Consider the following 57671-nt stretch of genomic DNA (forward strand, 5'->3'; position numbering starts at 1 on the left):
TAAGAACGACCAAAGAGCTGCAATATTTTTCTATGACGAAGTGAAGAAGGAATGGGTGGAAGTCGGGGGCACGGTTAGCGGCAATCAAATTTCAGTAGAGGTAAATCACTTTACAAAATATGCGGTGTTGGCTGTAAGCAAATCCTACGAAGTAAAGCTTAACTTTAGCGATACTACGGGACATTGGGCAGAGAGTATGATCCAGCAAGCAGTGAGTGAAGGAATCGTAAATGGGTATCGTGACGGAACGTTTAAGCCAAATCAGACGGTGACGCGCGCGGAATTTGTTGTTATGTTAATGAATACACTGGGGGCGCAAGGAGAAGGAACGACATTGACGTTCACAGACACGTCGAAGATCGGAGTTTGGGCGCAGACAGCGGTGGCGCAAGCGGTGCAAGCAGGCCTAATAACAGGCTATGCGGACGGTTCATTCCACCCCGATTCCGAGATTACACGCGCCGAGGTGGCGGTAATGATCGGTAGGGTACTCCGACTTGCAGTCGAATCTGATGCCGCAACCGGCTTTGCAGACGACAACGACATCTCGTCATGGGCGAAAGGCGCAGTAGCAGCAATGAAGAAGCTTGGCATTATAGAAGGCACAGGAGCAAATAAATTCAATTCCGATGCAAAAGCGACCAGAGCAGAAGCAGTAATCATTCTATTGAGAATGTTGGAGCAACAGAGTAAGTAGGTTAACAAACGGAGGGTTACCCTGAAGCCAGCGGAACTAATGGCTTCAAGGTAACTCTTTCTTTTTTTATAGGGTAGATAAATGTCGGGTCAATGACCCCCACATGTGGCTTTCAGACGGGATGAGTTTGATTTTCGCTGCTATTTTCACGATCATATGTTCCTATTTATTCCACTCCGATTGTAGCATAGTCGAGAGAATAAGAACAGTCGAAGTAGCATTCAGGCTAACGCCTGACGCTCATTCCTCCCCCGCTTGCAGAAGATGTGAGTATCCTGAGCGATTTTGATGAAGTTAATGTCTCAATATGCTTAACAGCATTACATTCTTATACTTCAACTTGGGTTAGGTGTCCCGAAATTAGATAATTATATGTGTGGACACTGCTTACCCCACACAGGTTAGTAATCTCTTAACTATATATACTGAAATGGTTAATGATGTGGAGGAAGCAATAAATAACCCTCGTTTGAGCTTTGAAGGGAGTTACGCCATTCTTCACAACATAACATGGAACTGGACCCAATATTAAGGTATTTTTCTCGGTAACCCGTTATGGTCAAAGATAGCCCTATGTAACTTTGAAGCAAACTACCCTGGCCTTTCATTTAGTCACGACCAAAACTCAAGTGACAATTTCTTTTCAACACAAATAGGGATTACTGAGGATCACGTAGTACCAAGAAAAGTATTGTTGCGTTACTTACTTGGTTATCCGCAAAAAGACTTAAGATGTTTTACTGTAGATGAATTAAAGAATAATATTGAAGTATTTCTACATACTTACCTCTTGAGTTGCATTTTGTCAAAAGATGAATATACATTATGGAATAAAAATGGTATGCGTGATGATATGCCAAAGGAATTTTATGATAGTACGTCAGCGAAATTTTATAGAAATCCATGGGCGAGATACCTTGCCCAAAACTTGAACAACATTATTTTGCCTGAAGTTGAGGTTTATCATGTTGAGTGGGAGAAAAAGAAAGTTGGCAGGCAGATGGTTTGGGCTGCTAATCCTGTACGATCAATCAATTTGTACGAAGAAATACATTGCTACCTTGATAAAATACCTGTGTCGTTATCTTGGCAACGATGATTTATACAACGATGCAATAAGTCCTCCGCAATAACTTTTAAATATAGTTCCCATAATTATGGTTAAAGGAACTATGCGATGTTTTAAACACAACCGATATAGAAAAGTTTGAAAACTAATGCCAGTTCCTCTTTGTTATCAGGCTGAGGGTGATTTGTAAATGGAGCTTCCTGGAAATGTGCAATTTCCTCTAATTAAATTGAAAAAGCTAAAACTTCTTAATGTAAAGCGACCACGTGCATTACCCTTTAAGTTCACAAAAGTTCACATTTGTTCTTAACAAAGGTTTTATTCGTTAATTGGATACGTAATATGGCCCTTTATTTAAGCCATATTAACGTATTTTATTTAAAAACTTCGCTGGCAGTGATGAGGTCAGAAATTGTTGTTGATGTAAAATTGATGTAAAACATCAACGGAAACGCTCTGATTGAAGCTTTCCAGAACGGAATCTCATTGGCAAAAATCCCGTTAAATCAAGGTTTCCGCGGATTGTAACAGTTCACATCCTAGGGCTGTATGTTCCCTTGGACGGTTCATGTGGAGGCCGTAGTGTCACTCATGAGAAAGTAGTTCGTACCTATATTTACCTTGCTTGCAAGAGACCCGAACGCATTAAGCGCTCGGGTTTTATTTATGGTTTATTCCATGTCTCGTATCCCTTACTCTAAGGGTTAACATAGACACGATTCATAACGACATAGAAGTTAAAATTCAGCTGGATTCTCTTATTTGGGAATCCTTTTTTTGTTCTGGAGAGGAACTGTTTTTCAGTTCAACGAAATAGTTAACCAATTCATATATTCCCTATTGTAATTTGTCATGTTTAGATTCAATAAAAAAGTGAAAAATCAACAAAGGGTGTAGTATATTTAGGTAAATGATCTAATGACAATTCGGGGGAAAAGGGAAACGGACTCAATGAGCAAGCAACTGACAGTTCTTATCGGCATGGTTGTTGTCTTTACCGTCGTTACATCGCTATTCATCTATGAATGGCTGAATCCTACGTTTCAGTATCCGGAAGCGCGAGGAGGGGTGCTGGACGCCAGACAATGGGATTTTGCGAAGCAAGGAATTGTACCGCTGCGGGGAGAGTGGGAGTTTTACGAGAACAAACTGCTGACTCCGCAAGATTTTCACACAAGTGGCAAGACGCTGGAAGCAGAGCGCCGTATCGTTCGCGTTCCCGGAGGGTGGAAGGGTGTCGTTTCCTCAGGCAGCGGGTATGGCGCGGGTACGTACCGTCTGCGAATTGAGGTTAGCGATCCTGATTTTTATAGCCTTAGAGGCAAAAAAATTCGCATGTCCAGTCACATCTATATGGATGGATCGGACCTAGGTGGTACCGGAAAACCTGATATGTCAGCGGATCAATTCGTACCTAGCAATCTTCCGTTTTTTGGCACGATCAAAGCGGATACCGAAACGATTGACGTTATCCTTCAGATAGCTAGCTACCGCTACTTGGAAGGTGGATTGGTACAAGCGCCGGAATTCGGATTAACTGACGATGTAATGGCCAGGCGCGATAATGCCCGTTTGGCAGATATGATTGTCATCACCGCGCTGCTGGTATTCGGTATTTATTTTGCAGGTACGTTCAAGCAATGGACGAAGGAGCCGTATCTCGTCTTTTTCAGCTTGTTCTGCTTGTCATTAGGGTTGTTCTTCAGCATCGACAACGAAATTGTCATGGCGACCCTATTTCCAGGGATATCCTTTCTATTGTTGCAGAAATTGCTCTTTATCCTGCCTTACGTATCCGTCTTCTCGTTTACTCTCTACGTCTATCTGTACCTGGACCTTAAGGGGAGCACGGAATATAAGTGGCTGAGACGAGTCTCTTACGTCTATCTGATCGTATTGGTTGCTCTGCCGAACGACTACCTGGTGGATATTCTTTGGATCGGGATCGTCCTGCAATTAATAACCTTCACGTTCTTGATTCGTTGGATTTTTCGTTATCGGAATGGTGGGGTTCAGGTTTACTATATTTTGCTCGGTCTATTCTTCCTCATCATTAGCTGGGTGTATGCCCAAACGCGCTATCAGCTGGCGCTCGAAAATCCGTATTATATGATCGTCACGCCGCTGTTTCTCGTTCTATCGCAATCGTTTCTTATGTCGGATAGGATGCGCGATGCGTTCGCGCGGAACGAGCGATTGGCTGAACAGCTCATTGTGTACGATCGCCAAAAAGACGAGTTTCTCATCCACACGTCCCACGAGTTCAAAACACCGCTGCACGGCATTATTAATCTGGCGCAGGTGGTCATCGACCAGAGCGGCGAAGAGATGGCGCATCGGCATCGCGATAATCTGAACTTCATCATTGCTCAAGCGAACCGTCTGTCTACGCTGGTAAACGATATTATTGATTTTCAGAGCTTGCAGCGAGGGAGCTTGGCGTTCCACAACCGGTATTTCGACGTCAGCGGCACGTTGCAGGCTACGCTCGAAGCGCTAACAATTATGCGCAGGAACGATCAAGTGCGGCTGGTCAATCAGGTGCCTCCGGGGACCTACTATTTGTTTACAGACGAGAACCGTCTGAAGCAAATTCTCGTGAATCTGGTCGGCAATGCGTTGAAATTTACGGAACGGGGAAGCGTGGCGGTGGCCGCGGAGTCGCGAGAAGGCTGGCTGAGTCTGACGTTCACGGACACTGGCACCGGGCTGAGCGAGGATCGGCAGCGGGAGCTATTCAAAGCCCATCTGTTCGAAGGCGGCGAGGAACCGGCGGTTTCGATGTTTCAATCTTCCGGTCTAGGTCTGAAAATATCGAAGGCTCTTGCAATGCAAATGGGCGGCGATCTGGAATTGGAATGGTCGGAGCCGGGAAGAGGTTCTGCGTTCTCGCTGCGCCTGCCGGAGGCGTCGGCATCGCAGAGGGAACCAGAGGCAGCCTGGGCAGAAGCCGCTGCTGGTGTAGAACCGCCGCTGCTGTCCGGGGCAAGCTCGCAGACGGCTGAAGATTCGACTCCGAACGGGATGGAGCGATCTCCCAAGGTGAAGATTTTGCTGGTGGATGACGATGCCTCCAATATCAAGGTACTGCAGGAGTTATTCGCGCCTAGTCGTTATCACGTTCTCGTGGCGTATAACGGAGCCGACGCGCTCAAGCTTATCCAGCAGCATCGCGGCGATCTGTCGCTTGTCCTGCTTGATGTGATGATGCCCGAGCTTTCGGGGTATGAAGTGTGCAGGCGAATTCGGGAGGAGCACCCGCTCTACAAGCTGCCCGTTCTGCTGCTAACGGTACGCAGCTCGCCTGCTGATATCGCGATGGGCCTCGAGGCGGGGGCCAACGATTTTCTGGTAAAGCCGTTCAGCGGCAAGGAGTTGCTAGCCAGGGTGCAGACGATGCTTCAATTGAAGGAAGCCGTCAAGCAGGCCATTCATATGGAGACGCTGTTTCTGCAATCACAGATCAAGCCGCATTTTATATACAACGCCTTGAGCGGCATTATCTCGTTATGCTACAGCGACGGCGCGCGGGCAGGCAAGCTGCTGGGCGAATTCAGCAACTATTTGCGGCTCAGCTTCGATCTGGATCCCCGACATGCTAAGGTCAGTCTGAAGCGGGAGCTGTCTCTCACCAAATCCTATGTCGAGCTGGAGCAGGCCCGTTTCGGTGCACGTCTGAATGTGGAATGGGATGTGAATGTCCGAACAGAGACATTGATTCCGGCGTTGATCCTGCAGCCATTGGTCGAAAATGCGATTCGTCACGGCATCATGAAGCGACTGTCGGGAGGCACCGTGGTCATTCGGGCGAAGCTGGAGCCGAAGGGCTTGCGTATAGCTGTATTGGACGATGGGGTCGGCATGACTAAAGAACAGCTGGATCGAATCGTGAAGCCGGAGCGGCTGGAAGGAAGCATAGGTCTGATTAACGTACATAAGCGGCTAATGAACGAGTTCGGGCAAGGCTTGCTGGTGGAGAGCGATCAGGACAAGGGCACGACCGTCACCTTCCTGATTCCTTCCATCATGGGAACGGCCGAATCTGACGGAGAAGGGGACGATGCAGGATGATAACAGCGATTGTCGTAGATGACGAACTGCTCGTTGCAGAGCAAGTGGACAGAATGTTGGTTCAAGCTGGCGTGAAGGTGTTGGGCCGCTGCGTGAATCCGCACGAGGCACTTGGCATGGCCAAAGCGCTGCAGCCCGATGTGCTGTTTCTGGATATCGAAATGCCGGAGCTGAGCGGATTGGAACTCGCGGAGCGGGTATATGCGGACAAGCTCGACATGGAAGTTGTGTTCATTACCGCCTACAATCAATACGCGATTGACGCTTTCCGAGTGAATGCGCTCGATTATTTGCTAAAGCCGGTGATGGAGGAGGACTTGGAGCGTTCGCTGGAACGCATCGGCAGGAGACGGCAGCATCGCGGAGGAGCCGTCGGCAGCGGCGGACAACGGACGGCCGTTGCCGCGCTGTTCGGCAAGTTCGCGCTGCATATGGATGATACCCTTGAGCCACTTCGCTGGGTGACGGCCAAGTGTGCGGAGTTGTTCGCGTATATGCTGCTTCAGCCTTGGAACAAGGAGGTCAGCAAGTGGGAGTTGTTTGAGGCGCTCTGGCCGACCCAGAATGAGGAGAAGGCGGGCATCAACCTTCGAAGCACGGTTAGTAGAATCAACAAGACGTTGCGGGATTGCCGCTCGGGAATGGCACTGGCTTCCGTCAGAAACGGCTACAGGCTGGATTTGTCCGATGAAGCGCCGTCAGTGGACGCGGCGGAATTGGAGCGGTTCGTGCTGGACACCGTCGAGCCGAGCTTGGAAAATCTGGCCTATGTCGATCAGCTCGTTCTCCGCTGCAGCCGACCGTTCCTGCAGGAGTTCGACGGCGCCTGGTGCGAGCCTTACCGCAAGCAGTATCGTCAGTATTTCCTGCATCTGGGGAAGAGGCTGCTCTTGTATTACGAGCGATCCGAGGTGGAGCCGCTCAAGGCCATGCGGTTGGCCGATCAGTTGATCGAACAAGACCCTTACGACGAATTGCTGCGGGAATCGGCTCTGAAGCTGCAGCATCGCATTGGCGGCTCCAAGCGTGTGGCCGCCTACTATGAAGCATACGCCGAGTTGATTCATACCGAACTGGGAGCCGTTCCGGGCGACACGCTTACCGCGTTGCTTCGCGCCTTCACGAATTGAATCCTATCGAACGAAGGAACCTGCATTTCGAAGCGGGTTCTTTTTGTTTTGCAACAATTTTGCAACATCGCTTCCGTTATAATGTCACCGTGAAGTTAATCAGCTTGAAGGCGGTGGCAGAAAATAATGATCAAACGTTGGATATCGCTAATTATTGTATTTTTATTAATCGTGGCCAATATTCCTCAGTATGCATATGCAGAGTCTCTTGACGAGTGGAATATTCGGAGTCCGTTGCCTACGGGGAATACGCTAACCGAAGTTACTTTCGGAAACGGTACCTATGTGGCGGTAGGGAGCAAAGGAACGATTCTAACCTCGAGCGACGGAGCTAGCTGGACGGGCAGAGCGAGCGGTACTACGAATCTTCTATATGATGTTATCTACGCAAACGGTATGTTTGTGACAGTAGGTGCAGGCGGAACGATTCTAACCTCTAGCGATGGAGCTAGCTGGACGAGCCGAACGAGCACCCTTACGAGTATTATAACTAGCATAGCCTACGGAAACAGCTTTGTGGCAGTGGGTGCAGGCGGAAGGGTTCTGACCTCGAGCAACGGAGTGAACTGGACGAGCCAAACGAGCGGCACTTCGAATAATTTAATGGGCGTCGACTACGGAAACAGTATGTATGTAGCGGTCGGAAACAATGGAACCATTGTTACCTCGAGCAACGGAACCAGCTGGACGAACTCAACCAGCGGGTATGCGCTTGTACTTTCTGACATCGCATTCGGAAATGGTCTGTTTGTGGCGTTGGGTCAAAACGGAAGGACTCTAACCTCCACCAATGGAGTAAACTGGTTAAACGGATCAACCAATTCTCTTGCTGCAAATGGCATCAGCTTCGATAACGGCAATTTTGCGGCTGTAGGGAGCAATGGAGCGATACTAACCTCCAGCAGCGGGGCGAGCTGGACAAGCCGAAGCAGTGGTACAACCATCACTCTAACTGGCGTTACCAATGGAAACGGCACGTATGTAGTAGTAGGGGAAACGATTATTTTAACTTCTCCAGACGGAATAAGCTGGACGGATCGAATGATCGGCACGCTAACTACTGTACTTGGAGTCTCTTACTTTAACGGCATGTATTTGGCGCTTGGTGCAGGCGGAACGATTATAACCTCAAGCGACGGCGTGAGTTGGACGAACCGAGCAAGCGGAACGACGAATCATCTATATGGCGTCGCTTACGGGAATGAATTGTACGTGGCGGTGGGGATAAATGGCACGATTGTATCTTCAAGCAATGGAGTGAACTGGACGGTCCGAACGAGCGGCACCACGAATCAACTAACTGGCGTTACTTACGGAAACGACACATTCGTTGCGGTAGGTGCGGGAGGAATTGTTATAACCTCCGGCGACGGAGTGAACTGGACGAGCCAGCCGAGCAGCACTGCCAATAATTTAAAAGGTGTTACCTACGGAAACGGCATGTATGTAGCGGTGGGAAATAGCGGAACGATTGTGACTTCCAGCAATGGAGTGAGTTGGACCAGCAGAGCGAGCGGAACCGGGAATATCCTCAATGGCGTCACCTACGGAAACGACATGTATGTGGCAGTAGGGAACAGCGGAACGATTGTGACCTCTAATGACGGGATTAGCTGGACGAGTCGAACGAGCGGCATTGCGAATCACCTCAATGGCGCCACCTACGGAAACGGCATGTATGTGGCGGTAGGTGCAACTGGAACGATTGTGACCTCCGGCAACGGAGCGAGCTGGAGGAGTCGGGCAAGCGGTAATACAAATGATTTCTATAGTGTTGCCTATGGATACAGCACGTACCTCGCAGGGGGCGGATTCGGAGCAATCGTGCAATCGGGTATCGTACCGCCGGCCATTAACAGCGTAAGCGTCAGTCCGACTAGCGCAAACGTGGCGCAAGGAGGCAGCAAGCAACTTACGGCTGCGGTAGATGCGATTAACGGCGTGATGACGACGGTTAAGTGGACGAGCAGCGACGCCAAGGTGGCGGTGGACGGCACGGGAAATGTGACGGTCGCGGCCGATGCTGCGCTAAGCGATTATACGATCACGGCAACGTCAACGGTGGATGGTAGCAAAAAAGGGACGGCAACGATTACGGTTACCGCAGCGGCATTGCCTGAGACGACACCGGAGGCTGTGATCGACTACACAGCGGAACAGCTGACGGGACTTGCGCCGAACGGCACCTACACCATTAACGGTACGGCGGTCACGGCGGACGGAAGCGGCAAAGTGGCGATCGACGGCAGCTGGCTGGGCGTAGCGGTGAACGTGGTGAAGAAGGGCAACGGCACGACGACGACCGACAGCACGGCGCAGACAATCAGCTTGCCGTCCCGCCCGGCTATGCCGACCGCAGGAAAGACGGACGAGACATCCATTAATGGCAGCAACGGAACGCTGACGAACGTGACGTCGGCGATGGCGTACAAGAAAGGGACGGCTGGCAGCTGGACAAGCGTAACCGGTACGAGCGTTACGGAGCTCGCGCCGGATACGTATTACGTGCGCGTCAAAGCGACGTCTTCGGCCTTCGCATCTGTTGCGCAGACGGTAACGATTGCGGCGTTCATCGGGTCGCCTGAGACGACACCGGGGGCGGGGATCGACTACACGGCGGAACAGCTGACGGGACTTGCGCCGAACGGCACCTACACGATTAACGGTACGGCGGTGACGGCGGACAGCAACGGCAAAGTGGCAATCGACGGCAGCTGGCTGGGCGCAGCGGTGAACGTGGTGAAGAAGGGCAACGGCACGACGACGACCGACAGCACGGCGCAGACAATCAGCTTGCCGTCCCGTCCGGCTATACCGACCGCAGGAAAGACGGACGAGACATCCATCAATGGCAATAACGGAACGTTGACGAACGTGACATCGGCGGTAGAGTACAGGAAGGGGACGGCTGGCAGTTGGACAAGCGTAACCGGTACGAACGTTACGGAGCTGGCGCCGGATACGTATTACGTGCGCGTGAAAGCAACGTCTTCGGCCTTCGCATCTGTGTCGCAGACGGTGACAATTGCGGCATTCATCGGGTCGCCTGAGACGACACCGGTGGCGGTGATCGCCTACACGGCGGAGCAGCTGACGGGACTTGCGCCGAACAGTGTCTACATGATTAACGGTACGTCGGTGACGACGGATGGCAACGGCAAAGTGGCAATCGACGGCAGCTGGCTGGGCGTAGCGGTGAACGTGGTGAAAAAGGGCAACGGCACGACGACGACCGACAGCACGGCGCAGACAATCAGCTTGCCGTCCCGCCCAGCTATGCCGACCGCAGGAAAGACGGACGAGACATCCATCAATGGCAGCAACGGAACGTTGACGAATGTGACGTCGGCGGTAGAGTTCAGGAAAGGGGCGGCTGGCAGTTGGACAAGCGTAACCGATACGAACGTTACGGAGCTGGCGCCGGATACGTATTACGTGCGCTTTAAAGCAACGTCTTCGGCCTTCGCATCTGAAGCGCAGACAGTCACAATCACGGCGTATGGAGCATCTTTGGAACCGACACCAGAAGTGGTGATTGACTATGCTGCGGAACAGCTGACGGGGTTGGAGCCAAACGGCACTTACACGATCAACGGAACAGCGGTGACAGCGAATGGCAGCGGCAAAGTGGTGATTGACGGCAGCTGGCTGGGCACAAACGTGAACGTGGTGAAGAAGGGTAACGGCACGACGACGGCCGACAGCACGGCGCAGATGCTGAGCCTGCCGTCCCGCCCGGCAGCTCCGGTTGATATAACGGTTACGGATATCACCTATAACGGAGCTAATGACGGTTCTATTCTGAACGTAAATCACACGATGGAGTTTAAAATAGGGAATATGGAAACATGGACGAATATAACGGGGACGTCGGTTGTTGGGCTAGCCCCTAGCGTCTATTATGTACGAGTAGCCGCAACAGAATCGGCATTTGCCTCTATCCCCGCTCAGGCAACTATCCATGACTCGGATGCAACCATTCCAGCGGCGCCGAATGTGAGTGCCGAAGATGCGAGCAATGTGATGATCGGTCTGGACACTACAATGGAATTCTCAGTTGACGGTGGGGCTTACGTCCGATATGACGGAACCAACATGCCGCAACTGAGCGGCGAGCATACGGTTCAGGTGCGGGTGGCTGCCAGCGGCTCTGTTCCGGCGGGGCCGTCAACTACGCTGATTTTCACGACGAATGCTTCCGTTTCGGCTGGAGGCTTGACGGTGACTGCTATAGATCCTAGCAGCGCGGCAAACGATGGCAAAACCCGAATTAATGTAACGCCTGCCGCCGACGGTGAGCACCGGCTGGTCTACTTTAACTTCGGCAGCGGCATCGTAGATGTACCGAATGTCGGCGACACGCTTAGCGGTTACCTGGCCTTACCAAGCGATCGCTTAATCCCGGCAGCGAACGGTGACAAGATCGGCGTAGCCGAGGTAGACGCGCAAGGCAAAGTCGTGAAGTTCGGTCAAACAGCAGCGCATGTTATCGCCGAGCAGCCGGTTACGCAGCCTTCTAACGGAGTATCGACCGGTCCGAACGAAGAGTCGGTCGACGTGCTGGTTAATGGCAAGGTTGAAAATGCGGGCAAAGCAACAACAACGGAATCGGGCGGCGTTAAGACGACGACGATTGTCGTTGATCCGGCCAAACTTCAGTCGAAGCTGGATGCGGAGGGCATGAATGCCGTCGTCACCATTCCGGTTAAGTCGGCGTCGAACGTCATTGTCGGCGAACTAAACGGCCAAATGGTTAAAAATATGGAGAATCTCTCGACCACGCTCGTTTTGCAGACGAACAGAGGAACCTATACGTTGCCGGCTCTAGAAATCAACATTGACGAAATAGCGGGTAAGCTCGGCAGCAACGTGAAGCTGGAGGATATTCAGTTGAAAATCACAGTTGCGCAAACACCGGACGCAATGGCCAAGGTAGTCGAGAGCGCGGCGTCTAAGGGCGAGTTCTCTATTGTCGTGCCCGCGGTTGACTTCACGGTCACAGGTACCTATGGCGGGAAGACGATCGAAATCAAGACATATAACGTCTATGTCGAACGAATGGTCGCTTTACCTGATGGCATCGACCCGAACCGAATTACAACGGGCGTTGTCGTTGAACCGGACGGATCGGTACGGCATGTACCGACCAAAATCATTCTGGTTGAAGGAAAATATTATGCGATAATCAATAGTTTGACTAACAGCACGTACACGGTCGTTTGGCATCCAATCGCCTTTGCCGATGTAGAGAAGCATTGGGCCAAGGAAGCAGTGAACGACATGGGGTCGCGTCTCGTCATCCATGGCGTGAACGAGACAACGTTCAATCCGAACGCGGACATCACCCGCGCCGAGTTCGTGGCGATGATCGTGCGAGCATTGGGACTGAGGCTGAGCGAGGGATCGCAGAGCTTCAGCGACGTCGCGACGGATGCTTGGTATGCAAGCGCCATTCAGACAGCCTTAGATTACGGCCTGATCTCGGGCTTTGAGGATGGCACCTTTCAGCCGAACACCAAGATCACGCGAGAGCAGGCAATGGTTGTCGTCGCCAAGACGATGAAGCTGACGGGTCTTGCCAAGGCAACGGGCGCTCCCGATAAGGATGTGGTGCTTGGCAAGTTTGCCGACAGCGGCGATATGGGCACGTGGGCAACAGACAGCATCGTGTTAGCCGCCAAGGCAGGGCTGATTAATGGCCGTAGCGGCGGCAAGCTCGAAGCCAAAGCCAATGTCACCCGCGCCGAAGTGGCGACGCTGATCCAAAGACTGCTCAAGCAGTCGGATCTCATCTAAAGCCTAAAGAGCAAAGAAGAGGGGCATATTTTAGTTTTCTCACGACACTAATATTGATAAATTCATCAGCAACAAGATACTAAAGCCTCTCTGGTAACACCAGAGAGGCTTTTTTCTCGCTATTAATTGGTATGGAGCGTATATGTAAGGGAAGGGTATATCTACTGGTTAGAACGATGCAGACCGACGACTTCAAGGTCAACACGGCCACATCTTAGTTTATTCTGCCGTCAGCACTCATCCCATGTGGAATCGGCAGTTTTGTTTGTGAAAAAACAATGTGGTAGAGCCACATATACCTATATGTAAAAAGCCATACTTCCTGAATTCATGAGAATTCGGGCTATATTTGTTCGCGTAACCCAAGTAATTAAATAAGTGTAAGATTAAGACTAGTATATAAAAGATGCTTGAGGAGGCTAAGGGGTAGAGATTGTGCCCGAAGTCATCGAAGATGCACACAGCAATGCAATGCTGAACGAGATGCGTAATGTCAAATTCGAAGTGGGCATATCTGAGGACGTTATCCCGAGCTGAAAAGAACAAGGTATCGAAGCTGATGTGATTGTAGTCGATCCGCCGCGTAAGGGCTGTGATCGAGCATTGCTTGAGACGATCATGGCAATGAAGCCGGAAGATTTAAACATGGAATGTAGCGGGATATCGGCACGAAAGACCACCTTCTAAAGTAAAACGGAGGTGGTCTTTCATATTACACCATATGATGCGAACCATTTTTCGACCGTTCAAAAATGCTTAAAACCCTTGCAACGCAAGGGTTTTACCGCTTTTCCTACTTCGCTATTGTCGCTTGTCATGGATACAATTAATAGTAGTGTATCAGCTGCAGTCGTGTACACTGCCAACCTTATCGCTATGCTCGCGCTTGCTGGCAACCAGCATATATCCGGCCCCCCGAATCGTAATGATTCTCTCTGGATTGACAGGATCAGCTTCGATTTTTTTTCGTAAATTGCTGATGTGTACAGCGACCGTTCTCGTATCCTCCAGACTCTCCATTCCCCAGATGAGATGGAACAACGTATCAACAGTGACGACATGATTAGCGTTTTGTGCCATATAGGATAGTAGACTAAATTCTTTTTTCGATAAAAAGATGGTATGACTTTCTATGTTGACGGACTGTGCGTAGAAATCCAGCGTCAAACCCGGTAACTCCAGCAGTTGTTCTCTTCTGCTTGTCGACACTCTGCGAAGGTGAGCCTTGATCTTGGCCATGAGCACTCCCGGACTGAACGGCTTGGTCACATAATCGTCGCCGCCATAGGATAATGCGCTGATTTTCACCTCGTCTTCCTCACGACTGCTCAGAAACACGATCGGCGCATTCGTGTAATTACGTGCGTTCCTGCACCAGTCAATGCCGTTTTCATTAGCGAGCATTACATCCAGTACAATCAAATCCGGATCGAGCGACGCAAGCAGCTTCATGGCTTCTATCCCGCTGTGGCTATACGAGGATATAAAGCCTTCCCGTTCACAATACGCCTGAACAATCTCACATATATGGGGATCATCATCGACGATCATAATTTTGTACGTTTCCTTCATGCTGTCACCTTCCTGCTTCTCGAATACAAAGGCAGCGATACATAGAATATCGACCCCGTCTTGCCATCGCTCTCTGCTCGAACTGACCCTCCATGTGCTTGTACGATTTCCCTGCAAATCGCCAGCCCGAGTCCGCTGCCCTCTACTTCCTGTTCCATGCCCGATCGATCATACCTGTAATTGCGATCGAAGATTTGCTCGAGCTGCTCTGGGGGGATACCGCTGCCAGAGTCTTGTACGCTAATGATCGCACAGCGGGTATCTTGCTCCACGCCCAAGGCTAGTTCAAGACGCACCATCCCACCAGTAGAGGTGAACTTCATCGCGTTCGAGACTAGATTGAACAACGCCTGGTCCAATCTTTGAGCATCCATCTCGACAACAGGCAAGTCAGGTCGTTGATCTTCCGTATTTCCGATATCCAGTACGAAATCCAAGCCTGCGTCACGTACAACTAGCTCATATTGTTCAAAAAAACCACGTAAGAAGTGAATAGCATGAACCGGCTCCATTCGATACGCTACTTGTCCCGTCTCTAGATGGGACAAGAAGGACAACTCCTCGATCATACGGTTAATTCGTATTGTGTTATCTCGGATATACTTCAAGTACTGTTCATTGCGCTCCGGCTTAACCATGTCCTTCACAGCTTCGACATAACCAAGCATACTGGACAGCGGCATGCGCAGATCATGCGTAATGTAGGCGAGCAGCTTCTTCCTTCCTTGCTCGGAGTGAAGTAACCGATTATACGATGTGCGGAGATCTTCGTGAGCTGAGGATAACGCATGTGTACGCTCCATCACGATTTGCTCCAGATTGGTATTCATTTCAGTCAGCTTGTTATTAGCTTCCTGCAGCTCTCGTGCAATCCTCTCTTCATTCGTTGCCGCCCTCGTAAATCTTGAAGAAAGCAGAATCATCTGTGCGATCGTAAATATCAACAGACCAACCGGAGATGTATTTTCGATTAGCGACCATTCGTTGTAATATAAAAAATCGTTGATAACCGTAACCAGGGTAACCACTGACACCACTAGGAAGATCAGCGCTCCCTCCATACGCCGCACAGCCGCTTGGGCAAGCCCAACCATCAGATACGCCATGTGTAGAACAACGATTACACCAATCACTAGTAACATTTTGGAATAGACAAGTGCAGGGGTCGTCACAACAATTAGACAGAGCAGGCCAGTTACGATACGGCTGCCAAGACGAAACCATCGCGACACATAATTCGGGAAAATGCATTCAAAATACATGGTGATGATATAACCACCGATGCAAAGAATCAAATACTCGATCTTGAACTGCAACTCCCACGGGAATTGAGGAAGCAATTGTGTAATCATGAGCTCGCCGTTCAGCAAGGAGCGGATGGCGAACAATATGGTGAACAGACCAAAGTACAACGGCGCCCTGTCCTTGCGTCGCAGCACGAACAACAGCAGATTATACAAGCCAATCACCAGCAGACATGCCGTTATGAACATATCTGCGGCAACCTTCAGATTTGTCCTGACTGTTAAGACATTACTGCCACCCAGCTCTATTTGCTTGGTGATGCCGCCCCGCTTATGATGAAAGTTTGCTATTTGCACAACGAGTTCTACCGTGTCGTTTTGGGGCTGGAAGAACACCAGTTTCGATGCCAGATGCGGTTTCACTTCACTCTTGCCTTGACCAACCACACCGACTTCTGCCAGCAGTTCTCCATTCGCCCACAATTTATACGCATTAAATATAGAAGGAATCCGCAGAGCAAGCCGCTCATTCCTATCCTGCTCGCTAAGCTCAATGACCAGCCGAAAGGTGGCAAAGCCTTCTCCTGTAAGCTCTCGACCACCCAGCGGGTAGCCAAGCCAGGATCCGGGGATGTTGATATATCGATCAGCCTGTCCCTCTTTTTCGATGCGGCTTCGTATATCCTCAGGCGAAAGCAGCTCATGCCAGTAGAACGCCCATTCCCCCTGTAACTTTAGCGGATTCATACTAACATGATCCTGTGTTAAATCTAGAATGCCTTCTTCGCTTTGAATCTGAGGAGAGTCCGGTGCAGATAAGATGGCATAGCTTGCGACCAAACCAACAACAATGACAACAGCTATTTGAAGCCAGATAGTACGAGAACCGAATCGAAGAATATCCCTCATGATGAAGTCGACCCCAATCTACAAGTTGCGCTATAAATGATGTTAATTATCTTAATGATAGCATCATAAAAAGAAAATGTGTTAATAGCGGTAATAAAATCCTCATTTACAAGCTGTGGGCAATCTCATAATCAAATATATGCACCGTATGAGGGATGCGGACGCTTTGCCACGGCAGTTGCTACAGTCGCTTCATAACGCATCGAATCATAGTAATTACATCCAATTAACTTTGTTGTCTGTTCCTTTGGCATGTTTTATTTTAAACGTGATGTTAAAGTTTTCTTTATGTTTCATTAATGGCCTTAACTACTATGATAAAATGCATCTAGGGAAAATTCAAATAGCTTCAATGAGCTTAGAGGAGATTTACAGATTGAAGATGATGAGACCAAGTACCTTACCTCACTTAATGAGAAAGGTACTTCGATAATTGTGAAACCCCTTGTTTGTTTAGCGTGTTCATTTGCTTGCATGAATTGGGCTAAACGATCTTGATATAGGAATGTTGCTCATTGCTAGTCGAATTGAAAAGGAGTTCATTCATTGTTAAAAAGAAAACGTTCAAAAAAGCAATTTAAAGAGGATTTCAAACGGGGGCTGGGTCATTCTTATCTGGAGTTAAAAGAAAGTGAAAATCGTGAAAAGTATAAAGATATTGTCTTATGGTCTTGTCTTCGTAACACTTGTTACGATATGCAATGTGAAGGTGGACGTGGTATTTTTTTATATCATGCAATATGTCTATTCGAAGATAAGAGCTTCTTTGAAGAGGCAATCATTCAAAAGTTTATGCAAAAGAATCTAGACACATGGTTATTCGATCAATTGTGTGAGCTTTTATGTTTATTTTCAGAGGATGGCAGTACTAGAGCAAGGGAATCGTTATATCAAAAATATAATACTATGCTTGGATTACGTTCATATCGTCTCAATCAAATTAATAAGAATAACCTAGAATGTCTTTGTGTAAGGCTGACATCACTAGATGGATTTCCTGCATTCAAGAACATTGTTAAGCATCTCGGTGAGTATACGTTAAGGAAAAGCGATTCTGCTGGTATGGAATGGTTCTACTCTGATGCAAAAAACAAGTTTGGTCATAAGCGTGTCGATTCATACTTGCAGAACAATGCGATTAATTCTGAGTATGTAAAAGCCTTTCTAAAATCCGTATCTGAAATCGTGATTCCCAATAAACATAGTATGGATCCACCAACTTTAGAAGAATTGATTAAAGCAGCTAAAGAAAAACGAAGTCGAGGGCTTTCACTTCGTTTTGCGAAAGAGGCTTCAGAAGATGATTTGTTAAAACTAGCGAAATACGCTATCGAAGAATCAAATCTAGAAGTAAAGTTAGAATTACTGTGGACGTTTAGAAAGGTTCGTTTTCCGCTAGGTGAGTCGTACATTTTTGAACTTGCTGAAAGTAATAATCAATCCATACGTGATGTTGCGTTTGAGATGATGAAGCATTTACCGCCAGATCGGTTTCACGATTTTGCAATAAATCTTCTCCTACAAAAGAAGGAGCTCGCAAATGCTCTAAGTCTTCTATGTTATTGCTATAAGCCTGAAGATGAAGCGGTTTTACTCGAAGGTATTCAACGTTTGACAGTATCCTATGAGGTTGGCGGCTGGCATGGTGTCTTTATGGACGTTGAGCATTTGTTAGATGACCGATCAATTCATATGGATCCATCCGTTTTTATGTTCATATATAGCCAAACATTGTGTTCGTACTGTCGTCATACTCTGATTTACAGAATGTCCAAGAGGAAAGTTCTCCCTCAAGCGATTTTAGAAGAATGCGTACATGACAGCTACGAGGATACAAGAAATTTTGCGATACGACAACTAAGAAAAAAATCAAATTCATTGAGCATTAGTGATTTTAAAAGAGCGGGAGTTTAGAGACATTCTGATAAAAAGAAAATATGGAGCGGTGACGGAACGGAAATAGAAACTAGATGACTTAAGATGAATCTTATAATAAGATTTGTAATCAAACCGATTGATATTATCATTTCCTATGATACAATTGTAAAGGAATTATTATCCAAATTACAGTTGTGAGGAAGGTTTTTTTATGCGAATAGCAACGGGGTTATTACTTGCATTATATCTTGTTTTTATGTGGATTATGGCACTATCGGCAAATGTAGCTTCATATGACGGTGAGATTGTTAATATTATTGCAAGAACAATATTATTTTTCCAAACGCTAGCTTTCCCTTTTTCATTTACTATGCCTAGAACCGCAATGGTATTTCTTATCTTTTCGTCTTTGGCTGCTATGCTTTCAGAACTTGCGCTTGACGCTGGTCATTTATTTTTTGCAATAATAAGTATTATATTTGCCCTTATGTGTTATGGCGGTCATAGGGAATTGGTTAAGAAAAAGAAATTAGCAGCTAAAGCCATTCGTACGAACTAATTGAACAGATCATAACGATAATAGTAAAGGGCATTCACCTTCAGTAAAGGTTGAATGCCTTTTGTGATTGATTTAAAGCAGTCCATCGCGCATTTCTTCTCTTAGGGAGTGACCAACCAACTGATGATAAAGAAACGAAATAGATGTCCCATAGCCTTATGCTATGAAATGTGCGATTTCCAAGATGGATTGGTGGGTGTAGCAAACCAAAGAATGATAGAATAATAAGAAGCACTGCGTACGGATTGGAGAGGAAACTGGGATGGTACTTACAGAAGCTATTCATTTAAAGGAAATGATGAATGGAGGCCCAATGAACGTCGCTTCCTTCTTACATATAGCTATAGGACTAACTGAGTCGGTACATCGGGCTCATAAGCAGAATGAATTATGTGAAAACTTGAATCCAGCGAGTATTCAAATGCAATTGGATATGAAAGCAGCTATTCTCACAGATCCGCTACTCAGGGATTACACTTATATGTCCCCCGAGCAAACAGGCAGAATCAATCATATGCCAGATGGGCGCAGCGATCTGTATGCTCTGGGTATGATCTTTTATGAGATGCTGTCAGGGCGTTTGCCGTTTCATGCACAAAGTGTAGAAGAATGGATACATGTACACCTTGCTTTTGTACCAAAGCCTCTAAGCGAATGGCGTTCGGATATGGCTGGCTCGCTTGAGGCTGTTATTATGAAGCTGTTGTCGAAGAATCCGGAAGAGCGCTATCAGAGTGCTTATGGTTTATTAAGTGATTTGAAGCGGTGCGCCTTATCGATGGAAGAAAAGGGAGAAGTCCTATCCTTCGAAATCGCTCAGGCAGATGAGGCAAGCCGGTTTCGGCTTCCTCAGACCCTCTTTGGTCGTGAAATGGAAGAAAGAGCTCTCCGAGATGCTTTCGAACAGGCAAAAGCTGGTGCATCTTCGTTCGTTTTCGTCAGCGGAAGCGCAGGAAGCGGTAAAACGGTGCTCGTTCGAGCACTGCAGATGTTAGTTAGAAGGGATGGCGGTCGGTTCGTTAGTGGCAAATGCGATATGATCAATCGCGACATTCCGTTCTCTTCATTGCTGGAAGCTTTGCGAAGCCTCATTCGACAAATATGGAGCGACTCACCGGATCGAGTGACGAAGCTGAAGAAACAATTAACAAAGGCTTTAGGCCTGGGAGCAGCTGTCATTGTACAGCTTTTACCGGAAGCTGCAGAGTTGTTCGATGTCATTCCAGCAATAGAACCGCTGCATCCTGCTGAGGCTGCTATTCGCTTTAACCGCTTAGTGCCTATATTCATAAAAGTTTTTGTAGATAAGCAGCATCCCTTAGTCATTTTCCTGGATGATCTTCAATGGGCAGATCCTGCTACAATAGATGTTCTTCGTACCATTGTACATGATCAGGCACGGCCTGGCTTACTCGTGATCAGTGCGTTTCGGGAGGAATTCGCTCTAGGATGGAAAAAACATGAAGAGAATAAAGTGGATGCAGCTGCATGGATGGCGGAGTCGCTTTCCTTGCATGATGAATTACAATTATCTGTAATTCATATCCATCTCGAGGCTCTGTCCTACATCGAAGTGAGACAATTCGTATCGGATGTTCTTGATGAGAACTCCGCCCGTATTCGCTCGCTCGCGGAGGTGTTATACCACCGAACAGGCGGCAATCCACTATACCTGAATCGTCTACTGGACAATCTGTATCGAGAGAATAAGCTTTATTATGATGAAGTAGAGGCGTCATGGTTCTGGGAACCATCTGTCATCACGGAAATCCCTGAGGATCCTGACATTCTACATTTAATAGAGGCTCGTATTCGTATGCTATCCCCCGAAAAGGTCGAACTGTTAGCCATAGGTGCTGCTATCGGACATCGTTTCTGTTCATTAACGATCTCTTTAGTTAGTGGGAATTCTCTGCTGCATGTACGGAGACTTCTGCATGCGATTGAGGAAGATGGTCTATTATGCCGAGAAAATGATAGTGATGAGTCAGACGGTGTTGAACGTTATTATAGATTCTTGCATGACCGTATTCAACAGGCAGCTTACATGACCATGTCTGAATCGGACCAAGCGAGCTTACATCTGACCATTGGCCGTGTCATACGCGATCATTTATTAAGTGAGAGTGTATTTACTATATTTGATAGGGTGCATCACTTGAATCTGGGCAGCGAGAAGATAGAGGATGATGCGGAGAAGAGAGAGCTTGCCACATTTAACTATCAGGCGGGTTTAAAGTCTAAGGCATCAACAGCATTTACGTCTGCGCTCCATTTTTATGAGATCGCTTTACGTCTGTCTGGCGGTGACTGGCAGAATACAGCGTCCCTTGATTACCGGCTCATGCTGGAGGTAGCGGAATGTGAATATATGTGTGGTCATACAGATCGTGCGGAGGAATTACTCGCAAACTTAATGTCTTGCACAACAAACGTGGTAGAACGTTCTCATATCTATTTGATACGTATTGCCATGTATTCGTATTTGAAGAAGGATGAAACGGCTGTCCATATTGGGCAGCAGGCGCTAGCAGAACTCAGCTGGCATTTACCAAGCAAGCCTTCCAAAGCATTAGTTTTAAAGGAAATATTAATGACACAGAGCGCATTGTTCAATAAGGGTAGTGAGGTTCCTCATTTACCGATTAATCGTGACCCGCGCTATAAAGCATTGTCAGACCTGGTCATGGCGATTTCGCTCCCTGTCTATGTGTTAAGTCTAGGGCAATCAGCTGTGTTATTCTCAAGATTTGTTCGTTATGGTCTAAAGTATGGAAGCAATGAGGCTTTCTCCTTTATGCTTGCCAGTTACGGGATGGTTATTTATAAAATGTCAGGTTTCCGTACGGGGCCTCAATATGTAGATCAGGCATTCCATCTAGCAGCTTCCTTTGACAGCGCAGACCTGCGAAGCCGATTATATTATCTGAAAGGTCTTGTCGGCATTATTAATCCGGATGAAGGGATTAAGCAGTTTGAGAAATCGATCCAATATGGGATGGAATCGGCTAATCTAACCTATGTTAGCATTGCGATGATGACGACTATAACAAACTTCACCGGCGATTTGTATGCATTATCTGCACGGATCAAAGATTATGAAGAGACTTCACAGCAGCTTGTGGACGGAGTCACACGTAATATTTTTCGTAGGGCGAAATGGTACATCGCACAAATGCAAGATGGGGCTGGAGAAAGCGATGAAGTCGTTACGTCCTTACTAAACGAGCCATACAAGGATTTTTTGAATAACGAGGTCTATTATACATGCACCTGTAACATAGAGATTGCTTATCTCCTCGGGCGGTACCGAGAAGCCCTTGAATGGGCCAAGAGAGGTGAGAGGAATACATTCCTCCAAACTCGGCCACATGTTCGTAAACAAAGGATGTACCATTCACTAACACTTGCTGCTATGTATTCGGAAGTGTCGCCTAATGAGCAGAAGGAGATACGGTTTAAGTTGCGTAAGCACTTGCGTTCCATAAGGCGATGGTCTGGCTATAGCGGCAAGGATTCGTCTGCTTATTTGCTCTTATCAGCTGAAATCTATTGGATGGAGGGCAATCGAGTTGCTGCTGCTGAGCGGTACGAAGAGGCAACCCGGGCAGCCCGCCAGGCAGGAGAGGGACTAATGGAGGCTATTTCTTGTGAACGGGCTTCTATTTTCTATAGGCAGATGGGGAGTATGAACGGGGCGGAGGCTCTTATTGCTGATGCTTGTGACGCTTATACAAGATGGGGCGTTACTGCCAAAGTAATGAGGCTGAGAGAAAGCAATCAAGGATTAAGAACAGCCGCAATTGAGAGGATAGAGGACGACAAAGCAGTCACAGAGGAGCCTAGAGTAATCGAAATCAAGGCTGAACCCACGTCTTGGCATACAGCGGACAATAGGCGATACAAACAGCAGCAAGAATGGATGAGTTCACTAGACCATTGTCATACCATAGACCAATTTCTGGAGCTTGCAATCCGCTATTCTGGTGCGGAAAAGGGATTTATTGTGGGTAGCGAGGGAGAGAACTACGCTGTTGAAAAGGAAGGCTCGTTGAGCGATAACAGCGGAGCTTCGTATGGTGAGTCTATTATCCGTTATGTACTGAAAACAGGCGAATCGGTGGTACTTGCTAATGCTTCGCACAGCTCTTATTCCGCTGATCCCTCTATTCGTAGAAACCAGTCCCAATCCGTACTGTGTATGCCTGTTCTTTTCACAGGAGGGCTAACGCCATTCGCACTTTACTTGGAGAACAGTCTTATAGCCGGCGTCTTCACTCAAGAAATACGGGTCATGCTGGAGCAAATGATTGCCCGAATGATGTATGTGAAATCATTAGATGAAGCTCGAAGCCAAAGTTATTCACCAATCGTTCCAACAGATGATCTGTCATCAACTTTGGCGAAAGCTTCACAGCTATTCGAATCACTTACAAATCGTGAAACAGAGATCCTGTACGCGCTGACAGATGGATTGACGAATAAGGAAATTGCCTATCGATTCGGATTAACAGAAGGGACAGTCAAAGGCTATATTCATAACGTATACGGAAAACTGGGCGTTAAAAGAAGGAGTCAGGCCATCGCCCGTGCAAAGGAGTTAGCACTCTTAAATTAGACTTTATTCTACAATATTTGCGAAACACTAACTTTGGTTAGTGTTTTTTTGTATGGCTTGAGACCTATACTTATGTCCGAATTCAATAGTGGTATGGAGGAGAAAGCGACATGAGTGCAAGATTTCGAGCAAGTAGGAAAGTAACATCTATCATCTTAGTAATGTTGACGGTACTAAGCGGATGGAATGGGCTGTTTGATAGAGGGAATCAAGTATCTGCTGCGTCAGGTATAGACTTCGCAGGAGGAACGGGTACGAGCAGTGAGCCTTATCTCATTGAAACGGCTGCCCAGCTCGACGAGGTCAGATGGCATTTGGGCAACAACATACATTTTAAGCTGACAGCGGATATCGATTTGAGCGGTTATGCGGAAGGCGAAGGCTGGGCGCCGATTGGCGATAATAGCAATCAATTTAAAGGGCACTTGAACGGCAATGGGTTCAAAATTTTAAATCTTACGATTAATCGACCAGCAAGTTCTTATGTTGGGCTTTTCGGAGCAAATGCTATTGGAAGTTCAATTACTAATATCGGGCTGGAAAATATCAATGTAGTGGGTAATTTCTATGTAGGAGGCTTGGTAGGGGTCAATTATGGCTCAATTATTGGAAGCTTTACGACGGGAAGTATAAGAGGAAGTATTATTGTAGGAGGCTTGGTAGGGCAGAATGAGGCGCTAATCAGCAACAGCTACAGCAATACGAGTGTGAATGCGCAGCAGTACGCAGGTGGCTTGATAGGGATGAATACCTCGGAGATCAGCGACAGTTACGCGACAGGAAAGGTGGAGGTTTCAATCTCTACGCGAGGAGGCTTAGTCGGTTATAGTTACGTATCAGTCTTCCGTAGCTTGTACGACAGCGAAACGACAGGGCAAAGTGATACGGGGAAAGGCGAAGGTAAAACGACTTTAGAGATGAAGACGCTAAGTACGTATGAAAGTTGGCTGAGTTTTAACGATTATTGGGGAATCAATCCGGACGTGAATGAAGGATATCCCTATTTGAAAGCTTTCTACCGTGAAGTGAACTACGACGGCAACGGTAACACCGGTGGAACCGTGCCGAATGACAACAACGTATATTCCAAAAATGAAACGGTTACCGTGAGTGGAGATATAGATCCTTCAGATCCTTTAGTCAAAACCGACTATGTCTTCGTGGGATGGAATACGTTAGCGGACGGCAGCGGTACGAGCTATGTGTCAGAAGACACGTTCTCGATAACCGAGAATACAACCCTGTATGCACATTGGCTGAATACCAAAGCTACTTTGACATCCGGGTTTGGAACGGTGAGTGCGGGCGGGACAGCGACTGAGACCATTACGAGGATTCCGGGCGATGTGACGTTAGACGAGTTCAAGGCAGCCATCACGCCGGCAACGAATGCTACGTTCGAGATTTATGAGGCAGATGGAGCCACAGTAGCGACGACATTGGCATCGGGCAATAAGGTCATCGTGACGGCTCAGGATGGAGCAACGAAGAATACGTATACGGTGACGATGAATGCTATAAATGTCATTGCGACTGCAGCGATTAGCGGGGTACCTGCGCCAGTCGCGTACGAAGTGCCAGTTCGGGGGACAACTACAGATGAATATACCACATCAATTGTTTGGTCTCCGGAGGCTGCTCCCCGATTTGCAGAGGGAGAGACCTACACGGCAACGCTGACGATCACGCCCAAGAGGGGATATGTGTTGACGGGAGTGCCTTCGGATTTCTTCACGATAGCGGGGGCAACAGAAGTAACGAATTCAGCGGATTCCGGAGTGGTAACTGCGACATTCCCGGCAACCGGTACGATATTTTCCGGTGGCTCGGGAACAATAGAGGATCCCTACCTCATTGCAACCGTGGCCGAGCTTAATCAGGTCAGGAATTTCTTAGACTCGAGTTTTAAGCTGACAGCGGATATTGATTTGAGCAGATATGCGGAAGGCGAAGGCTGGATGCCAATCGGTTATAATGATCATCAATTTGAAGGAAACTTCGATGGCAACGGTTATACGATTACGAATTTAAAGATTAGTAGGCAGGGTACTGATCATCCTGTGGGACTATTCGGATTAATATCCGATGGGACGGTCCGAAATGTCATTCTGGAAAACATCGATGTAGGCGGTGGAATGTATGTTGGTGGACTAGCGGGATCAAACTCAGGAACGATCACGAACAGCGGGGTCATCACAGGAAGCGTCAGCGGGAACTATGCAGGCGGATTAGTCGGCGTGAACGGAAGCAGCATTACCAATAGCTTCTTTGCGGGAAGTCTGAGCGGAGCGACGAGATATGCAGGTGGATTGGTCGGCTATAACTATGGCACAATTAGCGATAGCTTGTCTACCGGAAGCATTAGCGGTCAACATCGGACAGCAGGAGGATTGGCAGGAAGGAATGATGGATCTATCAGCGACAGCTACGCCAATGGAAGCGTGAATGGGGAGCGTTTCGCTGGCGCATTGGTTGGCGAAAACTCGGATAGTACCGTCAACAACAGCTATGCTACGGGTGCCGTAACTGGCGAAGGAAGCTTGGGCGGCTTAGTTGGAACCAATGATTGGGCCACCAATAGCTTTTACGATAGCGAGACAACGGGACAAACGAGTTCGGGGACAAGTGGCGGTACGGGGCTAACGACAGCGAAGATGAAGCTGCAAACCAGCTATGCAGGTTGGGATTTCGTTCAAACATGGGCAATCGATTCCTCGATAAATAATGGGTATCCTTACTTGAGGAGCTCTCAGCTCCATTATGTCACCTATAACGGCAACGGTGAAACCGATGGAGAATTGACGAGTGCCGAAACCGAGTATGTGCGGGGAACAACGGTAAGCGTTATCGGAAACACCGGCAATTTGGTCAAGACAGGTTATGCATTCGCGGGATGGAATACGCTAGCGGATGGAACCGGCAAGAGCTACTCGGCTTCAGACAGCTTTACAATTACGGCGAGTAAGACGTTATTTGCTAGATGGATTAATATTACCGCAACGTTAACCTCTACAATCGGAACGCTTAGCACGGGCGGAACATTGCAAGAGACCATTACGAATATTCCGAGCACAACGACGTTAGAGGCGCTTAAGGCAGCGATTACGCCAGCAGTAGGTGCGACGGTTAAGGTCTACGAAGCAGATGGGACAACAGCAGCATCAACGTTGGCAACAGGCTATAAGGTTATCGTTACAGCACAGGATGGCGTAACACAGGTTACGTATACGGTAACATTAGGGAAAACGGTGGCGACACTAACTTCGACACTCGGCACCGTAAGTGCAACGGGCACAGGCAATGAAACGATAACAGCCATTCCATCCGGTACAACTTTGGCATCGCTGAAAGCAGCAATCACGCCAGCAGCGGATGCGACATTTGAAGTGTACCAAGCAGACGGAATAACGGTAGCTACAGAATTAGCGACAGGCAATAAAGTCATCGTAACCGCTGAGGATGGCGTAACGCAGGTTACGTATACGGTGACGGTACTGAAAAAGACAGATGCGACGCTAACTTCGACAATAGGCACCGTAAGTGCAACGGGCACAGGCAATGAAACGATAACAGCCATTCCATCCGGTACAACTTTGGCAGCGCTGAAAGCAGCGATCACGCCAGCAGCGGATGCGACGTTTGAAGTGTACCAAGCAGACGGAATAACGGTAACTACAGAATTAGCGACAGGTAATAAAGTTATTGTCACTGCCGAGGATGGCGTAACGCAGGTTAAGTATATGGTGACGGTGAATGAAGCAACAGCCCCACCCAATAACGGAAGCAATGGCGGAAGTGTTGTACCAACTCCAGCTAAAGTGACCTCGAAAGATGGCAACCTTACTCTTCCTGTTGGATCAATAGGCGAGGTTAGCTTGGAAGATCGGTTAACAATTACCGTTTCTACAGGCGCAGTCAATCAGGAACTGAAATTAACGATTACGAAATTACTGGATACGAAAAATGTGTTAGTCAATAAAGAGGTTCTTGCAAGCTCGGTATATGAAGTATTGAAAAACATCCCGGGTCATTTCATCAAGCCTGTAACGCTCACCTTTGCTTTCGATGCAAACAATATGAAGAGCGGCCAAGGGGTTGCGATCTTCTATTTCGATGAAGGGAAGAAGGAATGGGTAGAAGTGAAAGGCAGCAAGACAAGCGGAAATGTGATTTCAGTAGAGGTTGATCACTTTACGAAATTTGCGGTCCTTGTTGTAGACCAATCGACAGGACTTCCCGTGGTAGAGGGAACAACGCCTGCTGAACTTAGTGATATCGCAGGTCACTGGGCTGAAGCAAGCATCAAGCAAGCCGTAAAAGATGGTATTGTGAATGGCTATGTGGACGGAACGTTCAAGCCAGGTAAAACGATAACCCGTGCAGAATTCACCGTCATGCTGATGAAAGCGTTGAACGCTCAGGAAGCAGGATCTGAGCTGACCTTCACAGATAAAGCGGACATTGGGACTTGGGCGCAGGCTGCGGTAGTACAAGCGGTGCAAGCTGGCATTATTAGCGGTTATCAGGATGGGACCTTCCAGCCGAACGCGAATATTACGCGGGCTGAGATGGCAACGATGATTGGGAAGGCATTTGAGCTGACACTTGACCCGAATGCAGTCACCTCTTTCGCAGATGATTCATTGATTCCAGTCTGGGCAAAAAGTGCAGTAGCCGCTCTGAAAGAACGCGGCGTAGTGAAAGGTACGGGGGCGAATACATTCAATCCCCGCGTACAAACAACAAGAGCGGAAGCTGTTGTTATGCTTCTGAATACGTTGAATCTAGTAAACGAGAATAACGGTCAATAAAGTTATTATAGTGACTAACACAGAGGCTCAAGCTGAAATGATGCTTGAGCTTTTGTATTTCCTATATAAGTTTAACTAAAGAAATGGGTAGAAGAGGACAGAGTGTGAATGGTTCTGGAAACAACAGCGATCGGAAGAACTATTCACATGGCGGACTCCTGGCGACAATCATTAGTTGAAGTTATATAGATTTTAAGTTTATTTAGCAAATGCTGTGTTTTCAAGAAAATGGACAAGTTTTTGAGCAAACGCTTCAGGTTGATCCTCTTGTACATACGTCAGTGCGTTTTCTACGATCTCGAATCGCGCATCTGGAAAGATGCCATAAACTCTTCTTCCTAACGCAATAGGAAATAGCTTCGTATCATCAGCCCCCCAAATAACCAAGACGGGCTTATTAAAAGAAGTAAGCTTCTCGGCTGCTTGAATGGTGTCATGTATGGACCAGCCCTTAACGACCTTTGTAAAGTCAGCACGAACCCCTTTGTAATGAATGAAATGACGTATATATAGCTCGTATAAATCTTCTTTCGAAAGAGTATGAGATAGTAAGCCTAGCACCAATGACGTTTTTAATAATGGTTTAAATCGAAACAATTGAGCCATTAGAAAGGTGAAGCCAGGAATATGGACGCCTGCTACTAATAGTGAGAACGATTTTGGCGGAAATACTTCGAAAGCATCTGTGTTACAAAGGACTAGCCTCGATACTTTCTCAGAATAAGACATGGTGAATATTTGTGCGTAAGCTCCACCTGTATCATTACCTACCAGAATAATATCGTTCAGATCTAACACATTCAAAAACTCATTGATTAAGGCTACTATGCCTGTCGGTGTTAGATCAGTTTCAGGGTTCAGAGCAATGGAGTGCCCGCCTAAAGGTAAATCTGGAACAATGCATCGAAAATGTTTGGAAATGGCCGGAACCACTTTCCTCCAAGTGTTTCCGTTACTCAGCGCACCGTGTAAAAACACGATGGCCTGACCTGTCCCGTAATCTGTATACCTGATTATACCAGCGCTAACATAGGCTTCTTTCATGTGATGCCTCCTCTTTTGCTTTTACCAATCCTTACATGGAGTTTAACATACTTACAGTATGTTTAACAAACCCTAAGTATGTTAAGGGCGGCTGCGGCTTTCTAATTCAAAAGTTAAACGATATAATAAGGGCATGAACCCAAAATCACGCAGGCAAGATGATGCCGAACATACAAAAAAAGCCTTACTTAAACGTGCACAGTACTTATTCGCAGAGGATGGATACGCCAAAACCTCCATTGATGAAATTGCTAGACAAGAACAATTAACGAAAGGAGCACTATATTATCATTTTAAGGATAAAATAACGCTGTTTGAACAAGTAGTAGATGGACTACTAGAAGAGATGGTAAAACAGGTGTCCACTGCGATTGATACGGAGATTGATCCGTGGGAAAGAACCTTAATCGCCATTGAAACCTATTTGGAAGGTTGTCTTAATCCTGAGTATCGGCATATTGTCATTCAGGAAGCACCTGGCATACTTGGCTGGACCAAATGGAGGGAAAAAGAAAAACATAGTGTACTCGGTTTATCGACTGCGCTCTTAAAGGAGCTTATGGAGTCCAAGTACATGAAGAAGCAACCTATAGATTTGTTGGCACACATCATTTTTGGAGCAATAACGGAAGCAGCGATCGGCATTGCGCATTCAGAAGATCCCCATGCGGCGCGTAAACAAGCGAATGACATTTTGGGAAATTTGATTAAAGCACTAACATAGGAGGATACATGTCCTGGAGTAAAATGAAGCAACAACTGGAGAGCTTTCTTTGTCCTGCGTTAGAAGGACGGGTCGAATATCGTTCAACCAGCTATCGTTATTCACCCGATAAAGCAGGGCTTAGTTATATGGCGGTAGATAAGAAGAACGTATTCAATATGAGTGATCGTACGACTTTAGTTAGATGGTTTCAGACGGAGCTGGAGATCAAGAATGATCCAGCGATCCAAATCCCGATTAGCAATGAAGAGATAGAGGCGATGAGAGAAGAAACCAAAGGGAAGGTACCGGAGGATCGCCTGAAAATAATGGCAAGAAGCAGGAAAATATCTGTATATGCAAAAGAGCTTCTGGCAGCTCAGTCATCATTAAGTAAATCAAATTTCGTCACTATTGCTAATCAGTTTTTATCGACTTCTATAGAAGATTGCTTAGAGAGTCAAGATATATTATTAAATATTCTAGCTCTGGTTGACAGACGAGTTGGGAAAAAACGAATTCAAAATATGGACGAGAAGATGAAGGTAAAGCATCCAATCGTGCAGTTTTTTTATGAACTACGGCGCAGTACGTTATGAGAATTTATGGTTCTAATTCATGCGATTCGTAAGAAGAAATTAACATATCCATCAAATAGTGAGATTTAACAAAAATGAGGGCTTCTGTTATGCCGAAAAATGATAATATGCTGGCCATTCTATGGATGTTGAATTCGGGCGTGAAAATAACGGCTAAACAACTATCCGAAAAGTTAGAAATCAATATTAGAACAGTTTATCGGTATATGGATGCACTAAGTGCCAGTGGTGTGCCTATTATATCTGACACTGGTCATAATGGCGGGTATAGCCTGCTTCATCATTTCACCCGTGCACCTCTGTTATTTGATATGGAGGAAAAAAAAGCACTTCTTCATGCTGCTGTTTTTGCAAAAGAAGCGGGATACCCATTGAGCGAGGCACTTGGAAGCGCGACATCCAAACTTAAAAGGTATTCGACGCAGGAGCAGGAAAGTGTACTTAGTCATCAGTTATCCGGATTTGAAGTTATAAACCGAAAAGGATACGTATCTATTCAGCCAGTACTAGCGGAATTGGAGCATGCTCTAGCTAATGAATGCTCTGTAGATATTGATTATCGCACAAATCGCGAAGAACAGTATAAGAATAGGGTGATAGACCCTTATGGATTGGTTAATTGGAACAATAAATGGTATACGGTTGCATTCTGCCACCTCAGGAATGAGATTCGTATTTTTCGAGCAGAACGGATTTTACAAATCAAACGAACTCCAATCAGGTTTAAGCGTTCCGAAGGATTCTCGGCCCGTGATTATTTTATGAAAAATCTGTTGCCAGATTTAGTGGACAAAAACGGATTAGTTTCCTTAATTATCGGAGGCAGAACAGAGGCGCTGGATGACTTATGCCTGCATTGGTTTATGGGACATCATTTGAAAGAGCGGACTTCCAATCAGGCGACCTTCTTATTTGAAGCACAAGCCATTCATACACATGTTCCGTATTTTCTTCTTTCTTATGGGAAATCCATTCAAGTAATAGAACCACAACGATTAAAGGATAAGCTTGTTGCAATTGCTTCAGATTTAATAGAATATTATCAGCTCTAGCAGCTTCACTGACCGTAGATGTCAGTGAAGCTGTTTTATAATAATGATAGTCACGGAATACCAATGGATGGTTGGTGTCACGTGATAAGTTGAGCAATAAGGAGAAATTACAAATGAATAATACAGCATATCTTTATGTGTTTGACACCATGTCGGATTGGGAAATAGGTTACTTAACTGCCGAATTGAATACGGGAAGATATTATAAAAAGGGGCTTTCCCCATCCAAAATAGTTACGGTGGGAATTGAAAAGACTCCTGTAACCACAATGGGCGGATTGAGAATATTACCTGATCTTAAACTGGATGAGTGCAGCATTAAAGGCACAGATCTATTGATTTTGCCAGGTGGTGATACGTGGACAGAAAGCATTCATCATCCCATTCTAAAAATCGCCGAGGGCTGTTTGCAGGATGATATATGGGTCGCAGCCATTTGCGGGGCCACAATGGGACTTGCCCAGACCGGATTGTTGAATTCACGCTATCATACAAGCAATGATCTGGAATACCTTAAAATGATTTGTCCCGGGTACACGGGCGAAAAGCATTATAAAATGGAGCCTGCTGTAACGGATGGAACACTGATTACAGCATCAGGAATAGCACCGTTGGAATTTTCTGTACATGTCTTGAAAGCCCTCGGTGTGTTTTCTTCAACAACAGTAGATGCCTGGTATAGTCTTAATAAGACTCATGAACCCAAGTATTTCTATGAGCTAATGCAAGCCATTCAATGATCGTATAAGTATGAAATAGATTGTTGCTGCTGTAAGAAGGTTTCGAGCGTCTAAGCTTGAAGCCTTTTTGCTTTGGATTGGATGATATCTATTAAATATACCAGTAACTTCAAAATAACCAAATAGATTCCGATATAAAGGGTAGGCTTGGCAGAGGGCGATTACTACGCGTTTGAGTATGTTAATTTTATAGTGAGGAGATTGGAAATGAACCAACAATATTTACTGAAAAAATGGATACCTATTATGATAGTGATGAGTATTATGGTCGTTGCTCTTTTTATTTCGCTCGGAAATGGGAACTATTCAGTCCTTGTTAGTGTTGCTGTAGCTGTGGTTATTATCATAATGATTAGAAGAAGGGCTTCTGATAAAGTTGGGATAGCGCTAAAACAAAGAACGTCGGAGCAGCTTATTGTATGTTTGACGAAGCCACTCCAGTCATTAAAGGATAAGGAAATAATAGAAACCTTTGTTGCCTGCAACACAGCGCTATCCCATATTTTGTACGGTGAATACGAGCGGGCTGAAACGGTGATAGGACAGGTAAACTGGGATCGGAAAATTCCAATGTACCAAGCGATCTATTGGAATATAAAGACGTTAATAAAGTATTTCCATACCCATGAGTATACGGAAGGACTGTCATTGGCTAGGAAGGCTAAAGCTTTGGCAACTGTTTCACATGCATATCCGGGCAGCAAAAAAAGTAATATGGCTTATGAAGCGTATGTTGAAATTGGGCAAGTATTAGTGGGGATGGGTAGCGAACATAGCGTCACAAGCCTTGAATTGAAATTTGATAAGCTGCCCCTACTCGTTCAGTTGTTTGTCGCAAATGGATTATGTGTAGCTTATAAGCAGAGTGGACAAGCAGATAAGTTCGCAAAGATGGATGCCTTTATTAAGCAGAATGCGCCTTTTTGCAAAGCACTTCAGGATTACAGCGCATAATAAATAATCGGGTCTTGGAATACGGACGTAGTAGCTAATTAACGTAAAGGCGACCGCAATGAGAGGCGGCCTTATGTAATGATCTTACCGCCTCGATTGATAATATTCTTTTCCAGTTCCTTATAATTACTTGACTTGAAGTCGACTTGGCTGCCGGACAGCCGGAGCTTCTTTAATAATGGGAGATCTAGCAGCGAGCTAGCATCTGAAAATGATGTTTTGCATAAATCCAGCGTCTCCAAACCTGTCAAGGTGGAAATGAATGCCCAAGATTTTGGTTTCAGCATGGTGAGGTCTAAGTTTTTCAACGATTGCATATCGGTTAGCGCTTGTAAATCCTTTACTTTAGTTCCCCAAATCCATAGTAATTCTAACTGAGGGAATTGCTCTTTGATGTTCTCAATCGATTTCAATTTTGTTTTCTCTATATACAGCGTTTTGAGGTTTGGGCAAACCCCCATTTCTTGAAGACTCTCCACAGCTGAGCCTCTAAGCCGCAGTTCTTCAATACTTTGATGTTGATAGAAGGGGCTTATATCAGAGGCAGAACAGAAATTGGCATCCAGGATCTTTAGCTTCTTTAGCTGTGTTACATATGAGATGTCCACGAGTTTTTTGGCAGCAACCAGTTTTATTTCTTCTACATTCGGAAAAATCTCAAAGCTATTCAAGCTTTGCAATTGACAGCTGTTGAAGCCTAAAGACACCTTTTTTACACCTAAGGCTGGTGCAAAGCTTGGTAGAGTATCAATACCGTCAAAGCTCATGCTGATCGTTTCCAAGCTGTCTGGAAGAACAGTTTGGCTATCATAATTATCTTTTGAGAAGCTTACCGTTTTTAAGGAGTGAAGAGGGGCCAGCAATTGATCAGGCAACGTATGAGGGACGTTGTATAATCCTAGTGATTGCAGTTTGGTTAAGCGTGCAATGGTCTGTACATTATTTTTAATAGTCGACTTACTGACGAAAGCTAGCTGTTCCAAATTCGCAGCGTAATCGAGGCCAATCAGATCAGGTATGGTCATTTTGGAATCGGTGGTGCCAAATTCCAGCTTTTTCAGATTAGCGAATTCTTTTAAGGGCTCAAAGGTTTTAATTTGTTTGATATTAAGAAGCTTTAAGGTGTCCAGTTCATAAATGGAATCGGGCTCATGAAACCATGCATATTTTTTATAGTTGTCCACATAGGATGTCGCCTCGTTGAAAAGTGCCTTTTTTGATTTGTCGTAATCCATCTCTGTACCTCCAGACTTTTCTACTTCATTGTAATGTAGCACACGGACGTCAAAAAGAGGAAGAGATGAATGAATAAAGGGGATATCCCCGATTCATCATGCCTTCCTCTGCTTTGTGTCCAAACATTAGGGGTTACTCATTGTTAATCAAATACAGTAAACATGCCCGTCATCTCGGGCGAATGATCCTTGAATCCATAGGTTTCATAAAATGTATCGTTCCCATGTGAGGCAAATAGACCTACAAAAGCAATGCCAGTCTTACATTTCTTCTTTTTGATATAGGCAAGCAGTTGGTCGACGATCATCTTTCCTATTCCTTTATTCTGGTGCTCGGGTAAAACTGCAACATCCTGTATATAAAAATACATCGCTCCGTCGCCAACAATTCGCCCCATACCGACAACTTCCTCGTCGAGAACGACAACCACGGCATAAATGGAATTTGAAATAGAATGTGTTGCCATCTCGCTATCTACAGTACCCCAGCCTACAGCCTCCCATAAAGTATGGTGCTCAACTACAGTAGGGGGACGCTCAATTAATAAATATGTTTTATTTGTCATGGTTACCACCTTCGTATCATAATGGGTGGTCATGATGACTCAACCACCTTGGTTAGTGTTTGATAGTCATTTTCTGCTCCATGTTGTTCATCTCCCTTCGTTTCATATAGAAGATTATATTATGAATACTAGATTTTTACAATTGGATGGAGAGAGAGAGCTTATGAAATTTGACCTTTTAATTTGGGTCAAGTAGGTAATATTATGCCGGATTCTAATGTATGGGCTGACTTTTAAGGAGAGGTATGGGGAAAACGATAAAGTTGCAAAACGAAATAAAGAAGACTTAGTGCAGGCTTGGTGCGAATGTAAAGCTTACATGAAATCCATGTAGCATTCGCTCTTAGGAAATTGTCGAATGACAGGATTTTAAAATAAAAAAAATGCTCTATCTATGCTTTTTTTGTTATGATTAGTATGAAAATAGACGGTATAGATGCTTTGGCTGCATCAATGGAGTTTATTTTTGCTGTCGCACTCCTCATGGAGTGCGTGGATTGAAACGCAGTAACCTACGCGTCATTTCTGAGTTCGTTTGGCTGCTGAAGTAGGGACTACGCAAAGGGCTCTAGCTTTTGCAAAGCATTAATTGAAAAAGCATTAAGCTGCCTAAACAGCCCGCATATTTGATACAATAGGAGAAGAGACACGAGGAATGGGGAGAAATCCTTGATCCAAGGACTCTGTCTCCTTTTTGTTTGGAGATAGAGAAATTACTTTAATAGGAACGAAGGTTACCATGAAAATAGAATTCGATAATCAGACGATTACATTTAATGTGCTGTACGCAAATAGAAAAAAACTATACATTCATATCGACTCTACGGGTCATATCACCGTTAAAGCACCTAATGGAACAAGCGATGATGAGGTAGTGGCGGCGGTCGAACGTCACGGAACTAGCATTGTGCAGAAATTGCAGGCGATAGCGGCCGCACGCACAGCTCCTGAAAAGCTGAAGGAATATGAAGACGAAGGGAAGTTTCTTCACCTTGGGAAATATTATTTTCTCCATGAGCTGATCGAGACGAAAGAGCTGACTGAAGAGGAGCTCAAGCTGCGTCTGAAGAAGTTTTATTTCAACAGCTGCAAGAAAATCATTGGCGAGCGAATTAAGCCCTATCAAACGCAGCTCAAGGTAAAGGCTAAAACGATAGAGATCGTAGAATCAAGGACGAAGTGGGGCAGCTGCAGCTCGGAGAAGCATTTGACCTTTAATTACCGTCTGGCGATGGCTCCGCTTGAGGTGATTGATTATGTCATTATTCATGAGCTATGCCATCTCACCCATATGAATCATGACCGCTCCTTCTGGAGGCGGGTGGGAAGCATCATGCCGGATTATAAAGAAAAGGAAGAGTTCTTAGCAAGGTATGGACAGGCAATGACTTTATAGGGTCTTGGAGAAGACGATTCGGTACGAAACGGGCATACTAGTAGGAATTAATCCTGTAAGCGACATAGACAATATGGAGGAGGAGTCATGATGGACGAGACGACAAGCAAGATCGAGACGATTGATCAATATATTTCTAACTTTCCAGCTGAGATTCAAGCTATATTGGAGAAGATTAGAAGCGTAGTCCAAGAAGCAGCGCCTGAGGCAACAGAGAAGATCGGTTATCAAATGCCGACATTTGTGCTATATGGGAATTTGGTGCATTTTGCAGCCTTCAAAAAACATATCGGCTTGTATCCGGCTCCAAGCGGAATCGAAGCTTTCAGAGAAAAGTTAGCACCGTATAAAGGAGCGAAGGGATCGATTCAATTTCCGTTGGATAAACCGATACCTTACGCATTAATTAGCGATATTGTGAAATTTAGAGTTGCAGAGAACATCGAGAAAGCAAACAGCAAGTTGAAAAAGAAGAAATAAAACGTTTTTAAATGAGGGAATGATTGGTTGAGCGGGATTAGAGAGGGTGTTCGTATGGAAAGTCAGTACGATGAGCTGGCCGCATTTTTCCTGCAGGTGCCGATTGATGTATTCGGCGTGCATCAGACGTTGCTTCAGGCAGGTATTTATCAAGGTCATAAGTACCAGCCTACAGCCAAATGCGGCTTGGTAATCGCGCTCAAGGGAGAGGCTATTTTCTCCTATGACGGTGAAAGCTATCCCATGTATCCAGGCAAAACCTTGCTTGGCGGCTTTAACCGAAGTCTAGAGCTTGAAGTTCAGACGCCTGAGTTCGAATATTTTCTCGTGCATTATTTGCCGGCACACTTGGATCAGGTTAATCTTGCATTTATAAAAAAGGTGAACGAGCTTCATATCGAGCTGGACGCGGCATTGCTTCAACTAATGGGGCAGCTTAGAGGTCTGTCTCTAATTGTTGGCAATATCGAACTGCTGGAGAAGAAGACGTTGTTTTATCGTTTGCTTAATAAGGCGCTGCTGTTCGAGAGATACCAGCAAAATAGTGAGAGCCAGCCGATGATGGAGCAGACGATCGCGTATATAAGAAAGCATTATATGGACACGATAACGCTGGAGAGTCTAGCGGAGCAGCATCAGATGAAAGCAAAGTATTTCTCGCACTTATTCCGCAAATATACGGGTATTGGCCCGATTAATTACTTGATCCAATACAGGATGAATCTTGCCCACGTATTGCTCACGACGGCCGATTTCTCCATTCGGGAAATCGCAAGCAGTGTCGGTTATTCGGATGCTTATTATTTCAGCAGGCTGTTCAAAAAGCATTATGGCATGTCGCCATCGGCAGTGAGGCTGCAAGAGGTGTAGAAATAATCCATCCTCAAATCGGGAAATGATCTATTTGCTCAGAAGTTACACGATGTTATTATTAACTCGATAATGATAATCGTTATCAATAAAATGAGCGATATTGAGGAGAAGAATGAAATGAAATCTGTACAGTTACGTATGGCAGCAGCCTGCCTGCTATTGTTTGTCATTATGCTCGTTAGTGCCTGCTCTAATGCAGGAACTGCGAATCACTCAGCGGCGGAAGCACCCGCTGTGACTGATGCAGCACAGAATACGAGCGGAAACAGAGCGAATGAGAACGCGGGAGTTAGCAGTGTTTTTCCAAGAACGGTGAAGAGTGCTGACGGGAAAGATGTTACGATTGCCGAGCAACCGAAAAAAGTCGCCCTTGTGCACTGGGGACTAACGCAGGAGCTACTTGGCTTCGAGCTGCCGTCCATTGCGGTAACTCTTCCATTCACAGCGAAAAACTCTTTCCTTGATTCGGATGTGTACAAGCCTTACGTTGAGAAGTTTGATGAGGTGACGGTCGTAGGCGAGAATACGGCTGTTAACTTGGAAGCACTGCTGCAATATGAGCCGGATGTTATTCTGGCAGGTAGCGTCACGAATAAGGATATCGTTGATCAACTGTCGCAGATTGCTCCTACAGTATTGATTGATGAGGAGAAAACGAATGTGTGGTTGGAATGGCAAAGTGTCATTACGCAGTTCGGGGATATTCTTGGGCAAGAGGCACTTGCTAAGCAGACAAACGATGATTTCACCGCTAAGGTAGAGGAAGCAAAAGCACAGATCGGCCAAGTAGAAGGAACGGTTGCATATTTGCAGGTTAGAGACAAGAACATTTGGCTGCAGGGCACTACTTATGCAAGCGATTATTATGAGCCACTCGGCTTGAATGCTCCAGAAGAGGCGAAGGGCGATGGCATTGAGCTAACGCTTGAAGGGCTAAGTGTTATTAATCCGGATCACCTGTTTCTAGGTTATTTCAATTATAATGATAAATCGGTACCTGCTCTCTCTGACGAGTGGGAACAAAGCGAAGTATGGAAGAAGCTGAAGGCGGTACAGCAGAATCAAGTGTATGCGATTAATGGCGAGCTTGCCTATGGCTATGGCCCAATCAGTAAGCTTAATGGTCTGGAAGCGATTGTAAACGCATTGAAATAAGAAATGGTATCCGATACAGGCATCGTTATCAAAAGAGGGGACACGTTCCCTTCTTTTTCGCGTTTACGCTCAGGTAAGAATCGGTATTCACAAGTTAAAGCTTCGTTCTCGGAACGCTGATGTTTCTCTTATCTCGTCTGAGAATCGGATATAATAGCAGCAGAGCTATTATTTCAGGAGGTTAATGATCATGACTACATTCACGCGCACTGATTCAGTTGGTCGCCTACAACCAGATATCGAAATATTTCAAGCAAGGTTTGAAGACACGGAAGCCGTGCAGGGGCTGCTTATCCAAAAAGCAGAATGGCTAAGGAGCAGAGGGTCCCAGCAGTGGAGCGGGTTGCTGCAGGGAGAGGACTCTCACCAGACGTCGGAAGCCATTGGGCGCGGCGAGGTATACCTCTTCATGCAGGGCAGCATGCTGGCAGGAATCGTTATGCTTATGCAGAAGGCAAGTGCTTGGGACCTTGAGCTATGGGGAGATGAAGGGCATGCGTCGTCCGTTTATCTGCATCGATTGGCTATTAACCGTCAAGCAGCGGGCAAGAACTTAGGTGAAGCGATCGTGAGATGGGCGGCGTCAGGGATTTATTTTGAGGGGAAAGATCGTATTCGTCTCGACTGTATCGCGAGTAACGCGAAGCTGAACGCATTCTATCGCAGCTGCGGCTACGGCTATAAAGGCTCAGCTGTCCATGCAATGGGCGAATTCAGCAAATTCGAGAAGCTTTGTTCCACACAAGTGGAAGAGTCGTAATCCGTGCTGCTTAAAAACCCGAAGATAAGGGTACATATATAGTAAGAACGCTAGGGAGGTAGTATCGATGAGAAAGAAAAATATGTTGATTACTGCAATCGGAATGGGCGTAACTTATCTGATGAAAAACAAAGCCGCGCGCGATAAGCTGAAAAATGCCGTTCAATCGTTCACTCAAAAAAAACGCTAAACGAGAATAACTAGTTGAAGGCGCACTTTTGTGGTAAGATGACTAAGGACAATAGACCATACACAATCAGTAGGAGAAGTGGGGGACATGAACACCCTGCTTCTTTTATTTTGATGAATATAGATGTGATAAATGGAAGCAAAGGGAGCTTATAATGGCTACAATTAAAGCAAAACCTTTCGATTCAGACATGCAGGAGCTGCTTGGTGAGATTACGACGGCTTATCACGCACCTGAGCTTAGCAAACGGGACAGCTCCGAAATTCCGGAGCAGATCTATATGATTGAGGCAGAAGATGCGATGGCGGGCTATGGTGTCGTATGGGAATACGAAAATGGGAAACAACTGATAAAGAAGGCGGAAGCCGATTATTTCAGTGATGACGAGAAATATTTGCAGAAGGACTTCTATATCGATATTAAGAACAAGAGGGACTTCATCTTTATAGAGGCACTTGATGTATTGAAGGAGTTCGAGAGCAAAGGCTACGCCGCTGCTTTCATCAATTGGCTCAAAGCGAAATACCCGAATAAACGAATGTACGTCTATTCACTCGAGAAATCCAGAAACTTCTGGTTGAAGCAGGACTTTGAGATGCTGGGGAGCACCGTGTGGATGACTTATAATTAACCGTATAAATAAGCAGCTTGATTAATCATTTATGCTTTTTAAACATGAAGGAGACAACATGACTTTTAACGATTTAATGCTTTCACCTGCGCTTCTTAAAGCGTTAGCCAAAGAGAACTATACCGAGCCTACACCGATTCAGGAGCAGGCCATTCCAGTCGTGCTGGCTGGTAGGGATCTATTCGGCTGTGCACAGACGGGGACAGGAAAGACCGCTGCATTCGCCTTGCCGATTGTTCAGCTTCTAAGCGAGCAGCAGGGCAAAGGTGGACGTGGACGCCGTACGCGTTCTTTGATTCTCACCCCTACGAGAGAGCTGGCTCTGCAGATTGATGATAACATCAAGGCATACGCCGCATTCACCGATATTCGGTGCATCGCGATCGTTGGCGGCGTTTCACAGAAAGCACAGGAGCGTTCGCTTATGCAAGGCGCGGATATCATCATTGCTACGCCAGGCAGACTGATCGATCTCGTCAATCAGAAGCTTGTGGATCTATCGGCTATTCAAATTCTAGTGCTTGATGAAGCAGATCGCATGCTGGACATGGGCTTTATTAATGACGTGAAGAAGATTATTGCCAAGATGCCTAGCAAAAAACAAACCTTATTCTTCTCCGCAACGATGCCTCCTGAGATTTCGAAGCTTGTCAAAACGCTGCTGGTTAACCCAGCGAAGGTAGAAATTACGCCTGCGTCTTCGACGGTAGAACGTATTGAGCAATCCGTATATTTTGTTGAAAAATCAAGCAAGCAGGGCTTGTTGAACGAGCTGCTGAAGGACAAAACAATCGTATCAGCGCTTGTATTCACTCGCACGAAGCATGGTGCAGACCGAGTAGTTCGCGGGCTGAACAAGGTCAACATTACCGCTCAAGCCATTCACGGTAATAAATCTCAGAACGCACGCCAGAACGCGCTTGCCAGCTTCCGCAGCGGTGTTACGAGAGTGCTTGTCGCAACGGATATTGCAGCGCGCGGAATCGATATCGATGAGCTGTCGCATGTCATCAACTTCAACCTGCCTAACATTCCGGAAACGTATGTGCACCGGATCGGCCGTACCGGCAGAGCGGGATTAAGTGGTATCGCGATCTCCTTCTGTGAGACCGAGGAACTGCCATATTTGAAGGATATTGAGAAGAAAACGAAAAAAATGATACCTGTAGCGATTGTACCATCAGAAAAGGTGCTGACTGTTTAAGGGAACAGCTATAGGCCATTTAGAATATATTATGATAATGAGGAGTTGATCATTTGAGAAAGCAAAAGCCAATGTCATTTGAAGATCTACTGAAGGAATTGCAAGGTCAAAAGGATGTGCAGGAGGATCCGAGCCACGTTTCACTGGAAGCTTTGTTTCATGATTCGTTCATGAGCAAGTATACTCGCTCGAATAGCTTCGCTGAGTTTTTGGAGAAGGGTAACTTTAAGGTACAGACGCGTGAGGACATTCTGGATATCCCAGATGAGTTTTTCGATCGTCACGTAGCTAGAGATACGGATTTCGCGAACTGGCAGAAGATGCTGGATACAGCGACTAAAGAGTATGGCGGTAAGTAATTTCGATATGGAAGTCGGATGGACGATTTGCGCTTATTGAATCGTTTCATAAGGTCAGAGCAGCCTTGGCAAAAGGCGGCTTTGGCCTTTTTGCTGTTTCGTGGGTCGCTGCGCGTGTGTAAAGTAGTAGGACTACTTGCGTCTAGATCGACAGACGAAACACATAGGGGGCTATTATGATGAATAGACGAGATAAAGCTTATATATGGCGGAGAATGGGGATATTACTCGTGCTGCTAGGCTGTGCGACGCTGATCGTATCCGCATCCAATCCCAACACGCCGGAAGGCTTTCTTATCATTGCGCATCGAGGAGCATCCGGGCATGAGCCGGAAAATACGATGGCCGCCTTCGAGGAGGCTGAGCGTCTTGGCTCGGATTTCATTGAGTTCGACGTGCAGTTCAGCAAGGATAAGGAGCTTGTCGTTATACACGACGATACGGTTGATCGGACGACCGATCATCAAGGTGACGTAGATGATTATACGCTGGACGAGCTGGAACGAATGGATGCGCCGGCTGGGAATGGCGAAAGCCAAGCGGAGAAGGAGAAGATTGTGTCCTTGGAGGAGGTTTTGGATCGTTTTGCCGGGAAAATGGCTATGTTGATTGAGATCAAGGATTCGAAGCGGTACCCAGGTATCGAGGAACAGGTGGCAGAGGTGGTGAATGAGTACGAGAGACGCTTGGATACGAGTGGGTTTGCAGGGCAGCGTGCGATGACTGGGGGAATGGAGCGGAAGAACAGCGCGGGTATCATCATTCAATCGTATGACTTCGAATCGACGCGGCTCATGCATAACCTGCTTCCGAATGTTCCCATTGCGGCACTCATTCATGAGGACAAGCATCCGCTCACGGATGCAACGCTGGATGCACTCGTTTCCTTCTCTGCGTACATCCACTATCCGAAGGAGCTGCTCGACGAGCAGATTGTAGAGCGAATTCATGAACGAGGACGCAAGGTGATCGCATGGACGATCCAGAACGACGAGGATATGGTGAAAATGAAGAAGCTTGGAGTGGATGGGGTCATAACGGATTATCCGGGGTGAGTGGATAAATTGAGGGTATTTGTAACCTTGTGGATGTCGTATGAAACTTCGGGAACGTTTGGACTTCCGGCCGCTGTTGTCTACAGATTTCTTTTAGATACCACTGCTTGTGGTTGAAATCTGGAGACAAAGGCGAACGCTGACGCTCCTTCAGTTCCAAACATTCCCTTCGTATCTACTCACGCTTGTTACATGATTCAATCATTTTATTTGGAGAGTTTCAAAAATATGGTACGATAATGTGGAAATCGTAATGAGAGGTGTTCGTTTATGAGAATATTATTTGGCTCAGATGTGTTCAACGACTGTCTGGCCGATTCAGGCTATGAGACTGAATATGAGCAGGGGATTGGGTTATTATTGAGATAGAGGATGGGCAGGTATCGGGGCTGCCGGAAGGCATGGATCTGAATCCATTTTATAAGGATTTGAAAGTAAGGATGGAATTGTGAAATTTCATGTACGGAGGAGATCTTCATATGATTATACAATGCACAAAGAAGCTGGCCGCAGAGCTTCAATCACCATTAACCGAGCTGCAGCCAAGCTTCGACAAGTCCATTTACGGCTGGCATGCTCATTTGTTTTTATACAAGCGTAAGAAATGCATGCTCATTATGAATAATGAAACGCGGTATAACTTTATTATTTATGGGCTAGTGAAGGCCGATTTCAAACGATTGAATGCTATTATTCTCGAGCATTTGCAAGATAATTTGCTTAGAGACGGAGCGAATCAAGCACTTATCGATACATACCTTAGCGCGGCAGAAGGAATCAGTTATACGCCTACAAGCAATAGAAGCATTATAAGCCAAGTTAACGAAATGATTATGGTCGCGGGTGATGAGTTGGATCGCAATATGAACCTATTTAATGAACCTAAACCTGAGGAGGCCAATCGTTTTTTTAACCGATATGTCTTTCATCAATTGTCTAAGGCTTACTCAGGTGAGAAGATGCTCGATGCACTTGAAGAGCTGAAAGTTAGTAAGTAAAATAGTGTTTTTTAGGTTACTCGCCTATCAATGCTCTGACTTGTTCAACGTACGAAAGCGAGCAGGAGCGATCCCATTCCATACGCGGAACATTTTGCCGAAATGAAACTCATCCGCAAATCCGCATGCATCCGCAATCACTTTCATCGGCTCATCCGTGAGCAGTAGCAGCGTCTTCGCTTGTTCATTCCGTACTTGATTCAAATAGGCCTTGGGCGAGATGCCGATATGCTTCATAAACATTTTGCGCAATTGCGATATGGAGATGCCAAGGTCTTGCGCAAGCTCTTCCAGCCGTATGGGCTGATGATAGCCTGTTTCTATCCAGAGCCTTGCCTGTTGGAAGGCTTTCATGGATGGATTGTGCGACGTATCTGTGTCCTTCATGAATGATATCAACCGAGAGAGCACATATTGGAACTCTGCTTGTCGCTCATGCGGATCAGGTCCCTGAATAGACCAGATACGGGCAAACTGCGATTCCAGCCAATCCGCTTGCTCAGGCGAGTATGTTCTGTAGAAAGGCACATCCAGCGAGTCAACAGGAACGGGCTTCATCCATTGCTCCTGGTCATAGGGAACATCGAGCACATCGAACAGCAGCATCCGAATACATAATGGCTTGTCCATAGAGGATGACATGGAGAGCGTAAAGCCATGCCTCAGATACAATAAATCCCCAGCCTTCACAGGTAGAGACACTTTTTCCTCCCCATAATGAAATACACCCTCGCCGCTTTGAATCCAGTAGAGAGAATGGACATCCGTCGTATTCCGTATATCGTTCCAGCCTGGCACAGGCAGCTTCTCATAAGATAGCCGATGATGGTAAATACGGTGGTTAGTCAAGACAGTTAATCACCAGCCTTGTAGCGATTTTGACAAAGAGTGTGCAGGTTTATCCATGTTATACGCTTCTTCCTTTATGATACGCTTTACGAAGCACATAGGAAAGGGGCTCGTTTCATATGATACGGACATTTCAGCAGCATATCCTGCGCCCTACAAGGCTATTGGATGGATTATGGGATTTCATAACGGATTCAGGCGATATAGGCAAAAGTGAAGGATGGGCGTCCCAGTTTCCGGCGGGTTCCCGCAAGCAGGTCGTACCCTCGTGTTGGAACAATGAATTAGGGACTTATGATTATATTGGTGCAGCTTGGTACCGTACTTATTTTGACAATGTGCAGGAAACGAATATTCGGTTGGTGTTTGAGGGTATTCTCCACCATGCCGATGTGTACGTGGACGGTCAGCATGTGGGCTATCATTTTGGCGGATTTACGCCATTCTCTGTCATCCTGCCCAAGCTCGCTCACGGCAAGCATGAGCTCGTTATTCGCGTGGATAATACGGTGGATTGGCAAACCTTGCCGACGGACATAGCAGATTGGCACTCCTATGGGGGAATTATGCGATCTGTAGAGCTGCAGGAGCTGCCCGATGTGTATATTGAATCGATAAAAATCGACTATCAGTTAAAGGGTAATTCCGCTGATATTCAGCTGCACGTTGAGTTAAAGTCGCTTAGCAAGGAAGCTTGCAAAGTTGATGTGAGTGCAAGAACGGAGGGACTTTCGCTTTCTGCCTCTCAAGTGGAAGTGGCTGCTAATCAAGCTGTGAGCTTGACGCTTCAGGGCAGCCTTGAGCAGGTACGTAGATGGGACGTGAAGGAGCCTGCACTATATACGTTCACGGTTCAAGCGGGGGAAGATGATCTCGTTGATCGGACAGGATTCCGCAGCGTTGAAGTGCAGGGCAGTGACATTTTGCTAAATGGTCGAAAGCTATATCTTCAAGGCGTGAATCGGCACGAGGAGCATCCGGAATGGGGCTTTGCTTTCCCACCTAAGCTGATGCTGAAGGATCTTGATATTTTGGCCGATATGGGCTGTAATATGGTACGTGGATCTCACTATCCGCAGAGCCAGTTCTGGATCGACTTGCTTGATGAGCATGGCATGCTGCTGTGGAGCGAGATTCCGATGTGGGGCTGCTTCATGAGCGTGGATACGCTGGCAAGTCCGATATTCAGGGAGCGTGGCGTCAACATGCTGGATGAAATGATTACCCGTGATTATCATCATCCGTCGATCATTTTCTGGGGGGCGCACAACGAGATTGATACGCGGACGGAGGAAGCACTCGAACTAACCGAAACTTTTGTTGGCAAAATCCGCAGCATGGACAGCAGCAGACTCGTCACCTACGCGACGATGCATCCGGAGGAGGATATTGTATTATCCCAGTTCGACGTCATTGGGATTAACAAATATTACGGCTGGTATGAAGGCAGTGTCGACGGATTCAGCAGCATGCTGAACAACTACTACAGCAATGCCGAGAAGCAAGGCGCAGGCGGCAAGCCTGTCATCATGAGCGAGTTCGGCGCAGCGGGCATATTCGGTGATGCGGGCTGGGAGCCGCGTTTGTTCAGTGAAGACTACCAGGCCGATACGGTGACGCGTGCACTCAAAATATTCCGTGACGATCCGCGCATTGCAGGCACGCTCATCTGGCACTTCGCCGATATTCGCGTCGATGTGCGCAGCGACAGGCCATATTTCCGTGATCGCGCGCGAAGCTTTAATAACAAGGGATTGCTGAACGAGTATCGCAAGCCGAAGCTGGCTTATCGGTTAGTGAAGGAGATTTATCGATCGGAGCGGTAAGCGTAAGAGACGGGACTCATTCTATCGGAATGGGTCCCTTTTTAATGCCACTTGCATGGGCATAATTCGTAATGGCCAATGCCAGACGAGGATCACTCTTTCACATTCTCAAAATATGAACCTAACCAATGCCGCCGTGACAATACCGACGAGTACGGTAAGCAATAGGCTTTTCGATATCAAAGCGGTAAGCAGCGTTGGAATCGTAATGATGATGTATGCCCAGTCAATTGCAGGCAGGGCGGGAAACGACTCTATGGGCTGAATCGCTTTCTGGACTATCAAAGCCGTCAGTAGACAAACAGGAATATAAGTCAGCCATTTGACGACAGGAGCTGGAAGCTTCAGCTTGCGTATGGCGACAAACGGAAGGATGCGCGGAATAAACGTGACGATCGCACAGCAAAGTATGATGAGCAATATGTTCAGATCAACCTTCATTTCTCAGCCACCGCCCCGATAGCAGCGCAAACCATCGTAGCAAGCAGAACTGCGATATAGCTCGAGAAAAATGCCGAGAAAATATAGACAGCCATGGCTGTATATACAACGAGCATAAGATAGTATCTCAGCTTGGAAGAGGGCAAGGCAACCAGTTGCAATACGAGCAGCGCGACAAACATGGCCGTTAATGCATAATCAAACCCTAGCGCTTCCGGGTTCCCGATCCAGCTTCCCAGCCATCCGCCTGCGACGCAGGCCGCAATCCAAGTAAGGTAGGCTGTGATATTCAAGCCGTTCATCCAGCGGTCGCTAAGCGGCAGTCCTTTGGAGGTGCGCAGAGAGGCTACTCCGAACGATTCGTCAGTCAAAAGTGCTCCTATGCCTATATTGTTTAGCAGGGAGTAGCGGGTAAAGTGAGTAGACAATGCCGCACTCATCAGGAAATGACGCAGGTTAACAATAAATACGGTAGCAATAATAGCCGAAGGCGGGCTCATGGCAGCTAGCATAGCACAAAAAATAAACTGTGACGCGCCTGCGTAGACCAATGCCGACAGCAGCCCAATTTCCATAATGCTTAGATGAGCGGAATTTCCGACAACCCCAGCGGCAAATCCGATTCCGATATAGCCCAGAAGGGTAGGGATGCAATCCCGCACACCTTGCATGAATGAGAGTTGATGTTCCTTGTCCAGCTTTAATTCCATTTCCAATTGAGCAGCCTCCTCGTTCCAACCATTATACATGAAGAAGGCTGAGTGATTTCAGATGACTTCGGAAATGGGAAGGCAAACGGCAAGTTACAGCTCCTTTGACGGGCAGTTAATAGAGATATTTTAATGAAAAAATCAAATGTCTATTGTCATTGAGAATTATTATCAATTATAATGGATGGTAGTTTGTGATCGATAGGCGGTTATGTTTAGAAGGGAATGAAATGACACCATGAAAATGAGTGATCACCTATTGCTATGGAACCAGGCCTCAATCAAAGTGATGGATGTGCGTTACACGATCATGGAGCCAGGCGAGGAACTCTGTTCCTACCGCTTGCCATCGAGCGCATTTGTGTATGCCATTCGAGGCAGCGCAAAGGCAAAGCTGGATGGAACGGCAATCATTGTGGAGCGATTTCATGTTTTGCATGGCGGCAAGGGGATGTGCCTGGATATTGCCGTGGAGGATTTTTTTGAGTACTATATGATTTTTTATAAAGCATCTCTCAATCTGCCTGCTCGCCAACCATTGTTGAAGCTGATGGAGACAGATAATCCGTTTCAGCTTCAATACAGCTTTACCCCAGAATATCCGATACCCTTATATCATAGAGTGGAGCGGATGGAACGAGAATGGCTGCAGCCGAGCATGTTGGAGAAATTACATATCAAAATCTTATTCTATCAGTTCGTACACGAACTTCTGAGCCAGATGAGCAGGCAAGGGATTCAGGGTAAAAAGGTTGATCTCGTATCTCAGGCCATTAGATATCTTCAGGAGCATTATGCGGATCGAGTTACGCTGGATGAGCTTGCCGAACTGCTCGATTGCAGCGTGAGCTATTTGTCTAGAAAGTTCAAGCAGTCGGTGGGGAAGAGTCCTATCGATTATATGATTGCCGTTCGCATCGACAAGGCGAAGGAGCTGCTGCTGAATACGGATGCTACTTTGCAAGAAATTGCAGAGAGTGTGGGGTTCGCGGATGACAGCTACTTTAATCGGATGTTCAAAAAACAGGCAGGCATGTCGCTAGGGCAATATAAAGCAAGTGTTCAAAATAATCCTGCCGATGGTTCAAGATATGCAATTGTCCCGCGCAAATTCAGACGTTATATTGGTAATGGTTATGAAAATCATTATCAATACAAGAAAGTGGGAATATCTCCAATGTACAGAGGATCAAGAACACCAATGGCTGCATCACTATTGCTTTGTTTTGTTTTATTGCTGAGCGCTTGCTCGGCAGGCACGTCCAATACGAATTCAACAAATGGAGGCACAGCCCCTTCAAGCACGAATGTCTCAACTACAGCTCCAGTGTCAACGGATGCAGCTTCTGCTGAAACCCCAAGAGTCGTTAAGCACGCAATGGGAGAAGCGACAATTACGGGTACGCCTGAACGCGTCGTTATTCTTACTAATGAAGGTACAGAGGCGCTTCTTGCCGTAGGTGTTAAACCTGTGGGAGCTGTTCAATCCTGGATTGGCGATCCTTGGTACGACCATATCAAGGACGAGATGCAGGAGGTTACAGCGGTTGGCGACGAATTGCAGCCGAATATTGAATTGATTGCCAGCCTGAAGCCTGACCTGATTATCGGAAACAAGGTGAGACAGGATAAAATATATGACCAGCTAAGTCAGATCGCTCCAACGGTGTTTGCGGAGGATTTGGGCGGAGACTGGAAGATCAACTTCAAGCTGTACATGGAAGCTGTGAATAAGACTGAAGAGGGCGACAAGGCGATGGCTGAATTTGACAAGCGCGTTGCCGAGGTGAAAGCTAAGATTGGCAGTAAAGCGGATACGAAAGTATCGGTGGCGCGCTTCTCGGCTTCTCAGGTTCGCATTTATCAGAAGCAAACGTTCTCTGGCGTACTATTAAATGAACTTGGCTTCGCACGTCCTGAATCACAGGACAAGGATTCCTTCATTGAGGTCATGTCCAAAGAAACGATTCCTAGCATGGACGGGGATGTCTTGTTCTATTTTGTAACAGAAGCTGCTGGCAAGACGGACGCTGCCAAAGTGGTGGAAGAGTGGATGAATGATCCTTTATTCAAAAAATTAAATGTCGTGCAAAACAACAAGGTCGTGAAAGTAGATGAAGCGATTTGGAATACGGCCGGAGGCTACAAGGCGGCGAACTTGCTGCTTGATGAGATTGTTGCCTACTTTGACATCAAGTAATTTGGCATTATAGATGAGCAAGCTGACGTCGTGACTATCAGACGTCAGCTTATTTATGTAAGGAGAGGAGTGAACACGCATGGCTTTAGTGCTGCACAGTCGCAGGAGCAAGCTTACGGGTCTGGTCATTGGCGTTCTGCTGCTGCTTACCGGCATGCTTGCCAGTATCTTGTACGGCATTCATACCTTTGAGATCGGACAGGTATGGCTGGCTTATACCCAATTCGATGATTCCGACGCTCACATTATTATTACGAATACTCGGATGCCTCGTGTGCTCATTGCGGCAGCGGTAGGGGGAAGCCTGGCTATTGCGGGAGCCATCATGCAGGTGCTGACGAGGAATCCGTTAGCCTCGCCTTCCATATTCGGCATTAACGCAGGTGCTGTATTGTTTATCGTTATCGGGCTGGCCGTTCTCGGTTCTTCGTTGACGATGAACGGCATGGTGTGGATTGCTCTGTTGGGTGCAGCAGTGACTTCACTGCTGGTGTTTACGCTTGGCTTCCAGGGGAGAAGCGGCTTTGAACCCATCAGGCTTACTCTGGCGGGTGCATCCGTTGCGGCATTTGCTTCATCCGTAACTTCAGGCATCATGCTGGTGAATAAACAATCGCTTGAGGCTGCCTTGTTCTGGATGATTGGTTCGGTGTCAGGCAGGCAACTCGATCATTTGCTCATTGTGCTGCCTTATCTCGTTATTGGCTGGATTTTATCGCTGCTGCTGACGGGCTCACTTAATGTAATGGCATTAGGAGATGACAGCGCGAAGAGTCTGGGCCAGCGGATGCTGCTCATCCGCGGACTATCGGTCATTGCCGTTGTTTTTCTGGCGGGGAGCTCAGTCGCCATAGCTGGTCCAATCGCCTTCATCGGCTTAATCGTGCCGCATCTTTGCCGGTTTCTGGTAGGCAACGATTATCGCTGGCTGCTGCCCTATTGCGCACTAACGGGTGGCCTTCTGCTCGTATGTGCGGATCTTGTTTCGCGTTTCATCCTTATGCCTAAGGAAGTTCCTGTTGGCGTCGCAACCGCGCTTATTGGCGTACCATTCCTGATTCATGTGGCGAGAAGGAGGAAGCATGCATAGAGGGAAAAACCAAAAAGCATTCTTTATTGTAGTCGTGCTTAGTCTCGCGATGTTGGCATTGTCTATCATTTGCTTGTCCATTGGCGGGACGAGCATCCCTTTGAAGGAAACGTTTCTGTCTCTTATCGGCAAGAACGAGGAAGGCAGTAATTTGATCATTATGCAGTTCCGCTTGCCTCGCATACTTGCTGCCCTATTGATTGGAGCTGCCTTGGCGGTTGCCGGTGCCGTACTTCAAGGTGTCATTCGCAACCCGCTGGCCTCCCCGGATCTGCTGGGCGTGACGGGAGGAGCATCGGTAGCCGTTGTTGCATTCATGACTCTATTCACTGGCTACAGCATCCACTGGGTACCGTTTATCGCTGTTGCGGGTGCGTTCCTTGTCGCTGTCATGAATTATGCATTAGCTTGGAAAAACGGTATTTCCCCCTTTAGGCTTGTCCTGATCGGCATAGGCATATCTACTGCCATGGGCGCGCTGACGATGTTTCTGCTTATCAGCGGTCCTGCCTACCTAGCCGCGCAGGTGCTGAACTGGATGACGGGAAGCATCTACGGGACGAGTTGGAAATATATTGAGGTGCTGTGGCCGTGGATCGCCGCGTTCATCCCCTTGTCCATTCTTTACGCCAAAGAGCTGAATGTGCAAGCTCTAGGGGAAGCGACTGCTGTCGGCCTTGGGAGCAGGCTCCAGCTTAGCCGAATGGTTTTGTTGTTTTATAGCGTTGCGCTAGCAGGAGCTGCCGTCGGTGTGGCTGGCACGATCTCGTTTATCGGGTTATTGGCGCCGCATATGGCGAGAAAGCTAGTAGGTCATTCGTATAAGCTGGTCATCCCTGTATCGGCTTTACTTGGTGCCATGATTTTATTGCTCGCAGATTTGGCTGGACGTATGCTCTTCCAGCCGCTGGACATTCCTGCAGGCGTCTTTACCGCCGGAATTGGTGCACCTTTCTTTATGTATCTGCTGTTTAAACGGAAAGCGGCAGATTAGCAGTAGCTGGGATATCCATGCAAGGCTCAACTTAGGCATCTATATTGTACAGCGTTTAGTATTCATGCATGGTCGTATTGGAGTTCGACGGCTATCCTGCATCTGGTGCAGGGTAGCCTACATCCCTACCTACATCCTTATATACAAGGCTCCCTATCACTCGCTTAAACGTCCTCTATTTGTACTCCTTGTTTCATTGGCACTCGAGAGCTCCCATCCACCTACTCCAAGTGACTGTTCTCGCATGACCCTTCCAGCACAAAGCTGCGATTTTCAAAATGATCAGTTGATTTATGCTTAAATTCAGGAGCCGAAATGTTATGATAGTAAGGATAGTTTATCAAGCAGGCAGGTTTATTTTTTGTTTCAACGGGGCAAGTTTGACTGGAAATGGTTAATGATGTTTAATGTTAAACAACTTAAGTTGAATGGAGTGGGAAATATGGAATTAATTATTGGAATTGGTATTGTGGTCATAGTGGTTATCTATGTCATCGCAACGTATAACGGCTTAGTGAAAATGAGGAATTGGGTGAAGGAGTCCTGGAGTCAGATCGATGTACAGCTCAAGCGGCGGCATGATCTAATTCCCAACCTGCTTGAGACAGTGAAAGGCTATGCCAAGCATGAGCAGGAAACGTTGAAGCTCGTTATTCAAGCTCGCAATCAGATGCTGAGCGGTACGCCGAATGAGAGGATTGAAGCGGACAATCAGCTGCAAGGCACGTTGAAATCAATCTTTGCGCTTAGCGAGGCGTATCCTGATCTGAAAGCGAATCAGAACTTTCTGAGCCTGCAGGAGGAGCTAACCAATTCGGAAAACAAAGTAGCTTTTTCCCGTCAGCTTTATAATAAGACAGTGGCTGAATACAATATTAAAAGGGAGTCGTTCCCGTCAAATCTTATCGCAGGAATGTTCAGTTTCAAAGAAGAGCAGCTGCTAGTTACTCCTGAGGCGGAGAAATCGGTGCCTAAAATTACTTTTTAAATAAGAAGTAACGATAATTAAAGAGCGGTTATCATCATAAGCACCAAAGCAAAGGATGTCGGTTATGCTATACAAACAGATTGAACAAAACAAGCGCAAAACACTGCTGCTTGTCCTGCTCTTTGTTGTCATTGTTCTTGGAGCGGGTATGGCAGTCAGTTATTTAGGATTCGGGGATCTATGGACGGGCTCCATCATAGCCGCGGTTATCCTGCTTGTGTATCTTCCAGTCACTTATTTGTCAGCAAGCTCTCAAGTGCTTCGTATGTCGGGTGCAACGCTGGCGAGTGAAACGACCTATAAGCAGTTGTATCATATTGTGGAGGAGCTCTGCATTCCAGCGCGAATTCCGATGCCGAAGATTTATATTATTAACGATCCTTCCCCGAATGCTTTCGCAACAGGTATTAAGCCTGAGAAAGGGGCAGTTGCTTTCACGACTGGCTTGCTGAACCAGTTGAACAGAGAGGAGCTTGAGGCGGTCGCCGCCCATGAGCTGGCCCATATCCGTAACTACGATATTCGGCTCATGACGATCACAATCGCACTTATATCAGTTGTTGCCATCATTGCGGATATCGGAACGAGAATGCTTTTTACTCAAAGGCGGAGCAGCAACAAGAAAACTCACCCAGCGGTGTATATCATTGCGCTTCTTTTTGTTTTGCTATCTCCTCTGGCGGCGAGATTCGTCCATTTGGCCGTTTCACGAAACCGAGAGTACTTGGCAGATGCAACGGCCGTTGAGATGACTCGCAATTCCTTAGGCCTGCAAAATGCACTCCGCAAAATAAGCGCTAGCAATCTAGATGTGAATAAAGCTAGGAAGGCGACAGCGTCGCTATATATTTCGAGTCCTTACAGCAATCAGCGCAAAAAACAGAAAACCAGCTGGTTTAGCACACACCCTTCACTGGAATCTCGAATCGAGCGGCTGGGGCGGATGTAACTTGGACGGGAATGGTTCCTTATTGGAAAAGGAGTACGTTCTGCTATTAGCTTGAACATGCGTTATGCGCGAATCTTAACCCCCGATAAGGGGGTTTTTGTATTTTAACAGAGCTCTGTGCGTCATCGCGTATCTCTCCGCCTTTAGCTCGGCACCATGTGAACCGATTACGCATCTGATATATAGAAGTTTAATAGAATCGAGGTGATCGGTATGGGTAGACTGAAAGCGGTTCGTCAGCCTGACTTAGTGTTGATCAGTTGGACAAGAAATCCGCTTGTTCCCGGATCAGCGCGCCGAATCGTTTCTGCACGCGTCATTGGCAGCGCTGAGCCCTGCAAAGCTACATTAGTACCTAATGGATTGCTAAGTACTGCTTTGAGTTGCCTGTTGGACGATTTCAAGATCGTGTACCAGAAAAAAACGTCCAATGTGAGCGGCTATTTGCTGCTGCAGCGTTTTCGGAATGTGTAAGGTGGGGAGGAGCGGCGGGAGTCGCTCCCTTTTTTTTTGAAGTAGGAGCTGAGGTTCCTCAGAGATAATGACATAAAGCAGGACTATTGTATCATTTTGTCGAAATCTACCAAATGAGGGTTTATACTAGAAGCACACATTACAAACCGTTTACTCAAGGAGGCTGCCATGCCTGTTTATCATAAATTAGTGCGCGATCGGATACCGGAGATTATAGAGAAGCAAGGCTTAACTGCATATACGAGAGTATTGGATACAAAGGAGTATCTTGTAGAGCTTCGCACGAAGCTACAGGAAGAGACGAATGAATATTTGGAAGCGGAAACTGATGCTGCTGCGGTTGAGGAGCTTGCGGATATATTGGAGCTACTGCATGCACTCGGAGAAGCCCATGGTGTAACTACAGAGCAGCTTGAGCAGGTGCGTGCCGAGAAGGCGAAGAAGCGCGGAGGATTTAAGGAGCAAGTGTACCTTATTGAGGTGAGAGATGCCTGACATTAAGCTAATTACGGAAAATCTTGCGGACGAGCTCATTCCTAGCATAAAGAAAGCATCAGGCATATACATTTTGACCTCGTTTGTTATGGATTCTGGGGTTAGGTTACTTGCACCCTATCTAAAAGATGCACTGGACAGAGGAGCCGAAGTAAAGCTTCTAGCAGGTGACTACTTATTCGTTTCCCAGCCTGTCGCCCTGCGTTCATTGTTAAATATACATCCTAATATAGAAGCCAGACTTTGGCGCAGTAGAGGTACATCATTTCACCCTAAGGCTTATTTGTTTGATTATGGGGATGGACAAGGATTATTTATTGTGGGTTCTTCCAACTTATCTTTGTCTGCTTTCCGAATGGGTGTCGAATGGAATTTGGCAGTGAATGCACAAGCAGAGCCATATACGTTCAGACATGCGCTCGATAATTTTATGAAAAACTTTTACCACGAATTTACGCAGCCGCTCAATCATACGACCATTACCTATTATGAAACGGCCTATCAAGCCTATCATCAGAAATATCCTGAGCTTGTGAAGACGATAACAGAGATGGAGGAGTCTGAGTTAATGCTTCCTCATAAGGAGCATAAGCAAGAGGAAGGACTAAGCAATGCAGGCGCTGGTTCCATTGTTCCAAGAGCTGCGCAGCTTGGAGCGCTTGAAGCACTTGATCATACGTATGCTGAGGGTTACGAGAAAGCGATGGTTGTAATGGCTACGGGACTTGGCAAAACGTATTTGGCAGGATTTTTCGCAAAAGAAAGGTTCAGTCGCGTGCTGTTCATAGCTCATCGAGAGGAAATATTAAACCAAGCGAAGCATTCATTCTTGCACATCATGCCTGAAAAGACAGCAGGATTGTATAATGGCTCGGACAAAGAGACCGATACAGACTTCGTATTTGCTTCTATATATACGCTTAGTACCAAGATGCACCGTGATCGTTTTCAGCCAGACGCGTTTGATCTTATCGTCATTGATGAGTTTCATCATGCGGCAGCCAAATCCTATCAGACGGTGCTTGCACACTTCCAGCCCAAGTTCCTGCTAGGGATTACGGCAACGCCGGATCGGATGGATGGGAAAGATGTATATGCGATATGTGATGGGAATGTGGCGTATCAGTTGCATTTTATTGAAGCTATACAAAAAGGATGGCTTTCTCCCTTCAGCTACTATGGCATATATGATGCGACGGATTATACTCAGCTCACCTGGCTAGGAACGAAATATGATGAAGATGAGTTGCTTGCGGTTCAGCTTCGTGAAGATATGGCAAAGCTTATCTATGATGCTTGGGAACTTCATAAGCAAACAAGAACGATTGCATTCTGTTCATCCATTATACAGGCTAATTTCTTGTCGGAATATTTCACGAATCAAGGTGTTGCTAGTTTAAGCTTGCACTCCAATACCCGTTCAATCACACGGCCGGAGGCTATAAAAGGTCTAGAAAAGGAAGAGCTTCAAATCATCTTTACTGTTGATTTGTTTAATGAAGGCGTTGATATTCCCTCTGTAGATACGCTGTTATTTGTAAGACCTACACAATCTCTTACGATATTCACACAGCAGGTTGGGAGAGGACTTCGGCTTCATGAAGGGAAGCAATCCTGCACCATTATTGATCTTATCGGGAATTACCGAAACGCAGACATTAAACTGAGTCTATTCCAAACGGAAACAGGAGAGACAGATACGGACAAGCGAGAAGTTGCTGCATCAGCTCTGCCTGCAAGCTGCTCCATTAATTTGGAGATTGGCGTTATCAATATGTTGGAAGAGCTTGCCCGAAAAAAGCAGCCTCGCAAGGATAAGCTTCGCAGCGCTTATCTTAATTTGAAAGATGAACTTGGTCGCAGACCTGAATATTTAGAACTTCATCTGCTGGGGCATGCAAACAGTAAGGAGTATCGACAAGAATTTGGCTCCTACGCTGGGTTTCTCCATTGGTGCAAAGAGCTTAGTGAGCACGAAGAAGCTGTTTATTTGAAGTTCGAACGTTGGTTGAAGGAAGCAGAGAGCACGCTCATGAATAAAAGCTATAAGATGGTGCTCCTCCTCGCCATGCTGGAGAGGGGAGCAGAAGGCTGGCATGCTCCAATTACACCGCAAGAAGTCGCTCCATTTTTCCACAGATATTTAATGGAAAAGGAGTATCGGAGAAATATAGATTTTTCGGACAAGGATAAGAAGAAACTGCAGGAATATAGCGAAGATAAGGTTGCTTCATTAATAGCCGAAATGCCTATGAGCAAATGGAGTGGTAGCTCTAAGGGACTGATAACCGTTGAAGAGGGGCAGTT

Annotated in this window: 41 protein-coding genes and 2 pseudogenes (1 of these 43 running past the window's edge); 35 read left to right on the plus strand and 8 right to left on the minus strand. The window is 46.5% G+C overall.

The genetic code is table 11. The features are described from left to right. The 6 genes and pseudogenes from FGT79_RS28130 to FGT79_RS32115 all read left to right on the plus strand — a co-directional run. Nucleotides 1-697, plus strand: a 697-nt coding sequence (locus FGT79_RS28130; protein ID WP_138756163.1) for an S-layer homology domain-containing protein, incomplete at its 5' end; no start/stop codon positions are given. 694 nt (nt 698-1391) lie between these two features. Further along, on the plus strand, nt 1392-1796 hold the full coding sequence (locus FGT79_RS28135) for a hypothetical protein (protein WP_138756164.1): 405 nt from the start codon (nt 1392-1394) through the stop codon (nt 1794-1796). 921 nt (nt 1797-2717) lie between these two features. Next, a complete protein-coding gene (locus FGT79_RS28140) occupies nt 2718-5837 on the plus strand; it encodes a hybrid sensor histidine kinase/response regulator (RefSeq protein WP_171056493.1) in 3120 nt (1039 codons plus the stop codon). Beyond that, nucleotides 5834-6967: a response regulator gene (locus FGT79_RS28145; RefSeq protein ID WP_138756166.1), complete on the plus strand. Its 1134-nt coding sequence runs from the start codon at nt 5834-5836 to the stop codon at nt 6965-6967. Before FGT79_RS28140 ends, FGT79_RS28145 begins: the two co-directional genes overlap by 4 nt. 126 nt (nt 6968-7093) lie before the next feature. Next, complete coding sequence (locus tag FGT79_RS28150; RefSeq protein ID WP_138756167.1) at nt 7094-12763, plus strand: S-layer homology domain-containing protein; 5670 nt, start codon at nt 7094-7096, stop codon at nt 12761-12763. 423 nt (nt 12764-13186) lie between these two features. Further along, nucleotides 13187-13399, plus strand: a pseudogene (locus tag FGT79_RS32115) (23S rRNA (uracil(1939)-C(5))-methyltransferase RlmD); the annotation flags it as partial. A 204-nt stretch (nt 13400-13603) separates the two neighbouring features. Here the strand turns inward: FGT79_RS32115 and FGT79_RS28160 are convergent. Then, a complete protein-coding gene (locus FGT79_RS28160; RefSeq protein ID WP_138756168.1) occupies nt 13604-14335 on the minus strand; it encodes a response regulator transcription factor in 732 nt (243 codons plus the stop codon). Continuing rightward, a complete protein-coding gene (locus tag FGT79_RS28165; protein ID WP_138756169.1) occupies nt 14332-16488 on the minus strand; it encodes a sensor histidine kinase in 2157 nt (718 codons plus the stop codon). The genes FGT79_RS28160 and FGT79_RS28165 overlap by 4 nt, the downstream gene beginning before the upstream one ends. Before the next feature lie 546 nt (nt 16489-17034). Here FGT79_RS28165 and FGT79_RS28170 point away from each other — a divergent pair. The 4 genes from FGT79_RS28170 (at nt 17035) to FGT79_RS28185 (ending at nt 28354) form a co-directional block, all read left to right on the plus strand. After that, the gene (locus tag FGT79_RS28170) at nt 17035-18402 is read left to right on the plus strand and encodes a hypothetical protein (protein ID WP_138756170.1); all 1368 of its coding nucleotides are present in this window, start codon (nt 17035-17037) and stop codon (nt 18400-18402) included. 175 nt (nt 18403-18577) lie between these two features. Further along, nucleotides 18578-18925: a hypothetical protein gene (locus FGT79_RS28175; RefSeq protein WP_138756171.1), complete on the plus strand. Its 348-nt coding sequence runs from the start codon at nt 18578-18580 to the stop codon at nt 18923-18925. Between the two features lie 262 nt (nt 18926-19187). Continuing rightward, a complete protein-coding gene (locus FGT79_RS28180) occupies nt 19188-23543 on the plus strand; it encodes a BREX system ATP-binding domain-containing protein (RefSeq protein ID WP_138756172.1) in 4356 nt (1451 codons plus the stop codon). A gap of 110 nt (nt 23544-23653) precedes the next feature. Further along, nucleotides 23654-28354, plus strand: a complete 4701-nt coding sequence (locus FGT79_RS28185; RefSeq protein ID WP_138756173.1) for an S-layer homology domain-containing protein — start codon at nt 23654-23656, stop codon at nt 28352-28354. A 198-nt stretch (nt 28355-28552) separates the two neighbouring features. Here FGT79_RS28185 and FGT79_RS28190 read toward each other — a convergent pair whose 3' ends face one another. Beyond that, on the minus strand, nt 28553-29398 hold the full coding sequence (locus FGT79_RS28190) for an alpha/beta fold hydrolase (protein WP_138756174.1): 846 nt from the start codon (nt 29396-29398) through the stop codon (nt 28553-28555). Between the two features lie 133 nt (nt 29399-29531). Between FGT79_RS28190 and FGT79_RS28195 the strand changes: the two genes are divergently transcribed. The 5 genes from FGT79_RS28195 (at nt 29532) to FGT79_RS28215 (ending at nt 33446) form a co-directional block, all read left to right on the plus strand. Further along, nucleotides 29532-30122 (plus strand): TetR/AcrR family transcriptional regulator, encoded by a 591-nt coding sequence (locus FGT79_RS28195; RefSeq protein WP_138756175.1) that lies wholly within the window; start codon nt 29532-29534, stop codon nt 30120-30122. An 8-nt stretch (nt 30123-30130) separates the two neighbouring features. Next, on the plus strand, nt 30131-30700 hold the full coding sequence (locus FGT79_RS28200) for an SF0329 family protein (RefSeq protein WP_138756176.1): 570 nt from the start codon (nt 30131-30133) through the stop codon (nt 30698-30700). An 89-nt stretch (nt 30701-30789) separates the two neighbouring features. After that, nucleotides 30790-31752: a helix-turn-helix transcriptional regulator gene (locus tag FGT79_RS28205; RefSeq protein WP_138756177.1), complete on the plus strand. Its 963-nt coding sequence runs from the start codon at nt 30790-30792 to the stop codon at nt 31750-31752. 113 nt (nt 31753-31865) lie between these two features. Beyond that, complete coding sequence (locus tag FGT79_RS28210) at nt 31866-32492, plus strand: type 1 glutamine amidotransferase family protein (RefSeq protein ID WP_138756178.1); 627 nt, start codon at nt 31866-31868, stop codon at nt 32490-32492. Between the two features lie 207 nt (nt 32493-32699). Continuing rightward, nucleotides 32700-33446 carry a hypothetical protein gene (locus tag FGT79_RS28215; protein WP_138756179.1) on the plus strand — a complete coding sequence of 249 codons (747 nt, stop codon included), beginning with the start codon at nt 32700-32702 and terminating at the stop codon, nt 33444-33446. A 71-nt stretch (nt 33447-33517) separates the two neighbouring features. Here FGT79_RS28215 and FGT79_RS28220 read toward each other — a convergent pair whose 3' ends face one another. Together FGT79_RS28220 and FGT79_RS28225 are read right to left on the minus strand one after the other, a co-directional pair. After that, a complete protein-coding gene (locus FGT79_RS28220; RefSeq protein ID WP_138756180.1) occupies nt 33518-34681 on the minus strand; it encodes a leucine-rich repeat domain-containing protein in 1164 nt (387 codons plus the stop codon). Nucleotides 34682-34824: 143 nt separating this feature from the next. Next, complete coding sequence (locus FGT79_RS28225) at nt 34825-35247, minus strand: GNAT family N-acetyltransferase (RefSeq protein ID WP_138756181.1); 423 nt, start codon at nt 35245-35247, stop codon at nt 34825-34827. A 739-nt stretch (nt 35248-35986) separates the two neighbouring features. Here FGT79_RS28225 and FGT79_RS28230 point away from each other — a divergent pair. The 11 genes and pseudogenes from FGT79_RS28230 (at nt 35987) to FGT79_RS28275 (ending at nt 44348) form a co-directional block, all read left to right on the plus strand. Continuing rightward, complete coding sequence (locus FGT79_RS28230) at nt 35987-36643, plus strand: M48 family metallopeptidase (protein WP_138756182.1); 657 nt, start codon at nt 35987-35989, stop codon at nt 36641-36643. A gap of 90 nt (nt 36644-36733) precedes the next feature. Beyond that, nucleotides 36734-37123 (plus strand): iron chaperone, encoded by a 390-nt coding sequence (locus tag FGT79_RS28235; protein WP_138756209.1) that lies wholly within the window; start codon nt 36734-36736, stop codon nt 37121-37123. Nucleotides 37124-37177: 54 nt separating this feature from the next. Further along, nucleotides 37178-37993 (plus strand): helix-turn-helix transcriptional regulator, encoded by an 816-nt coding sequence (locus FGT79_RS28240; protein ID WP_138756183.1) that lies wholly within the window; start codon nt 37178-37180, stop codon nt 37991-37993. Between the two features lie 120 nt (nt 37994-38113). Continuing rightward, nucleotides 38114-39151, plus strand: a complete 1038-nt coding sequence (locus FGT79_RS28245; RefSeq protein WP_138756184.1) for an ABC transporter substrate-binding protein — start codon at nt 38114-38116, stop codon at nt 39149-39151. Between the two features lie 190 nt (nt 39152-39341). Next, nucleotides 39342-39911 (plus strand): GNAT family N-acetyltransferase, encoded by a 570-nt coding sequence (locus tag FGT79_RS28250; RefSeq protein WP_138756185.1) that lies wholly within the window; start codon nt 39342-39344, stop codon nt 39909-39911. Between the two features lie 67 nt (nt 39912-39978). Beyond that, the gene (locus FGT79_RS32330) at nt 39979-40101 is read left to right on the plus strand and encodes a hypothetical protein (RefSeq protein WP_281286037.1); all 123 of its coding nucleotides are present in this window, start codon (nt 39979-39981) and stop codon (nt 40099-40101) included. A gap of 154 nt (nt 40102-40255) precedes the next feature. Next, nucleotides 40256-40732: a GNAT family protein gene (locus tag FGT79_RS28255; RefSeq protein WP_138756186.1), complete on the plus strand. Its 477-nt coding sequence runs from the start codon at nt 40256-40258 to the stop codon at nt 40730-40732. A gap of 58 nt (nt 40733-40790) precedes the next feature. Further along, a pseudogene (locus FGT79_RS28260) lies at nt 40791-41897 on the plus strand (DEAD/DEAH box helicase); the annotation flags it as partial. A 110-nt stretch (nt 41898-42007) separates the two neighbouring features. After that, nucleotides 42008-42295, plus strand: coding sequence for a hypothetical protein (locus tag FGT79_RS28265; RefSeq protein ID WP_171056496.1), 288 nt, complete (start codon nt 42008-42010; stop codon nt 42293-42295). Between the two features lie 176 nt (nt 42296-42471). Then, a complete protein-coding gene (locus FGT79_RS28270; protein WP_138756189.1) occupies nt 42472-43350 on the plus strand; it encodes a glycerophosphodiester phosphodiesterase in 879 nt (292 codons plus the stop codon). 479 nt (nt 43351-43829) lie between these two features. After that, nucleotides 43830-44348 carry a DUF6933 domain-containing protein gene (locus tag FGT79_RS28275; protein WP_138756190.1) on the plus strand — a complete coding sequence of 173 codons (519 nt, stop codon included), beginning with the start codon at nt 43830-43832 and terminating at the stop codon, nt 44346-44348. Between the two features lie 27 nt (nt 44349-44375). On the opposite strand, the gene FGT79_RS28280 is transcribed toward FGT79_RS28275, so the two are convergent. Beyond that, nucleotides 44376-45197, minus strand: a complete 822-nt coding sequence (locus tag FGT79_RS28280) for a helix-turn-helix transcriptional regulator (RefSeq protein ID WP_138756191.1) — start codon at nt 45195-45197, stop codon at nt 44376-44378. A 119-nt stretch (nt 45198-45316) separates the two neighbouring features. On the opposite strand from FGT79_RS28280, the gene FGT79_RS28285 reads away from it, so the two are divergent. After that, entirely contained in the window at nt 45317-47023 is a 1707-nt protein-coding gene (locus FGT79_RS28285) for a glycoside hydrolase family 2 protein (RefSeq protein ID WP_138756192.1), read from the plus strand. Nucleotides 47024-47131: 108 nt separating this feature from the next. Here the strand turns inward: FGT79_RS28285 and FGT79_RS28290 are convergent, their stop codons facing one another. Both FGT79_RS28290 and FGT79_RS28295 read right to left on the minus strand, forming a co-directional pair. Further along, entirely contained in the window at nt 47132-47464 is a 333-nt protein-coding gene (locus FGT79_RS28290) for an AzlD domain-containing protein (RefSeq protein WP_138756193.1), read from the minus strand. Further along, on the minus strand, nt 47461-48174 hold the full coding sequence (locus FGT79_RS28295; protein ID WP_138756210.1) for an AzlC family ABC transporter permease: 714 nt from the start codon (nt 48172-48174) through the stop codon (nt 47461-47463). Before FGT79_RS28295 ends, FGT79_RS28290 begins: the two co-directional genes overlap by 4 nt. A gap of 238 nt (nt 48175-48412) precedes the next feature. On the opposite strand from FGT79_RS28295, the gene FGT79_RS28300 reads away from it, so the two are divergent. The 8 genes from FGT79_RS28300 to FGT79_RS28335 all read left to right on the plus strand — a co-directional run. Further along, the gene (locus FGT79_RS28300) at nt 48413-50374 is read left to right on the plus strand and encodes an AraC family transcriptional regulator (protein ID WP_138756194.1); all 1962 of its coding nucleotides are present in this window, start codon (nt 48413-48415) and stop codon (nt 50372-50374) included. A gap of 79 nt (nt 50375-50453) precedes the next feature. Continuing rightward, nucleotides 50454-51464 (plus strand): FecCD family ABC transporter permease, encoded by a 1011-nt coding sequence (locus tag FGT79_RS28305; RefSeq protein WP_138756195.1) that lies wholly within the window; start codon nt 50454-50456, stop codon nt 51462-51464. Continuing rightward, entirely contained in the window at nt 51457-52458 is a 1002-nt protein-coding gene (locus FGT79_RS28310) for a FecCD family ABC transporter permease (RefSeq protein ID WP_138756196.1), read from the plus strand. Before FGT79_RS28305 ends, FGT79_RS28310 begins: the two co-directional genes overlap by 8 nt. Before the next feature lie 442 nt (nt 52459-52900). Beyond that, the gene (locus FGT79_RS28315; protein WP_138756197.1) at nt 52901-53446 is read left to right on the plus strand and encodes a LemA family protein; all 546 of its coding nucleotides are present in this window, start codon (nt 52901-52903) and stop codon (nt 53444-53446) included. Between the two features lie 64 nt (nt 53447-53510). Next, on the plus strand, nt 53511-54395 hold the full coding sequence (locus FGT79_RS28320) for a M48 family metalloprotease (RefSeq protein WP_138756198.1): 885 nt from the start codon (nt 53511-53513) through the stop codon (nt 54393-54395). A gap of 213 nt (nt 54396-54608) precedes the next feature. Beyond that, on the plus strand, nt 54609-54869 hold the full coding sequence (locus FGT79_RS28325) for a hypothetical protein (RefSeq protein WP_138756199.1): 261 nt from the start codon (nt 54609-54611) through the stop codon (nt 54867-54869). A 168-nt stretch (nt 54870-55037) separates the two neighbouring features. Further along, nucleotides 55038-55364: a nucleoside triphosphate pyrophosphohydrolase gene (locus FGT79_RS28330; protein ID WP_138756200.1), complete on the plus strand. Its 327-nt coding sequence runs from the start codon at nt 55038-55040 to the stop codon at nt 55362-55364. Beyond that, nucleotides 55357-57671, plus strand: partial view of a DEAD/DEAH box helicase family protein gene (locus FGT79_RS28335; RefSeq protein ID WP_138756201.1) — the 5' portion only. Its footprint extends 124 nt past the window's final position; only the first 2315 of its 2439 coding nucleotides appear in the window; its start codon is at nt 55357-55359; its stop codon lies off the right edge, out of view. The genes FGT79_RS28330 and FGT79_RS28335 overlap by 8 nt, the downstream gene beginning before the upstream one ends.

It is taken from the genome of Paenibacillus sinopodophylli (genome assembly GCF_005930355.1).
GTDB classification, from domain to species: Bacteria; Bacillota; Bacilli; order Paenibacillales; family Paenibacillaceae; genus Pristimantibacillus; species Pristimantibacillus sinopodophylli.

What these genes read in the sequence shown, in the direction of transcription:
- FGT79_RS28140 (WP_171056493.1), top strand. Translation starts at nt 2,718, where the DNA reads ATGAGCAAGCAACTGACAGTTCTTATCGGCATGGTTGTTGTCTTTACC.
- FGT79_RS28145 (WP_138756166.1), top strand. Translation starts at nt 5,834, where the DNA reads ATGATAACAGCGATTGTCGTAGATGACGAACTGCTCGTTGCAGAGCAA.
- FGT79_RS28150 (WP_138756167.1), top strand. Translation starts at nt 7,094, where the DNA reads ATGATCAAACGTTGGATATCGCTAATTATTGTATTTTTATTAATCGTG.
- FGT79_RS28160 (WP_138756168.1), bottom strand. Translation starts at nt 14,335, where the DNA reads ATGAAGGAAACGTACAAAATTATGATCGTCGATGATGATCCCCATATA.
- FGT79_RS28165 (WP_138756169.1), bottom strand. Translation starts at nt 16,488, where the DNA reads ATGAGGGATATTCTTCGATTCGGTTCTCGTACTATCTGGCTTCAAATA.
- FGT79_RS28175 (WP_138756171.1), top strand. Translation starts at nt 18,578, where the DNA reads ATGCGAATAGCAACGGGGTTATTACTTGCATTATATCTTGTTTTTATG.
- FGT79_RS28180 (WP_138756172.1), top strand. Translation starts at nt 19,188, where the DNA reads ATGGTACTTACAGAAGCTATTCATTTAAAGGAAATGATGAATGGAGGC.
- FGT79_RS28185 (WP_138756173.1), top strand. Translation starts at nt 23,654, where the DNA reads ATGAGTGCAAGATTTCGAGCAAGTAGGAAAGTAACATCTATCATCTTA.
- FGT79_RS28190 (WP_138756174.1), bottom strand. Translation starts at nt 29,398, where the DNA reads ATGAAAGAAGCCTATGTTAGCGCTGGTATAATCAGGTATACAGATTAC.
- FGT79_RS28195 (WP_138756175.1), top strand. Translation starts at nt 29,532, where the DNA reads ATGAACCCAAAATCACGCAGGCAAGATGATGCCGAACATACAAAAAAA.
- FGT79_RS28200 (WP_138756176.1), top strand. Translation starts at nt 30,131, where the DNA reads ATGTCCTGGAGTAAAATGAAGCAACAACTGGAGAGCTTTCTTTGTCCT.
- FGT79_RS28205 (WP_138756177.1), top strand. Translation starts at nt 30,790, where the DNA reads ATGCCGAAAAATGATAATATGCTGGCCATTCTATGGATGTTGAATTCG.
- FGT79_RS28210 (WP_138756178.1), top strand. Translation starts at nt 31,866, where the DNA reads ATGAATAATACAGCATATCTTTATGTGTTTGACACCATGTCGGATTGG.
- FGT79_RS28215 (WP_138756179.1), top strand. Translation starts at nt 32,700, where the DNA reads ATGAACCAACAATATTTACTGAAAAAATGGATACCTATTATGATAGTG.
- FGT79_RS28220 (WP_138756180.1), bottom strand. Translation starts at nt 34,681, where the DNA reads ATGGATTACGACAAATCAAAAAAGGCACTTTTCAACGAGGCGACATCC.
- FGT79_RS28225 (WP_138756181.1), bottom strand. Translation starts at nt 35,247, where the DNA reads ATGACAAATAAAACATATTTATTAATTGAGCGTCCCCCTACTGTAGTT.
- FGT79_RS28230 (WP_138756182.1), top strand. Translation starts at nt 35,987, where the DNA reads ATGAAAATAGAATTCGATAATCAGACGATTACATTTAATGTGCTGTAC.
- FGT79_RS28235 (WP_138756209.1), top strand. Translation starts at nt 36,734, where the DNA reads ATGGACGAGACGACAAGCAAGATCGAGACGATTGATCAATATATTTCT.
- FGT79_RS28240 (WP_138756183.1), top strand. Translation starts at nt 37,178, where the DNA reads ATGGAAAGTCAGTACGATGAGCTGGCCGCATTTTTCCTGCAGGTGCCG.
- FGT79_RS28245 (WP_138756184.1), top strand. Translation starts at nt 38,114, where the DNA reads ATGAAATCTGTACAGTTACGTATGGCAGCAGCCTGCCTGCTATTGTTT.
- FGT79_RS28250 (WP_138756185.1), top strand. Translation starts at nt 39,342, where the DNA reads ATGACTACATTCACGCGCACTGATTCAGTTGGTCGCCTACAACCAGAT.
- FGT79_RS32330 (WP_281286037.1), top strand. Translation starts at nt 39,979, where the DNA reads ATGAGAAAGAAAAATATGTTGATTACTGCAATCGGAATGGGCGTAACT.
- FGT79_RS28255 (WP_138756186.1), top strand. Translation starts at nt 40,256, where the DNA reads ATGGCTACAATTAAAGCAAAACCTTTCGATTCAGACATGCAGGAGCTG.
- FGT79_RS28265 (WP_171056496.1), top strand. Translation starts at nt 42,008, where the DNA reads ATGTCATTTGAAGATCTACTGAAGGAATTGCAAGGTCAAAAGGATGTG.
- FGT79_RS28270 (WP_138756189.1), top strand. Translation starts at nt 42,472, where the DNA reads ATGATGAATAGACGAGATAAAGCTTATATATGGCGGAGAATGGGGATA.
- FGT79_RS28275 (WP_138756190.1), top strand. Translation starts at nt 43,830, where the DNA reads ATGATTATACAATGCACAAAGAAGCTGGCCGCAGAGCTTCAATCACCA.
- FGT79_RS28285 (WP_138756192.1), top strand. Translation starts at nt 45,317, where the DNA reads ATGATACGGACATTTCAGCAGCATATCCTGCGCCCTACAAGGCTATTG.
- FGT79_RS28290 (WP_138756193.1), bottom strand. Translation starts at nt 47,464, where the DNA reads ATGAAGGTTGATCTGAACATATTGCTCATCATACTTTGCTGTGCGATC.
- FGT79_RS28295 (WP_138756210.1), bottom strand. Translation starts at nt 48,174, where the DNA reads ATGGAATTAAAGCTGGACAAGGAACATCAACTCTCATTCATGCAAGGT.
- FGT79_RS28300 (WP_138756194.1), top strand. Translation starts at nt 48,413, where the DNA reads ATGAAAATGAGTGATCACCTATTGCTATGGAACCAGGCCTCAATCAAA.
- FGT79_RS28305 (WP_138756195.1), top strand. Translation starts at nt 50,454, where the DNA reads ATGGCTTTAGTGCTGCACAGTCGCAGGAGCAAGCTTACGGGTCTGGTC.
- FGT79_RS28310 (WP_138756196.1), top strand. Translation starts at nt 51,457, where the DNA reads ATGCATAGAGGGAAAAACCAAAAAGCATTCTTTATTGTAGTCGTGCTT.
- FGT79_RS28315 (WP_138756197.1), top strand. Translation starts at nt 52,901, where the DNA reads ATGGAATTAATTATTGGAATTGGTATTGTGGTCATAGTGGTTATCTAT.
- FGT79_RS28320 (WP_138756198.1), top strand. Translation starts at nt 53,511, where the DNA reads ATGCTATACAAACAGATTGAACAAAACAAGCGCAAAACACTGCTGCTT.
- FGT79_RS28325 (WP_138756199.1), top strand. Translation starts at nt 54,609, where the DNA reads ATGGGTAGACTGAAAGCGGTTCGTCAGCCTGACTTAGTGTTGATCAGT.
- FGT79_RS28330 (WP_138756200.1), top strand. Translation starts at nt 55,038, where the DNA reads ATGCCTGTTTATCATAAATTAGTGCGCGATCGGATACCGGAGATTATA.